The sequence below is a fragment of the Thiococcus pfennigii genome, assembly GCF_016583835.1.
GTDB lineage: Bacteria > Pseudomonadota > Gammaproteobacteria > Chromatiales > Chromatiaceae > Thiococcus > Thiococcus pfennigii.
Genome location: NZ_NRRW01000026.1, coordinates 1 through 53,024 on the forward strand (window position 1 = coordinate 1; position 53,024 = coordinate 53,024).

The 53,024-nt window shown below is 68.6% G+C and carries 37 protein-coding genes and 1 pseudogene; 20 read left to right on the forward strand and 18 right to left on the reverse strand.

Annotated elements, in window-relative coordinates; all coding sequences use genetic code 11:
• Nucleotides 1–119 precede the first annotated feature (119 nt).
• Together CKO41_RS10120 and CKO41_RS10125 are read right to left on the reverse strand one after the other, a co-directional pair.
• Nucleotides 120–767 carry a hypothetical protein gene (locus CKO41_RS10120; RefSeq protein ID WP_200382110.1) on the reverse strand — a complete coding sequence of 216 codons (648 nt, stop codon included), beginning with the start codon at nt 765–767 and terminating at the stop codon, nt 120–122.
• A gap of 153 nt (nt 768–920) precedes the next feature.
• Complete coding sequence (locus CKO41_RS10125) at nt 921–1,838, reverse strand: LysR substrate-binding domain-containing protein (protein WP_200382111.1); 918 nt, start codon at nt 1,836–1,838, stop codon at nt 921–923.
• Nucleotides 1,839–2,386: 548 nt separating this feature from the next.
• On the opposite strand from CKO41_RS10125, the gene CKO41_RS10130 reads away from it, so the two are divergent.
• From CKO41_RS10130 to CKO41_RS10145, 4 genes are all read left to right on the forward strand, one after another.
• Nucleotides 2,387–2,908, forward strand: coding sequence for a hypothetical protein (locus CKO41_RS10130; RefSeq protein WP_200382113.1), 522 nt, complete (start codon nt 2,387–2,389; stop codon nt 2,906–2,908).
• 101 nt (nt 2,909–3,009) lie between these two features.
• Nucleotides 3,010–3,471, forward strand: a complete 462-nt coding sequence (locus CKO41_RS10135; protein ID WP_242464228.1) for a hypothetical protein — start codon at nt 3,010–3,012, stop codon at nt 3,469–3,471.
• Between the two features lie 35 nt (nt 3,472–3,506).
• Nucleotides 3,507–4,331 carry a hypothetical protein gene (locus CKO41_RS10140; RefSeq protein ID WP_242464230.1) on the forward strand — a complete coding sequence of 275 codons (825 nt, stop codon included), beginning with the start codon at nt 3,507–3,509 and terminating at the stop codon, nt 4,329–4,331.
• Between the two features lie 243 nt (nt 4,332–4,574).
• Nucleotides 4,575–7,445, forward strand: a complete 2,871-nt coding sequence (locus CKO41_RS10145; RefSeq protein ID WP_200382115.1) for an NEW3 domain-containing protein — start codon at nt 4,575–4,577, stop codon at nt 7,443–7,445.
• Between the two features lie 638 nt (nt 7,446–8,083).
• Here CKO41_RS10145 and CKO41_RS10150 read toward each other — a convergent pair.
• The 3 genes from CKO41_RS10150 to CKO41_RS10160 all read right to left on the reverse strand — a co-directional run bounded on the left by CKO41_RS10150 (nt 8,084) and on the right by CKO41_RS10160 (nt 11,253).
• The gene (locus CKO41_RS10150; protein WP_200382117.1) at nt 8,084–8,584 is read right to left on the reverse strand and encodes a hypothetical protein; all 501 of its coding nucleotides are present in this window, start codon (nt 8,582–8,584) and stop codon (nt 8,084–8,086) included.
• Between the two features lie 1,537 nt (nt 8,585–10,121).
• Complete coding sequence (locus CKO41_RS10155; protein ID WP_200382119.1) at nt 10,122–10,820, reverse strand: hypothetical protein; 699 nt, start codon at nt 10,818–10,820, stop codon at nt 10,122–10,124.
• A gap of 61 nt (nt 10,821–10,881) precedes the next feature.
• A complete protein-coding gene (locus CKO41_RS10160; RefSeq protein ID WP_200253358.1) occupies nt 10,882–11,253 on the reverse strand; it encodes an Mth938-like domain-containing protein in 372 nt (123 codons plus the stop codon).
• Nucleotides 11,254–11,381: 128 nt separating this feature from the next.
• On the opposite strand from CKO41_RS10160, the gene alaC reads away from it, so the two are divergent.
• The 3 genes from alaC (at nt 11,382) to CKO41_RS10175 (ending at nt 15,151) form a co-directional block, all read left to right on the forward strand.
• Entirely contained in the window at nt 11,382–12,584 is a 1,203-nt protein-coding gene (gene alaC, locus CKO41_RS10165; protein WP_200253356.1) for an alanine transaminase, read from the forward strand.
• A 184-nt stretch (nt 12,585–12,768) separates the two neighbouring features.
• Nucleotides 12,769–14,082 (forward strand): homoserine dehydrogenase, encoded by a 1,314-nt coding sequence (locus tag CKO41_RS10170; RefSeq protein ID WP_200382121.1) that lies wholly within the window; start codon nt 12,769–12,771, stop codon nt 14,080–14,082.
• A gap of 13 nt (nt 14,083–14,095) precedes the next feature.
• Nucleotides 14,096–15,151 (forward strand): phosphoglycerate mutase, encoded by a 1,056-nt coding sequence (locus tag CKO41_RS10175; protein WP_200382122.1) that lies wholly within the window; start codon nt 14,096–14,098, stop codon nt 15,149–15,151.
• Between the two features lie 669 nt (nt 15,152–15,820).
• On the opposite strand, the gene CKO41_RS10180 is transcribed toward CKO41_RS10175, so the two are convergent.
• Together CKO41_RS10180 and CKO41_RS10185 are read right to left on the reverse strand one after the other, a co-directional pair.
• Complete coding sequence (locus CKO41_RS10180) at nt 15,821–16,159, reverse strand: hypothetical protein (RefSeq protein ID WP_200382123.1); 339 nt, start codon at nt 16,157–16,159, stop codon at nt 15,821–15,823.
• An 87-nt stretch (nt 16,160–16,246) separates the two neighbouring features.
• Nucleotides 16,247–17,353, reverse strand: coding sequence for a transposase (locus tag CKO41_RS10185; protein ID WP_200382124.1), 1,107 nt, complete (start codon nt 17,351–17,353; stop codon nt 16,247–16,249).
• Nucleotides 17,354–17,685: 332 nt separating this feature from the next.
• On the opposite strand from CKO41_RS10185, the gene CKO41_RS10190 reads away from it, so the two are divergent.
• Genes CKO41_RS10190 through CKO41_RS18920 form a run of 3 tightly spaced genes read left to right on the forward strand, consistent with a single transcriptional unit; the run spans nt 17,686 to nt 19,015 of the window.
• On the forward strand, nt 17,686–17,958 hold the full coding sequence (locus CKO41_RS10190; RefSeq protein ID WP_200382125.1) for a hypothetical protein: 273 nt from the start codon (nt 17,686–17,688) through the stop codon (nt 17,956–17,958).
• Between the two features lie 38 nt (nt 17,959–17,996).
• Entirely contained in the window at nt 17,997–18,596 is a 600-nt protein-coding gene (locus CKO41_RS10195; RefSeq protein ID WP_276568931.1) for a reverse transcriptase domain-containing protein, read from the forward strand.
• A complete protein-coding gene (locus tag CKO41_RS18920) occupies nt 18,572–19,015 on the forward strand; it encodes a group II intron maturase-specific domain-containing protein (RefSeq protein WP_200382127.1) in 444 nt (147 codons plus the stop codon). The genes CKO41_RS10195 and CKO41_RS18920 overlap by 25 nt, the downstream gene beginning before the upstream one ends.
• Before the next feature lie 293 nt (nt 19,016–19,308).
• Here the strand turns inward: CKO41_RS18920 and CKO41_RS10205 are convergent, their stop codons facing one another.
• Together CKO41_RS10205 and CKO41_RS10210 are read right to left on the reverse strand one after the other, a co-directional pair.
• A complete protein-coding gene (locus tag CKO41_RS10205) occupies nt 19,309–19,542 on the reverse strand; it encodes a heavy metal-associated domain-containing protein (protein WP_200252874.1) in 234 nt (77 codons plus the stop codon).
• A 379-nt stretch (nt 19,543–19,921) separates the two neighbouring features.
• Entirely contained in the window at nt 19,922–20,413 is a 492-nt protein-coding gene (locus CKO41_RS10210) for a DUF5615 family PIN-like protein (RefSeq protein ID WP_200252872.1), read from the reverse strand.
• A 307-nt stretch (nt 20,414–20,720) separates the two neighbouring features.
• Between CKO41_RS10210 and CKO41_RS10215 the strand changes: the two genes are divergently transcribed.
• The 3 genes from CKO41_RS10215 (at nt 20,721) to CKO41_RS10225 (ending at nt 27,895) form a co-directional block, all read left to right on the forward strand.
• Entirely contained in the window at nt 20,721–22,379 is a 1,659-nt protein-coding gene (locus tag CKO41_RS10215) for a cation:proton antiporter (RefSeq protein WP_200382128.1), read from the forward strand.
• Nucleotides 22,380–22,550: 171 nt separating this feature from the next.
• Nucleotides 22,551–24,362, forward strand: coding sequence for a hypothetical protein (locus tag CKO41_RS10220; protein ID WP_200382130.1), 1,812 nt, complete (start codon nt 22,551–22,553; stop codon nt 24,360–24,362).
• Nucleotides 24,359–27,895: a DEAD/DEAH box helicase gene (locus CKO41_RS10225; protein ID WP_200382132.1), complete on the forward strand. Its 3,537-nt coding sequence runs from the start codon at nt 24,359–24,361 to the stop codon at nt 27,893–27,895. The genes CKO41_RS10220 and CKO41_RS10225 overlap by 4 nt, the downstream gene beginning before the upstream one ends.
• An 855-nt stretch (nt 27,896–28,750) precedes the next feature.
• Here CKO41_RS10225 and CKO41_RS10230 read toward each other — a convergent pair.
• A complete protein-coding gene (locus CKO41_RS10230) occupies nt 28,751–29,242 on the reverse strand; it encodes a DUF5615 family PIN-like protein (protein ID WP_200382134.1) in 492 nt (163 codons plus the stop codon).
• An 862-nt stretch (nt 29,243–30,104) separates the two neighbouring features.
• Nucleotides 30,105–31,316, reverse strand: coding sequence for an IS91 family transposase (locus tag CKO41_RS10235; protein ID WP_200252859.1), 1,212 nt, complete (start codon nt 31,314–31,316; stop codon nt 30,105–30,107).
• A gap of 242 nt (nt 31,317–31,558) precedes the next feature.
• Here CKO41_RS10235 and CKO41_RS10240 point away from each other — a divergent pair, with 242 nt between their 5' ends.
• The gene (locus CKO41_RS10240; protein WP_200382136.1) at nt 31,559–33,013 is read left to right on the forward strand and encodes a mechanosensitive ion channel family protein; all 1,455 of its coding nucleotides are present in this window, start codon (nt 31,559–31,561) and stop codon (nt 33,011–33,013) included.
• Between the two features lie 100 nt (nt 33,014–33,113).
• Here CKO41_RS10240 and CKO41_RS10245 read toward each other — a convergent pair whose 3' ends face one another.
• On the reverse strand, nt 33,114–34,433 hold the full coding sequence (locus CKO41_RS10245) for a DUF2254 domain-containing protein (RefSeq protein ID WP_200382138.1): 1,320 nt from the start codon (nt 34,431–34,433) through the stop codon (nt 33,114–33,116).
• Between the two features lie 150 nt (nt 34,434–34,583).
• On the opposite strand from CKO41_RS10245, the gene CKO41_RS10250 reads away from it, so the two are divergent.
• Nucleotides 34,584–35,069 (forward strand): lipocalin family protein, encoded by a 486-nt coding sequence (locus CKO41_RS10250; protein ID WP_200382140.1) that lies wholly within the window; start codon nt 34,584–34,586, stop codon nt 35,067–35,069.
• 23 nt (nt 35,070–35,092) lie between these two features.
• Here the strand turns inward: CKO41_RS10250 and CKO41_RS10255 are convergent, their stop codons facing one another.
• Nucleotides 35,093–35,638, reverse strand: coding sequence for an ATP-binding response regulator (locus CKO41_RS10255; protein WP_242464232.1), 546 nt, complete (start codon nt 35,636–35,638; stop codon nt 35,093–35,095).
• A gap of 186 nt (nt 35,639–35,824) precedes the next feature.
• On the opposite strand from CKO41_RS10255, the pseudogene CKO41_RS19125 reads away from it, so the two are divergent.
• Nucleotides 35,825–35,995 (forward strand): annotated as a pseudogene (locus CKO41_RS19125) (transposase); the annotation flags it as partial.
• 471 nt (nt 35,996–36,466) lie between these two features.
• Here the strand turns inward: CKO41_RS19125 and sthA are convergent.
• Complete coding sequence (gene sthA, locus CKO41_RS10265) at nt 36,467–37,864, reverse strand: Si-specific NAD(P)(+) transhydrogenase (RefSeq protein ID WP_200252844.1); 1,398 nt, start codon at nt 37,862–37,864, stop codon at nt 36,467–36,469.
• Between the two features lie 550 nt (nt 37,865–38,414).
• On the opposite strand from sthA, the gene cls reads away from it, so the two are divergent.
• The 3 genes from cls to CKO41_RS10280 all read left to right on the forward strand — a co-directional run bounded on the left by cls (nt 38,415) and on the right by CKO41_RS10280 (nt 41,888).
• On the forward strand, nt 38,415–39,869 hold the full coding sequence (cls, locus tag CKO41_RS10270; protein WP_242464235.1) for a cardiolipin synthase: 1,455 nt from the start codon (nt 38,415–38,417) through the stop codon (nt 39,867–39,869).
• A 138-nt stretch (nt 39,870–40,007) separates the two neighbouring features.
• Nucleotides 40,008–41,306, forward strand: a complete 1,299-nt coding sequence (locus CKO41_RS10275; protein WP_200252300.1) for an eCIS core domain-containing protein — start codon at nt 40,008–40,010, stop codon at nt 41,304–41,306.
• Between the two features lie 150 nt (nt 41,307–41,456).
• A complete protein-coding gene (locus CKO41_RS10280) occupies nt 41,457–41,888 on the forward strand; it encodes a HEAT repeat domain-containing protein (RefSeq protein ID WP_200382142.1) in 432 nt (143 codons plus the stop codon).
• A gap of 63 nt (nt 41,889–41,951) precedes the next feature.
• Here the strand turns inward: CKO41_RS10280 and CKO41_RS10285 are convergent, their stop codons facing one another.
• Both CKO41_RS10285 and CKO41_RS10290 read right to left on the reverse strand, forming a co-directional pair.
• Entirely contained in the window at nt 41,952–45,185 is a 3,234-nt protein-coding gene (locus tag CKO41_RS10285; protein ID WP_200382143.1) for an efflux RND transporter permease subunit, read from the reverse strand.
• Nucleotides 45,178–46,245, reverse strand: coding sequence for an efflux RND transporter periplasmic adaptor subunit (locus CKO41_RS10290; protein WP_200382144.1), 1,068 nt, complete (start codon nt 46,243–46,245; stop codon nt 45,178–45,180). The genes CKO41_RS10285 and CKO41_RS10290 overlap by 8 nt, the downstream gene beginning before the upstream one ends.
• A gap of 605 nt (nt 46,246–46,850) precedes the next feature.
• Between CKO41_RS10290 and CKO41_RS10295 the strand changes: the two genes are divergently transcribed.
• Nucleotides 46,851–51,125: a bifunctional diguanylate cyclase/phosphodiesterase gene (locus CKO41_RS10295; protein WP_200382145.1), complete on the forward strand. Its 4,275-nt coding sequence runs from the start codon at nt 46,851–46,853 to the stop codon at nt 51,123–51,125.
• Nucleotides 51,126–51,198: 73 nt separating this feature from the next.
• Here the strand turns inward: CKO41_RS10295 and CKO41_RS10300 are convergent, their stop codons facing one another.
• Complete coding sequence (locus CKO41_RS10300; protein WP_200382146.1) at nt 51,199–52,599, reverse strand: DUF2325 domain-containing protein; 1,401 nt, start codon at nt 52,597–52,599, stop codon at nt 51,199–51,201.
• A 31-nt stretch (nt 52,600–52,630) separates the two neighbouring features.
• On the reverse strand, nt 52,631–52,915 hold the full coding sequence (locus tag CKO41_RS10305) for an ATP dependent RNA helicase (protein ID WP_207143966.1): 285 nt from the start codon (nt 52,913–52,915) through the stop codon (nt 52,631–52,633).
• Nucleotides 52,916–53,024 lie beyond the last annotated feature (109 nt).

Genomic DNA, 53,024 nt, shown 5'->3' on the forward strand with positions numbered 1-53,024 from the left:
GTCAGGTCTGCTCGACAGGGCTCCATCGCCCGGGTCCCAACGACAGCGCCCGGGCGAACACGGCGGGTCGGTATCCGCGGCGCTCGACCTCGCCGCCGTGGCGACGAGGTCGGCCGGGATCAGGCGTCGGCGTCCTGGTCCGGGCCTTGGCCCGGAGCCGGGGACGCGCCTTCAGGGGTCGGCCCCGGTTGCGGTTGCGGTTGCGGTTGGGCCGGCTGGGGCGGCGGTGTGGGGCGTCCCCGCTGGTCGAGGCGCTCGAGCTGCTCGGGGGTCAGCAGGGCCGCGATGCGCTCCCGGGTCGCCTGACGCTGGGCCTCGCGCTCGGCCCTGGCCTCCGCCAGGATGGCGGCGACCTCGCTCTTCTGGTCCTCGCTCAGGGTGAGCCGCGCGGCCATGCGCTCGAGCCGGATGGCGGCCGCCTTGTCCGGGTCGCCGCCCGGATAGCCCCCTCGATTGTCCCAGGCGCCGTGGCGGTAGGGCCGGCGCCCATCATCGGTGGCCCCCACCGCAGGCGGGGTGCCGCGTTTGGCGGGGCCGCAGGCCGGTTCGCCGTGCGGTGCACCCCAACCGCCCTCCCAGCTGCCCCTGGGGGCCATTGCCGGGTGGGCGCAGTTCCAGGGCGGGCAGGGTTGGTAACAGGGCGGCGGGCCGTAGCCGCCGGACTCGGCCCCGGTGCCGGGGGCGCAAGAGGGGCGGGCGCTCGCGGGCGCGGAGAGCGCCAGGCCGACGGCCAGGGCGAGCAGGGTCAGGTGCGGATTCATCTTCACGGGGGTTGCTCCTCGAATCGACGGGCTTCAACTGCCCGACGGTCGTCAGCGTAGGGCGGCAAGGTGCAGATCCCGTGTAGCGATGGAGCAAGAAGCGTGAAAGCCGCCGACGGAGGCCAGGATTCCGTGGCGGCCCGGGTCCCGCCTCGCGCGTCAGTTCCAGTGCCCGTCGAGCCGCGTCGCGTCGAACGACGGCGCCAAGAGGCGGACGAACCGGCAGACCTGATCGGATGGGTGCGGGCTGCGGCGGAGCACGACGTTCGTCGTCAACGGGCGGAAGAGGTGGCTGACGTCGAGGCCCACGAGGTTCGGGTGCTCGGACGCATCGAAGGCCGACTCGCCGATGATGCCCGCCCCGGCGCCGCGCTCCACGTATTGCAGGATGAGGTCGCTGCTGCCGAGCGCGAAGGCGATGGGGGCAGGCAGGCCTTCGCGGCGGAAGGCCTCGTCGATGACCCGGCGCGATGCCGCCGTGCGCTCGTAGGTGCAGAGCGGATGGCCGGCGAGCGCCTCCAGCGTGATCGCCCCGAGCCAGCAGAGCGGGTGGTCTCGCGGGGCGACCAATACCAGCCGCCACTCCTCGATGGGGATGCAGATGAGGTCGGCGTGGCGCTCGGTCGGCTCGGTCAGCACGCCGAGATCGGCCTCGCCGTTCGTCACCATGGCCAGGGCCTGGAGCGGGTCCTCTTCGGAGACCCGGACCCCGAGCGCCGGGCGCTCGTCGTGGAACCGGATGATCGCCTCGTGCAGGTGCCGGCCCGCGGCATGGCGGCTGGCGACGACGATGAGGTCGCCCCGTTGGCCCGCCGCATGGACGCCCGCGACCTCGCCGATGCGCTCGACCCGGCGCAGGATGTCGACGACCAGCTCGGCGATCTCGCGGCCCGGCGCGGTCAGGCCGACGAGCCGCTTGCCCTGATGTTCGAAGAGATCGACGCCGAGCTCGTCGGCGAGGTACTGGAGCTGGCGACTGACGCCGGGCTGCGATGTATGGAGGGCCTTGGCGGCGGCCGAGACGTTGAAATCCTGCTGGATGACCTGGTTGAAATAGACCAACTGTCTGAGCTTCACGACGACTCCGACCTGCTGTCTGCCTGCTGTGCGCGAATCTTAGTGACGATTCAGAAATAACCGAAGCATCTTCTTTTGAACTACGAAACACGCGAAAAGGCACAATTTACGCAGCAGAATCTGCCATTTTTTCGCGACTTTCGCGCATTTCGTAGTTTCTTGTCTTCCGCGTGCTTGTATCGGTTGTTTCCGCGCCGTCGTTTATGGGCGGGGCATCCATGTCCCGCATGGGCCCCTTGTATCGTTCGGGGTGCCCTTATGCAGTTTCAGTATAACCGAATATCCCGAAAGTATTTTTCCGCCTGGGTCTGGCGGCCGATACTTTAACCGCAAGGGGCAGGAGGCCCGAGGCGCGAGAGCGGGGCGACAGGGACCACAGGCGGCCCTCGATGGCCGCGACCGGACGCCCGAGGAGACCGAAGAACCAAGAGGCCGCTACGAAAGCGGCCCCGGGAACGCCCAGGCCCGCGGAGACGGCCAGGCGCCCCGTCAAGGGGGTGTCCATCGGACACCACTCGGTACGATACGCACAGCAAAGGATCATAGACATGAACGCACGCGACATTTTGAAGATCAGCGCCCTGATGGCGGCGATGGGGATGGTGGTGAGCTCGGGAGCGATCGCTGGCGATTCTGCCCAGCAGACCCTTAACTACCAGGTGTCGGCAATTAACGAGATTTCGGTCAGCAATGCCAGTGTCGGGACTTTGATCGTGAGCACCGCAACGGCCGGCTTGCAGCCCGATGAGGTAGATGACGGCGGCGCTACGAGCTACTCCATCACAACGAACGGAACCGGGAAGAAGATCACCGCAACCATCAGTGAAGACATGCCGGCAAATATGACCTTGTCGCTGCAGGCGGTGGCGCCAACGGTCGGCAGCTCGGAGGGGAAGGTTGATATTTCCTCTGCCTCTGGTGAGAACGCGGTGGACCTCGTGACGGGGATTACTCAAGTCGCAGACAATGAGGGTAATACGCTGACCTACTATCTCGACGCTGATGTGGCCGCAGGCGTTGTCGCCTCGACGGAAAGAACGGTGACCTTGACGATCGAGGATGGCAGCTGATTTGTCGGTGAGTTCGGCTGAGAGGTCCACTGCCCAGGACGGTGTTCCGCCCTGGGCATTCGAATTTTAGGCGCCTGGAGCCATTGCCGCGGGAGGATCCGATGCTGAAACGATTCGTCCTCTTCGCAATCTGCCTCGCCTCGATGCAGGTCGCTCAGGCAGCGGACATCAGCGTCTTCGGCAACTGGTCCGAGACGCTCGGCGCGGCCGATCTCGTCGGTGGCGCCGGCACCGACATCCGCTCGCCGATCACGAGCGGTGCCTACCAGGCGACGCTCGATCTCTCGAACACCGACGGCGCGGCCTGGACGGTCGGGGTGCGGCGCGCGAGCTCGAGCCTGCCAACTGGTGTCGCCGTCGCCGTGCGGCGCACGACGGGCGGCAGCGGCGATGGCGGCATCAGCGGCGGCCAGGACTTTCTGACGGTCGGCGCCAACGAGCAGGTCCTCTGCTCCGGGCACGGCGATCGCAGCGGGATCGGGCTCCAGTTCCGGCTCACCGGGGTCTCGGTCGAGCAGGGCACCGGCGGGTTCGGCGCGACCCTGGTCTACCGCGTCTACTAACTGCCGCTTTTAGGTAATAAAAAAGGTCCGAGACGATGCACAGATCCATTCGCCATCCATCCCACCTTGTGGCGCTGGCCTGGCTCGTGGCCGTCCTGGCCGTCGGTACCGCCGAGGCCGGGGTCAAGCTCACGAGCGACATGACCCTGGAGCGGGTCGCCCAGCCCGGCGAGCGCTATCGCGGCACCCTGGTCTTGCAGAACACGGACGCGGTGCCGGCCGAGGCCAAGGTCTATCAGACCGATTACAGCTTCGCGGCCGACGGCAGCAATGCCTATGGCGCACCCGGGCAGCTCGCACGCTCGAACGCCAAATGGATCAGCCTGAGCCGCGAGCTGGTGCGCATCCCGGCGGGCGGCACCGAGGAGTTCACCTTCGAGGTCCAGGTGCCGGCCGGCAAGGGGCTGTCCGGGACCTATTGGAGCATGATCATGGTCGAGCCCATCTCGGCGGCCTCGGCCGAGGCCGCCGAGCCCTTGCCGGAGCGCACGACGCGGCTCACGCAGGTGATCCGTTATGGCGTCCAGGTCGTCACGCACATCGGCCAATCGGGCGAGACCGGGCTGGTCTTTACGAACCCCGGCCTGATCGACGAGGACGGCCGGCGGGTCTTCCGCATCGATGCCGCGAACACCGGCAGCCGCTGGCTGCGCCCGAGCCTGTGGCTCGAGCTCTACCGCGACGACGGCACTCCGGTCGGCAAGTTCCAGGGACCGGCCAAGCGCCTGTATCCCGGGACCTCGGCGCAGTTCCAGGTCGACCTCGGCGAGACGCCGCCGGGCAAGTACCTCGGCCTGGTCGTCGCCGACGGCACCGGCGACGAGCTCTATGGCGCCAATGTGGAGCTGGAGATCGAATAGGCAGGATGATTTTCAACGAGCGTCCGCCAGGACCGACGATCGGTCGCGGCGGGTGCATGAGAACAAGATCTTGGGTGACGCACGCCCTTTGATTCGGCCTGTGGTGGTCGCGTGGCGACTGCCCGGCCAGCCCTTGCCGGTCCGCTCGGGCGGGTCGGCCGACTGGTGGCGACCGGACAGAGAGATCCGGGTCAGGGATGGCCCATCGGGACGGCTCGCGCCCAGGATCCGGAGGCATCGAGGATGTCCCGGACCGGTCATCGAGCGCAGATCGCCTGCACCCGCCCGCTCGGACGCGGCGGCTGGGTGGGTCCGTTCGGGCTGGCCCTTGGGCTTTGGCTGCTGATGGCGCTGGCGAGCCCGGTGGCCCTCGCCGCCGGGACGGGGCTCTCGGTCCAGTCCACCGGCCCACGGGTCCTGAGCGTCGACCCGCGCGAGGTCGTCACGCTCGTGGTGCGGGTCACGAACCAGACGGATGCGAGCCACCGGCTCGAAGGGCGCCTGACGCTGCCGCGCGATTGGCGCGCGATCACGCCCGAATTCCCGTTCGAGCTCGCGTCCGGCGCGACCGCGACGCGCCTCGTCAGCCTGTTGGTGCCGGAGAATACGCCGGCCGGCGAGTACCGGGTCGGCTACCAGGTGAGCGGTCGCGAGCAGCCCAACATCCGCGACGGGCTGACCCTGGCCGTGCGGGTGCGGCCGGTCTTCAAGCTTCAGGTCGATGTCCTGCACATCCCGTCGCTCGCGATCGCCGGCGAGCCCTACCAGGCGCAGTTCCAGATCAGCAATTACAGCAATGCGGCGCTGGCGATCGGCTTTGCGGCCAACAGCCGCCACGACTCGGCGATCGAGCCGCCGGCCGGACAGTTGACGCTGGCCCCGGGCGAGTCGCGGCCGCTCGAGCTGACCATCCAGCCGCCGGCGCTTGCCGAGCCCGTCCGGGATGAGATCAGCCTGACGGCGACCGCCGGCGGGTCGGGCCTCAGCGATACGGCCAAGCGCTCGGTCGAGGTCGTCCCAAGGGTCACCGGCCAGGAGCGGCCCTACCACAGCATGAAGACCTTCTTCACGCGCCGGGTCGGCGGGCGCCTCGGCGCCGAGGAGGCCGGCGGCGGTGCCCAGCTCGAGTGGCGGGGCGATGGGCCGATCGACGAGGACGGCGAGCGCTTCCTGAGCTTCCTGGTGCGCGGCCCGAGCCTGGAGGGCGAGACGATCTTCGGGCAGCGCGACGAGTTCTATCTCGACTACCGCGGCCGCTCCTTCGACCTGGCGCTCGGCGATCGCAGCTTCGGGCTGTCGCCGTTGACCGAGTCCGGGCGCAGCGGACGCGGCCTGGGCCTGGGCTGGCGCGGCGAGCGCTGGCAGGCAGCGGTCCATTTCATGCGCGATCGCTTCTCGGACGACCAGGCGCACCAGGCCGGGCTCCTCATCGGCCACCAGTGGCGGCCGGATTGGTGGGTCGGCCTGAGCCTGCTCGACAAGGAGGACGAAGACGGCCGCCACCGGGTCGCCGGGCTGCGTCAGCGGATCGGGCTGCGCCCGGGGCTCGATCTGGACCTCGAGCTGGCCGGCAGCCGCGGCGACCTCGGGACCGGCGTCGCCGTCGGGGCCGACCTGCTGGGACTGACGGTGCCATGGCGCTACCGGTTGAGCCTGCTGTATGCCGACCCGGCCTTCGCCGGGGCTTATCAGGATCAGCAGCGCGCCTACCTGGATGTGGACTACTCGCCCGACGACCGGCCATGGGGGCTCAATGCCTTCTATCACTGGGACAAGTACGGCTTTGGCTACGCCTACGATCCGGATCCGGACGAGGCGCGCGAGCGCGAGCTGGAGCTGGATCCGGAGCGGGATCTGGCCTGGCGGGGCTCGGCCAGCGAACAGCACGAACTCGGGGTCGGCGTCGACTGGCGGACGGAGCGGGGCGGCCGCTATTCGGTTGAATTGCGCCACCGCGAGCGCACTGGCCTGAGCGGGGCCTCGGACTTCGAGGACGTCGAGCGCTCGGTGCGGCTCGGCTATGGCAGGTCCTTCGACGCGCTCGATCTGAGCTTCAACGCGAGCGTCGATCTCGGGCGTTTGGAGGATCGCACGACCGGCGAGCGGGTCGCGACCCAGGGCTATCGCGCGTCGCTGTCGTGGCGGCCGTCGTCGCGCGCGAGCCTGAACGCCTATGCCTACCACGACAACGATGCCCTGACCAGCGAGGCTCAGGAGGACCGGTTGACCTTCGGCCTGGGCGGGACCCTTGCCGTCAGTGAGCAGACCGATCTGAGCCTCAACCTGCAAGGCCAGCATGACGACGACCAGGATCGCTTCGTCGCCGACGGGCTGCTGCGCCATCGCCGCCACAACGGCCATCTCCTCGAGCTGCGTGCCCGCCACGAGACCGGCGAGCGCGCCGAGACGAATCTGATGCTGTCCTATACGGTGCCGATCGATCTGCCGGTGACGCGCCGCGCCAGCGTCACGACCCTGCACGGGCGGCTGTTCGATCAGGAGACGGACGCGGGGCTGGCGAACGTCGTCGTGCGGATGGGCCGGCTGGTCGCGATCACCGACGCGCGGGGCTTCTACATGTTCCCGTCGGTCAAGCGCGACATCTATCGGGTCGAGGTCGCCGGCGGCAGCCTGCCGGTCGGGATGATCCCGCTCGTCGAGATGCCGATGGAGGTCAATCTGCACCTCGACGATGATCCGGTGATGAAGATCCCCTTCATCCAGGGGGCGACGATCGAGGGGGTCGTGCAGCTCTACGAGCCGGACAGCAGCCTGCTGCCGTCGCAGACCTTCGTGCGCGTCGGTCAGACCCCGCCGTCCGCCAACGAGCTGAAGCCGAGCCAAGGGCTGCGCGGCGTCCTGGTCGAGGTCCGGTGCGGCGACGAGGTCTATCGGCGCCTGACCAACGGCAACGGCGAGTTTCGTTTCGCCGGCCTGACACCGGGGACCTGGACCGTCAAGATGCTGACCGATGCATTGCCCGAGAACGCGACGGTCGACGAGACGGAATACAGGGTCGAGGTGGCGCCCAAGGCCGAGGAGACCCTCGAGTTCCGCGTCGAGAAGAAGATCCGCCGGATGCGGATGCTGGCGCCGCTGAGCGTGAAGGGGTAGTGAGGCGATTTCTGTCAACAAACCTACCGTCTGGCTTGTCTTTTCGCCCGCCTTCCGTGTCGCGAGCGCACTCGCATCGCTGGGCTAGTGCAAGACTGCGGAATTGCCGAGACCGTGCGTCGCTGCCTGCAATCCCCGCGTGGCGCGTGGTAGGAGCCCGCTTGCGGGCGATCTGAGTGACGATTCAAGAACAGCCGGTACATCTTCTGGGAACTACGAAACACGCGAAACACGCGAAAGGGCCGACCTTACACACAAGAATCTGCCGTTTTTTCGCGACTTTCGTGTATTTCGTGGTTTCTTGTCGTCTTCGTGCTTGTGTCGTTTGTTTTGAACCCTTCCTTGGCAGCCACGAGCGCGTCGTAGTCGCCCGCAAGCGGGCTCCTACGGTGCTCGCATCCTAGGGCGACATGAAAGCGGCCTCGGTATTTCCGGAGCGAGGCAGTAGACCACCTCCAACGACAATCGTTGTCGTAATCGACGATCGGACTACGATCAGGACAACGACAACGAACAGCCTCGGGATTTCTGAAGTGCTGCACTAGGCTCCTGCGCTCGCTCCTTGAAGACAAACGAAAGTCCGGCGTCATCCGGTCTGGTTCCGCCGGGGGCCCCGATCCACCCGCCGATGGGCTGGGTCAGGAGCCGTCGGCGAGCGTGACGGTGACGGTCTCGGTCCGGGCCGAGAGGATGCCGGCGTCGACGGTGGCGGTCAATCGATAGCGCACGGCCAACCCCGTCTCGGCGACCCTGGCGATGCCGGTGACCATCTCGGTCGGTGTCGGCCCCAGGGCCTGCCATCCAACGCTGGTGCCGGTGGCCGGGGCGTCCATCGTCATCGAGAGCGTGACGCCTGGGGGCATCGCGGTGGCCAGCGCGGCGGTGATCTTGCGGTCCGACCCATTGGTCGTGATGGCGTAGCTGCCACCATCGGCCGTGACGGCGGCCGGCGCAGCGCCGGCGGTGGCGGTATCGATCGTCAAGGCCGGGGGCGCACCGGTCAGGGCGATCTGGTCGATGGCCTTGACCTCGTAGGTCACCCGCTGGCTGGCCGAGTCGCCGGCGGACACGGCGCCGCTGGCCGCCAGCGTGATGGTCAGGGTCAGCAGGGTGGTCTCGACGCGATGCCGTCCATGCATGGTCCAGGGTCCGGTTCGATGGGGCCTTCGGCGACACGGGGTGCCGGCCGGGTCGGCGTCCGCGTTGGGAGGGCAGAAGCGCGCTTGTCGAGTCGCCGCGCGCACGGGGGACTCTAGCGGGTGCCCTCGCCACTGGCAAGCGGCGCAACGCGAGGGCCACGCCGGATCGGTTCCATCGACGGGCGCGGGCCGACGAGGCAGCCCGCCGGCGCTAAGGCCGCTGTCGGGTTACGGCGCGCGCCGGGCTGTTCTCTATCGGCGAGCGCCGTGCCAGCGCGCCTGACCCGACCTACGGCGGTGCCGATGTTCGTCGGGGCCGTAGGTCGGGTTAGCCCCTCGGGGCGTAACCCGACGGCCGGCAACGTGGGCGCTGTTGGGTTACGGCGCGCGCCTGGCTGTTCTCTATCGGCGAGCGCCGTGCCAGCGCGCCTAACCCGACCTACGGCGGTGCCGATGTTCGTCGGGGCCGTAGGTCGGGTCAGCCCCTCGGGGCGTAACCCGATGGCCGGCGACGCGGGCGCTGTCGGGTTACGGCGCGCGCCGGGCTGTTCTCTATCGGCGAGCGCCGTGCAGGCGCGCCTAACCCGACCTACGGCGGTGCCGATGTTCGTCGGGGCCGTAGGTCGGGTTACGCCCCGAGGGGCGTAACCCGACGGCCGGCAACGCGGGCGCTGTCGGGTTACGGCGCGCGCCGGGCTGTTCTCTATCGGCGAGCGCCGTGCGGGCGCGCCTGACCCGACCTACGGCGGTGCCGATGTTCGTCGGGGCCGTAGGTCGGGTTAGCCCCTCGGGGCGTAACCCGACGGCCGGCAACGTGGGCGCTGTTGGGTTACGGCGCGCGCCGGGCTGTTCTCTATCGGCGAGCGCCGTGCGGGCGCGCCTGACCCGACCTACGGCGGTGCCGATGTTCGTCGGGGCCGTAGGTCGGGTCAGCCCCTCGGGGCGTAACCCGACGGCCGGCAACGCGGGCGCTGTCGGGTTACGGCGCGCGCCGGGCTGTTCTCTATTGGCGAGCGCCGTGCAGGCGCGCCTGACCCGACCTACGGCGGTGCCGATGTTCGTCGGGGCCGTAGGTCGGGCCAGCCCCTCGGGGCGTAACCCGATGGCCGGCGACGCGGGCGCTGTCGGGTGACGGCGCGCGCCGGGCTGTTCTCTATCGGCGAGCGCCGTGCAGGCGCGCCTGACCCGACCTACGGCGGTGCCGATGTTCGTCGGGGCCGTAGGTCGGGTCAGCCCCTCGGGGCGTAACCCGACGGCCGGCGACGCGGGCGCTGTCGGGTGACGGCGCGCGCCTGGCTGTTCTCTATCGGTGAGCGCCGTGCGGGCGCGCCTGACCCGACCTACGGCGGTGCCGATGTTCGTCGGGGCCGTAGGTCGGGTTAGCCCCTCGGGGCGTAACCCGACGGCCGGCAACGCGGGCGCTGTCGGGTTACGGCGCGCGCCGGGCTGTTCTCTATTGGCGAGCGCCGTGCGGGCGCGCCTAACCCGACCACGGGCCGTGCCATCGGCCCAGGCAGGCCGCTGGAGCCCGCCGGCGCTAGGGCGCGCCGCCCCCGGCCGCCTTGGCCAGGTCGGCGCGCAACGGCGCGAGGACCCGTTCGAAGTCGGCGGGGTTGACGTACTGGATGACGACGTTGCCACGCGGGTCGCGACCCAGATCCATGCCCTTGTCCGGGTAGAGCCAGTGGGTGACGTCCTGGCTGTCGGTGACCCAGTTCGGCGGCACGCCGAAGCGGGCCTCGAGCAGCGCCGGGGAGAGTTGGGCCATCGGCAGGTAGGTGATGTGGGCGATCGGCGCTTGGCGCAGGGCCTCCTCGTCGGCCGGGGCCAGCGTGACCTTCCTGGTCCCGTTGCCGAGGCGGCTCACGCGCAGGCCGCGCTCGTACATCGGCGCGAGCTCGTCCTGGGCGACCTCCAGCGTGATGACGAATGCGGCGCGCAGTCGGTCGAGGTTGACCTGTTCGAAGAAGCCCTCGACGGTCAACGGCGGCTCGGCCTTCTCGGCGGCGAAGAGGGTGAGCTCGCCCGGCTCGCCGAAGACCGCCTGGACCTCGGCGAGCGGGGTGACGCCGATGGTGAAGCCGAACACCTGGAGGCGGCCCTCGGCATCGAGTTGCGTGCTCCACGGCAGGCGCGCGTCGCCGCTGTCGTCGATCTCGTCGGGGAGTATCAGCCAGAAGCCGGTGCCGCCGATGACGGCGGCGAAGAGCACCGAGAGGATGATTCTACGGTCCATGGGCGCTGGCTCCGGTGACGATGGGGTGACGATGGCGGTTGGCGGGTGGGGCGAGCTCGGGTCAGATCATCATCAGGCCGGCGACCACGTTGCGACCCTCGCCGACGAGGATGTTATAGGTGCGACAGGCGGCCCCGGTGTCCATGACCTCGATGCCGATGCGCCGCGCCTGCGCCGCCGCGAGCAGGGCCGCGGCGGGGAAGACCTGCCGCTCGCCGGTGCCGAGGACGATGACCTGCGGGTCGAACGCGAGGAGCGCCTCGATGTCGCTCGGCGCGAGCCGTGCGGCCGTGGCCGGGCCCCAGCCCGGGACGAGGCGGCGCGGGCTCAGGATCAGGCCCTCCCGATAGACCCGCCCGGCGACCCGAATGGCGCCCGGCTCGTAGCCCTGGATCAGGAGGCCGTCGGCCTCGTCTGCTTCGGCGAATCTCATCGCGGCACGATAACCGAACCCCGCCGGCAGCGACAAGGTCGCCGGCGACGACGGGATTTTTAAATTCTCGGCGCGGCGTTACACTGCATCCTTTCCACTCCCAATTCACATCCCCCGAAGAGGTCGTCGTGGTCGCCCCAGATCAGAAGTTCCGCCGCATCGAGCGGTTGCCGCCCTACGTCTTCAGCATCGTCAACGAGTTGAAGGCCGCGGCGCGAGCTCGCGGCGAGGATATCATCGACTTCGGCATGGGCAACCCCGATCAGCCGACGCCGGCGCACGTCGTCGAGAAACTCGTCGAGGTCGCCATCCGGCGCGACACGCACCGCTATTCGGTCTCGCGCGGCGTCCCGCGGCTGCGCCGTGCGATCTGCCGCTGGTACCGGGACCGCTACGGCGTCGAGCTCGATCTCGACGCCGAGGCGATCGTCACGATCGGCTCCAAGGAGGGCCTGGCGCACCTGGCGCTCGCGACGATGGACGCCGGCGACACCGTCCTGGTGCCCAACCCGGCCTATCCGATCCATCCCTACGGCTTCATCATCGCCGGGGCCGACGTGCGCCACGTCAAGCTGGTGCCCGGGGTCGACTTCTTCGATGAGTTGCGCCGGGCCATCCAGGAGTCCTGGCCGAAGCCCAAGATGCTGGTGCTGAACTTCCCCGGCAACCCGACGACCCAGTGCGTCGAGCTCGACTTCTTCGAGCAGGTGGTCGAGATCGCCCGCGAACACGGCATCTGGGTCGTGCACGATCTGGCCTATGCCGACATCGTCTTCGACGGCTACAAGGCGCCGTCGATCCTCCAGGTGCCTGGCGCCAAGGAGATCGCCGTCGAGTTCTTCTCGCTGTCGAAGAGCTACAACATGCCGGGCTGGCGGATCGGCTTCATGTGCGGCAACCGCACCCTGGTCGCGGCCCTGGCGCGGATCAAGTCCTATCTGGACTATGGCACCTTCACGCCGATCCAGGTCGCCGCGATCGCCGCGCTGGAGGGACCACAGGACTGCGTGGCGGCGATCCGGGAACAGTATCAGAGCCGCCGCGACTGCCTCTGCGACGGGCTCACCCGCTGCGGCTGGCCGGTCGAGCGGCCCAAGGGGACCATGTTCGTCTGGGCGCCGATCCCGGAGCCCTATCGCGAGATGGGCTCGCTGGAGTTCTCGAAGAAGCTGCTGCGCGATGCGAAGGTCGCCGTCTCCCCCGGCATCGGTTTCGGCGAGTACGGCGATACCCATGTCCGTTTCGCGCTGATCGAGAATGAACATCGTACACGTCAGGCGGTCCAGGGCATCCGTGATATGATCCGCCGCGACGCGCGCGCAGGCGCCTAGCACAAGGCCCGCGAAGGAACGAGCCGGGTTGGGTTGGGCGCGCCATCTCGGGCCCCGAGGTCTTGGCCAGGCGTTGGATGCGTGCCGTAGCCCAACGTCGCCGTGGTCTCCTATCGTCCGCGTGTGGCCTAGAGCGGTTCGCTGTCCGGCTTGTCCGGTTGCTTACATTCTCAGGAGTCGATAGATGAAACCGGTGAAGATCGGGCTGCTCGGCCTCGGTACCGTCGGCGGCGGTACCCTGACCGTGCTGACGCGCAATGCCGCGGAGATCGCGCGGCGCGCCGGGCGCGGCATCCGCATCGCCCACGCCGCGGCGCGCGAGTACGACCCGGCGCTCAGCGGGCTCGATCAGGTCGAGCGCATCGGGGATGATGCCTTCGCCGTCGTCGAGGACCCGGAGGTCGCGATCGTCGTCGAGTTGATCGGTGGGTACTCGCCGGCCCGCGAGTTGGTCCTGCGCGCGATCGCCAACGGCAAGCACGTGGTCACCGCCAACAAGGCCCTGATCGCGTTGCATGGCAACGAGATCTTCGCCGCCGCGCAGGAGCGCGGGGTCGTCGTCGCCTTCGAGGCCGCCGTGGCGGGCGGGGTGCCGATCGTCAAGGCGGTCCGCGAGGGCCTCGCGGCCAACCACATCGAGTGGATCGCCGGCATCATCAACGGGACCGGCAACTTCATCCTGACCGAGATGCGCGAGAAGGGCCGCGACTTCGCCGAGGTCCTCGCCGAGGCCCAGGCGCTCGGTTACGCCGAGGCGGACCCGACCTTCGACGTCGAGGGGATCGATGCGGCGCACAAGCTGACGATCCTGGCCGCGCTCGCGTTCGGCATCCCCCTCCAGTTCGACAAGACCTTCACCGAGGGGATCTCGCGGATCGACGCGCAGGACGTCGCCTACGCCGACGAGCTCGGCTACCGGATCAAGCACCTGGGGATCGCCCGGCGGGTGGCCGACGGCATCGAGATGCGCGTACACCCGACCCTGATCCCGCACCGCCGCCTGATCGCCAACGTCAACGGCGTGATGAACGCCGTCCTCGTCAAGGGCGACGCCGTCGGGCCGACCCTCTACTATGGCGCCGGCGCCGGCGCCTTGCCGACGGCCTCGGCCGTCGTCGCCGACATCGTCGACGTCGTGCGCACGCTCACCAGCGACCCGCACAACCGCGTCCCGCACCTGGCCTTCCAGCCGAAGGCGCTCGCGGACATCCCGGTCCTACCGATGAGCGAGGTCGAGACGGCATACTACCTGCGCGTCTCGGCCCTCGACAAGCCAGGCGTCATGGCCCGCGTCGCCGGCATCCTGGGCGATCGCGGCATCAGCATCGAGGCGATCAAGCAGAAGGAGCCGGGCGAGGGCGATACCCATGTCCCGCTGATCATGCTGACCCACCGGGTGCGCGAGGGCCGCATGGACGAGGCCATCGCCGAGATCGAGGCCCTCGAGGCGATCAAGGGCGACGTCGTGCGCATCCGTATGGAGACGCTCGCGGGCTGAGCCGCCCGCGCCCATGGCCGGGGACCTGCGGCTGCTGATCCCGGGCCTGCTCGGGCCCGTGGCGCCCGACCGGCAGGCGGGGCTCGAGGCGGCCCTGGCGGCCGGGCCGGCCCCGATGCGGTTGTCCCGGCTGCTGGCGCGCGCCGAGCCCCTCGCCGGGCTCGCGCCCGACCCGGACCGCGCGCTCCTCGCGGCCTTCGGCGTCGCCGCGCGCCCCGATGAGGACCTGCCGAGCGCCCCCTTCTGCCACCTCGCCGATGCGCCCGATGCCCCCGGCGGCGGCTACTGGTTGCACGCCGACCCAGTCCATCTGCGTCCGGACCGCGCCCAGGTGCGGCTCTTCGATGCCCGCTCGCTGGACCTGAGCGAGGCCGAGGCGGGCGAGCTGGTCGCCCTCTTCAATGCCCACTTCGCGGCCACCGGCACGCGCCTCCTCGCGCCGACCCCGACCCGCTGGTACCTGCATCTGGGGGCGGCCCCGGGCCTGCGCACGACCCCGCTGGCGATGGTCGTCGGCCGCCCGGTGGCCCCCTGCCTGCCGCGCGGCGAGGGCGCCGAGCATTGGGCCGCGCTGCTCAACGAGGCGCAGATGCTGTTCCACGGCGCCGACGTCAATCGCCGCCGCCAGGCCGCCGGGCGGCCGAGCATCAACGGGATCTGGCCCTGGGGCGGGGGCCGGCTGCCGGCGTCTCCTCCCGAGGCGCTGCTGTTCGCGCGGGTCCAGGCCAGCGCGCCGCTCGCCGTCGGCCTGGCGCGCTGGGCTGGCGTGCCGGTCGCCGACGATGGCTTGCCCGCGCTCGCCGGTGACGAGCCCCTCGGCGATTCGCTCGTCTACTGGGACACACCGCTGGCGGCCCTGCGCGACGGGGACCCGGCCGCCTGGGTCGCGGCCATCGCCCGGCTCGATGCCTGGCTCGCCGACCTGCCGGCGGCGCTCCGCCGCGGCCGGCCAGCGGCACTCGTCCTCGATCCCTGTATCGGCCATGGCTGGCGCATCGATCGGCGTGTCCTCTTGCGCCTCTGGCGCCGGCCGCGGCCGCTCCTCGCGCGCCTCGTGCGCGCGACCTGAGGAGCGGTTCAGCAACAACCGACACGAGCGCGCCGACGACAAGAACTACGAAATACGCGAAAGTTGCGAAAAAAAAGGCGGATGATTCTATGCGTATTCAGTCTTTTCGCGTGTTTGGCGTGTTTGGCGTGTTTCGGTGCGTCAGGCTAGGCCTGACCAATCTCGCAATCTGAAAGGGGATTGCCATGTAAGTCGTTGGTTGTACATGTAGCTGCGGCCTGTCGCGTGGAGGCAACGAAGCGCGGGGAGCGAGGCCGGTTCGGACAGGCACCCGGGCGAGGTGGCGCACGCCACCGACAGCGAAGCTGTGAGCCGTAAGCCGTCACAGGTTGAACCGGAGACCGGCCTCGAAACGCAAGTGGCAAGTGGCCAAGCTGCCGAATAAGTGGAAGCCAACACGGACCGGGAAGCAACCAACGCAAGCACCGGTTCGGCTTGCCGGGGTGAGAGCGGGCAGCGCGCAGCGAAAGATTGAGTCCCCTCCAAAAACCCGTTTCGGCGACCGAGCGCGGGAAGGGGGCGTCGATCGCCCACACGCAAGCCGGCAACCCGTGATCGACGGAGTTTTTCAGTGAACCAGGGCAGGAAGAACCGCGACGGGCCGATGGCCTGCGGGGGAGGAAGGCGGCGCTGGCGGCCGCAGCGTGCTTTCGGGGCCTCGCCCCTCGCTCAAGCGGTCATTTCGGCCTGTTTCGCCTGATAACGGGCGATGCGCTTCATGTTGATCCACGCGGCGCGACATGTCGCCCAGACCTGAACGGCGAACTGGCCACGGTATTTCAGCTTCTTCCCCTTGGTGTGGTAGCAGAGCTGGAAGATGCTCGCCTCGACGTTGCAGCGCCGGTTGAACAGCGCCCGCGGGAGGTCTTGCGTTCGTCGCCGACAGTGCGCCGCATCGATGTCTTGGTCGGTGATGTAGCGCCATTTGCCATCGGCGCGGAAGCGGTAACGGCCGGGCCGGTATTCCTCGGCGAGCTGCCGCTCGCCGCTGTGACGATCGATGACCACTACACCGTCGGCGGTGCGCTCGTAGTCGAATCGCCCTGGCTTGCCCGGGAATCCGGTGTAGTGGATGTCCTTGTCCTGCGCCTCGGCCTAGGTCTCGTTCGCCGGGCTGTAGTAGGCGCCATCGGCCGAGATCTCCTGTGCGGGCCGGCCCACGACGGCCTCGCTGTTGTGCACGGCGTCCTGCAGGTAGGCGTTGTCGGGGGCCGTGGCCGGCTCGACCTGCACGTCGAGGATCAGGTTGAGTGCTTCCTCGCAGGTCTCGGTCAGGTTGGCGCTGTAGCCGCGCACCGTCTGGTCCTTCTTCTTGCGGTAGGCGGCGTCTTCGTCATGCGGGGATTGCAGGGAGTCGGCGCGGATCTCCTTGGCGGCCTTGAGCACCGCGCGCGGCGCCTCGCCGACCGTCTCGATCTGGTACTGCTCCAGCAACAATCGCTCGATCAGTTCGTAGCGCGGGCTGCTTTGGGCGCTGTAGGTCTGGTGCAAGCGTAGCAGCAGCTGGCCCAACTCCTCCAGCCAGGCGGCCTTGCGCGTCTCCTGAAGCCCGTAGATATGCTGGCTCGGGCGCTTGGCGCACAACCGATCCAACCGCGCCCGGTCGGCCTCGCTCAACAGGGCCTTCTGCGCCTCATCGAGGCTCTTGTAGAACACCTGCAAGCAGCCGATGATCAGTTGCAGCCGTGTGCAGGTGGCGAGATTGCTGTCGAGCAGCGTGCTGTCCATGCGCAGCCGCTCTCCGACCACCCCGAGGCGTTTGGCCTGATCGCGCGTCAGCGCCTGGAACACCTCGTTGAGCAGGTTGATGCCCGTCTCGACTTGGTGGCGATACAACCGCTGCTTGAACAGGTAGTAGGTCGACTCCGCCGGCAAGGCGTCGGTGAGATTCTCCAAGCCCAGGGCGCGGCGCACCAGCAGGTCGAAGTGCATCGCCTCGAACAGCCGCTCGTCGCTCCAGCCAAAACCCTCCTTGATGATCAGCATCCCCACCAGCACCCGAATCGAGGCGTTCGGGCGCCCGGTGCCGTCATCGAACAGCTCGGCGAAGCGCCCTTCGGGGATGCGCTTGGTCACCTGATCGACGAAGACGTTGTGCCAGGCGTTCGGATCGTTGAGCTTCTCCAGCTGTCGCGGGCTGAGAAACTGCTCGACGTGGCTGAACAGGTCGATCTGGCGGCCGGTAGGAGTGGCTCTGAACATGAGGGGCTCAGCTGGAAGTGGGCGCGCTTCGCGCTATTCTACCAACGTCGCCAGGGGGGGTGCAGGCCCCGGGGACTTTTCGGAGGGGACTCAAGATTGGTCGAGGAACCTGAGAGATCCGACGTACTGGGGCTCGTAACCCGGAGGCCGCGCGGGAATCCATAACCGTGTGAGCGGGTGAGTCGGAAGTCGGTGGGGTGCGTAGTAGCGAGGAAGCGGGGTAACGCCCGTGGAGCGAAGGCGCCCCGCTGTTGTCGTGTGGCGTTCTCAGTAGGAGATCATCGGCAAGGCGTGAGCAAAACCGAACCAGCGCGGAGCGAAAGCACATTGCCTTGCCGGCGGCCTTTGCGGTCGACGACAAGGGCTTGCCCGAAGCGGTCTTCAGGCTGAGGAAGCGACTGTATATCAAAGCGAAGCAAGAGCCGAAGTTCCGGTTTTACGCCCTGTACGACCGGATCTATCGGCCCGACGTGCTGGCGGCGGCCTGGGACCTGGTGGCCGCGAACGACGGCGCACCGGGGGTGGATGGTGTGAGCATCCAGGACGTGCAGAACGCCCCCGAAGGGGCCGACGGGTTTCCCCAGGACATCCATGAGAGCTTCTGAAAGCCAAGCGTTACCGCCCGCAAGCGGTACGGCGCAAGATGATCCCCAAAGCGAACGGAGGGGAATGGCCCTTGGGCATCCCAGGCGTGCGGGATCGGGTGGTCCAGACCGCGGCAAAGCTCGTTCTGGAGCCGATCTTCGAGGCGGATTTCCTCGATGACTCGCACGGATTTCGCCCGCGGCGTTCCGCGCTGGATGCGCTGGACGTCATCGAGAGGGCCGTGGACAGGGGATCAACGGCCGTCTACGATGCCGATCTAAAAGGCTATTTCGACAGCATCCCGCACGACGAATTGATGGCGTGTGTCGAGTATCGGATCGCCGATGGTGCGGTGCTCAAGCTGATTCGCCAATGGCTGCGGGCACCGATCATGGAAGAACCCAAGGACCGGCATCAGCCGCCGAGGAAGGTCTACCCACGCAACGGCACCCCGCAAGGGGGCGTCATCAGTGCGCTGTTGGCCAGCCTCTACTGCACTGGACGGACAAGCGGTTCCACGGCCGGGATGGACCGGCACGCTTTGCCGGGGCCGAACTCGTGCGCTATGCCGATGACTTCGTCATCTTGGCCCGCTATCAGGGCGGGCGAATCGCCGAGTGGGTCGAAGCCACCGTGGAAGACTGGATGGGCCTGGTGATCAACCGCGAGAAGACCAGGGTCGTGCGGCTCAACGAGGCGGGTGCCAGCCTGGATTTTCTCGGCTACACCTTCCGCTACGAGCGTGACAAATACGGACGACCACAGCGGTTTCTCAACCGGGTTCCGAGTGCCAAGGCGTGTGCCCGAGAGCGCGCCAAGCTGCGCGAGATGATCAGTGCCCGGCGCGGCTTTATGCCGGCTGCGGTGCTGATCGCTGAAGTCAACGACCAGGTCCGCGGATGGGCCAACTATTTCCGACATGGTCGCAGCCGTCCCGCGTTGCGCGCCCTGAATTGGTACCTGCAACAGCGCATGGTGCGGCACCTCAAACGTCGCAGTCAGCGCCCCTACCGACCACCGGCCGGGGTTTCATGGTATGCCCATCTCTGCAAGCAACTTGGCTTGGTGCAACTGTGAGCGCGACGCTCCCCTGCGACTGCCATGATGTGAAGGCAACAGGAGAGCGTAGTGCGGGAAATCCGCATGCTGCGTTCGAAGAGGGGGCCAGGGGAAACCCCGGCCTCTACTAGTTCAAAAGAAGATGCGCCGGTCGTTTTTGAATCGTCACTTATGGGTGATCTCCTGGCCCGAGCGCCGAAGGTCGTGCGCCGGGGTCATCGAACCCCCCGCGCGCGAAGCCGGCTGAAAGCCGGCGCTCCCAGTTCGTACCGACTCGCCGTCGAGGCCGATTCTGTGGGGATACCTCAGGCTCAGAGCCCGATCAGCTCGGCGCGGATCCCGTTGGCCTTGACCACGTCGAGCAATTGGCTGGAGTCGACCTTTTCCGGGTTGTACTGAACGACGGCGAGATGCCGTCTGTCGCTCGGCGCGTGCACGCTCACCACCCCATCCAGCGCCCGCAGTTGGTCCTCGATCTTCGCCCTTTGCGCATCATCGAGATCGTCGCTGATGTGCAGGGTGACGTCTACAAGTTGGATCTCCACGGCTCCACCTCCGGTGTTCATGAAGGCACGCGATTGAACCTAAAATACGGCAGTTGAACGCCCCCTCATGGATGGAAGTCGTTGAAACGGTGAAGGGGCCTTACGTGGGTCCTGCTCACCCGCTCGGCGAAGGGAAGGCCGCTACGGCACCCGATGCAGGTCGCGCGCGGCGCACCTCCGGCGCCGTCCAACTGCCGCCCTTGGGTTGAAACTAGCACCGTTCGATCGGGAGGCCCTTGATCTGACGCATCCTCGTAGAGAATACCGCGAAAGGTGCGTAACGCGTCCCCCAGCGCCCTCGCCCTGCCGACTGGTGACCTGCCACGGGTGTTTCGTCACCGGCGAGAGGCAGCGCGATCTCCTGTCGCTGGGCGGCGCGCTAGGTGAGGTGTTGGTCGGGCGGCCCCCCGCGGTGTCTTCGGTTCCAGGATGCCAGCCGTCGACGCATGTGCGCGACGTGGCTGCCATCCCAGAAGACCTGGTCGCAGTGCGGGCAGTAGCGCGACATGGTCGCGGACTGCCTGGCCCGTTCCGGCATGGTGCGCCGCTGCGCGTCGGTTGCCGGCACCAGCGGCGCGTTGCAGTTCATGCAGCGGGTGAAGGGCGCCAGCATCCAATCGATGTCGCACTGCCGGTTCAGCGCGGCCACGCAGTCATCGAGGTCGGCGCAGTCGAGCAGCACGAGGTCGGCGAGGGCGGCGTTCTGCTCGGCCATCTGGCGGTCTCGGGTCAGTAGGGTCCTTCCCTCGGCGTGCGCACGCCGGACCAGGGTCCGGTCGTCGGTGCCATCCGGGAGCATCAGCACGTCATGGCCGGCGACGCGCAGCCACCGGCCGAGACGCTTGAGCATCTCGTCACAGAGGAATTTCACTCGCCTCGCCTGGGTATCGCGGATGCCAATGGTTCGGTAGCGGTTCGAAGGACGGCCGGTGTCTTCGTCGGCCGAGCGCGAAAGTCGGCTGCAAAACGGCGAGACGGGGCCCTGCTGTCCCAGCGACAACCTCCAAGCCCAGTGCCGGGTCGGGGTCGCTGCGATGCCGCGATGCACAGCCGTCGCCTGGCCCCACCGGCCGGGCCCTTTGTCCCTCGCGATCATTTGTGGAACCCTTGTGGCCATCGTGCCGGTCGGGGCTCGCCAGCTCGACCCGCTGTGCGTGGGGGATAAGCCGAGGCTCAGTATGATCCACGAACCTTTCGCCGAGCTGGCGGGCCTGTTGGTCATCGCTGCGCTGGTCGGGGCGGCCGCGGTACGCCTGCGTCAGCCGGTCCTGATCGCCTACATCGTGGTCGGGATCCTCGTCGGGCCGGCCGCGCTCGGTCTGGTCTCGGCGCACGATCACATCGACGTGCTGGCGCAGATAGGGATCACCGTTCTGCTCTTCGTCGTGGGCTTGAAGCTCGACATCGGCCAGGTGCGCGAGATCGGGCCCGTGGCGTTGGCCACTGGGCTCGGCCAGCTCGCGTTCACGATCCTGTTCGGCTTCCTGCTCCTGCTGGGGCTCGGAAAGGGGCCGATCGAGGCGCTCTACGTCGCGATCGCGCTGACCTTCTCGAGCACGATCATCATCGTCAAGCTGCTCTCGGACAAGCGCGAGCTCGATTCGCTGCACGGGCGGATCGCCGTGGGCTTCCTGATCGTGCAGGACATCGCCGTCGTGCTGGCGATGATGGTCATGAGCGGGCTGGCGGCCGACAGTGGGGCGGCGGGCTGGGAGGTCATGATCGGGCTGCTCGGGCGGGTGGCCGCGGCGGTTGCGCTGCTCGCCGTGCTGATGCGCTACGTGCTTCCGGGCCTGGTGCGCAGCATGGCGCGCTCGCAGGAGTTGCTGCTGGTCTTCGCGATCGCGTGGGGCACCGGGCTGGCCGCGTTGGGCGAGTGGACAGGCTTCTCCAAAGAGGCCGGCGCCTTCCTGGCCGGCTTCGCGCTCGCGTCCACCCCGTATCGGGAGGCGATCGGCGCGCGGCTGACCGGAATCCGGGATTTTCTGCTGCTGTTCTTCTTCATCGACCTCGGCGCCAAGCTGGAGCTGTCGACGCTCGGCGCCGAGGTCTGGTCGGCGGTCGTGCTGTCGCTCTTCGTGCTCATCGGCAACCCGCTGATCGTGATGGCCATCATGGGGTACATGGGCTATCGCAAGCGCACCGGCTTCCTGGCCGGCCTGACCGTCGCGCAGATCAGCGAGTTCTCGATCATCTTCGTGGCCATGGGGATCGGGCTCGGGCATGTCGGCGTCGAGGCGCTCGGACTGACGACCCTCGTCGGGCTGATCACGATCACGCTGTCGACCTACATGATCCTGTACTCCGAGCCGCTGTTCGTCCGGCTCGCGCCGCTCCTCGGGCTGTTCGAGCGCCGTGACCCCCAGCGTGAGCTGGCTGCGGTGCGGCAGGTCGTCGACGACGAGCAGCCGCAGGCGCTCGTGCTCGGGTTGGGTCGCTACGGTCACCGCCTGGCCAAGCGCCTGCACGAGGGCGGCCTGACCGTGTTGGGCGTGGATTTCGATCCGGAACTGGTGCGCCGCTGCGGCGCGAGCGAGGGCTTCGCAGTACGCTTCGGGGACGGCCATGATGCGGCCTTCCTCGGTGACCTGCCGCTCGCGGGGCTGCGCTGGGTGATCAGCACGTTGCCCGACATCGAGTCGAACCGTGCATTGCTGCATGCGCTCGCCGCCCGTGGCTTCGCCGGCGATGTCGCGATCGTCGCGCGCGACGAGGAGCAAGGGGTCCGGCTCTGGCGCGCCGGCGCGCCCATCGTGCTCTATCCGTTTCGCGATGCCGCCGATTTCGCGGCCGAGAATATCGTTGCGATGATGGCGCGGAAGGCCCCGGCCGAGTGACGTGGGCGAGGCCCTACCGCCGGGTCACCTGGGCCAGCGATCGACGAGGTTTCACCGCCGTCGGGTCTTGCCTGACAATGGCGATGCCGCGACGAATCCGGCACGATCGGGCGAGCGCGCCGCGAGCCACCCTCCTACGAGCAGCACTGCTCCATCAGCACCGAAGCACCGATGACACTACAAGAGACCCTCGAGCGGCTCACCGTGGCCGAGCTGAAACAACGCTGTGCGCAGCTACCGGACGTGCGTTGCGGTACCCGCAAGGCCGACCTCGTCGCCACCATCGGCGACTATCTGCTGTCCGATGCGCTGGCGACGCACGTCGGCCGGCTCTCCGAGCTGGAACGCAACGCCGTCGCCGAGGCCCTTCACAACGGCCACGGCCGTTTCAACCCGGTCGCCTTCGAGGCCAAGTACGGGTCGCTGCCGAGCTTCTTCACCCGCGATCCCTATGACTGGTATAGCCGCCGCTCGAAATCGAAACGCCCCAGTGGGCTCGAGCTGTTGTTCTACAGCAACGAGATCCCGACCGATCTCGCCGCCCAGCTGGCGCGGCTCGTGCCGCAACCGGCCGCACTGCAGATTGCCGGCCTCGACGACGATCAGCTGCCCGAGTTCGTCATCCCCGGCGGGGGCGGCGAGCCGGAGCCGCTGCGACGCGTCGACACCGAGGCCATGGTGCGCCAGGACCTGTCCGCGGTGTTGGGGCTGGTCGCGCAGGGTGGTCTCGCGGTCGGCGCCAAGACCGGCCTGCCCAGCGCCGCCGCCCTCGGCCGCATCGACGCCCTGCTGCTCGGCGGGGACTGGTACGCGGCCACGGACGACCGAGACATCCCGCGCTGGGCCGGCGGACCGATCCGTCCGATCCGTGCCTTCGCCTGGCCCCTGCTGTTGCAGGCCGGCGGCTTGGCGAAGATCGACGGCAGCAGACTCGGCCTGACCGCCAAGGGCAAGAAGGCGCTGTCGCAGCCCGTTCACGAGGTCGTCTCGCACCTGTATCAGCGGTGGCAGCGCAAGGGCGCCCCGGACGAGCTGCGACGGGTGGACGCGATCAAGGGACAGACCAGCAAGGGCGTCAGGCTGACGCCGCCGCTCGACCGACGCCTGGTGATCGAGGACGCCCTGTGCGCCTGCTGTCCGGTCGGGAAATGGCTGTCCGTCGACGACCTCTTCCGGCAGATGAAGGTCGAGGGGTACCGGTTCGAGGTCACCGGCAATCCCTGGAAGCTCTACTTCTCCGAGTTGCGCTACGGCAGTTTGGGCTACCAGGGCGGCACCGGCTTCGAGATCCTGGAGGCACGCTACACGCTGGCCTATCTGTTCGAGTACCTGGCCACGCTGGGCCTGATCGACGTGGCCTATTCGCTGCCCTATGGTGCCCGGCCGGACCACGGGGGGCTCTGGGGCACGGACGAGCTCGAATTCCTGAGCCGCTACGATGGTCTGCGGTATCTCCGTCTCAACGACCTGGGCGCCTTCTGCCTGGATCTGTCCGAGACCTACACGCCGCGTCTTGCGCAGCGCCCACCGCTGTTGCGGATCGAATCCGACCTGACGCTGGCGCTGCTGCGCCCCGCGGAACCCGGCGAGCGGCTGCAGCTGGAGCAGATCGCGACGCCCCTGAGCGGCGATCGCTGGGGCCTCGACGCCGAGGCGATCCTCACCCGCGGTGCCGATGCCGACGAGCGCGGGCGCATCCGGCAGTTCATCGAGTCGTCGCTCGGGGGCGATGTCCCGCTGGAGGTCAGCGACCTGCTCGACAGCGTCGACGAACGCGCGACGGCGCTGACCGACACCGGCCCGGCACGCCTGATCCAGTGCCGCGACGCCGCCTTGGCCGCGATGTTGAGCAGCGACCCGGCGACGGCCGCGCAATGCAGCCGAGCGGGCGAGCGCCAGCTCTGCGTGCCCGAGAAGAGGCTCGCGGCCTTCCGCAAGGGACTCGCCGCACTCGGGTTCGTCCTGCCAGAGCCAAGGTCATGACGGATCGATCGGTCGTCGAGCGCGCGCTGCGAGACGATCCCGATGCCGCGCTCGAACTGCTGGGCGTGCCGCCCGAAGACCTGGACGCGCTGCTCGCCGAGCGCAACGCCACCGAGACCCTGACGCTGTCTGGCTGGCTGTCCTTCCTGCGCGGCGACGATGCCGGCGCCGTCGCCCGCTTCGACGAGGCCCTTCAGGCCGAGCGCCAACGCACCCGAAGGCGCAATCCGTGCCTGCCAGGCCTCCCCGGCGCCCTGTACCTGTTGGCACTGCTGCGCCGCGGCAAGCCCGATGGCTTCACCAAGGTGCAACGGCAGGTCCGCGCGTGGCTGCGCGCGAGCACCAGTGCCCGCGACCAGCGCGTCTACCGCATCATCGGCGATCTGGCCGCCATCATGGCCGGCCAGTGTCAACCGCAGGACTGCTATGCGCTGCAGTCCGTCCTCGGTCCCAAGGACCCGATACCGCTCCTGTTTCAGACCCTCGCCCGGCACTGGCTCGGCGAGCGACCCGAGGCGGGTGCCCTGTCGACCCTGGCCCGACACGCCCACCGAGCCGCCGAGAACGGCGAGCGCTGGTATCCCCAAGAGGCCGTCGCCGTGCTCGAGGCCCTTGGCTTCGGCGGCAAGCGGCCGGTGCTCGGCGAGCGACCGCCCGACCTGATCCGGCTCGCCGACCTGCTGCACCCGCAGCCGACCTGGCAGCGGGCGCTGGAGGCCCTCGAGCGGCTTGCCCCCGACAATGGACAAGGGGCGCAGTCCGCGAGCGACCTGCGTCTGGTCTGGCTGCTCGTCCTGCACGGCAGCTACGCCACCCTGGAGCCCCGCGAGCAGAGGCGCACCAAGGGCGGTGGCTGGACGCGGGGCCGCCCGGTGGCGGTGCAGCGCCTGGCCGAAGAGGCCCGGGACATGGCCCATCTAACGCCGCAGGATCGGGCGATCTGCGCCACCATCGTCCGCGAAAAACCAGCCATCTATTTCGGCGGCTCGCCACCTTGGACCTACCATCTGGACCCGGACCGCGCCCTGCTGGCCGCGATCGGACACCCCTTGCTCTTCGCTGACCTGAACGACAGCGTGCCGCTGGAGCTGGTCCGGTCGGGGCCGGCGCTGAAGGTCGTGCGGCGCAGCAAGGACATCCTGGTCAGCATCGAGCCCTTCCCGCAGGCGGGGCGCGCCCTGCTCCCGGTCAGGGAGACGCCGCAGCGTATGCGCCTGGTCCAGTTCGATGCCGCCCACCACGAGATTGCCGCGATACTGGGCGGCGACGGACTCAGCGTGCCGAAGACCGGCAAGCAGCGATTGCTGGAGGGCTTGGCCAAGGTGGCGCCGATGCTGCCGGTACACTCCGAGATCGGCGGCGGCAGCGGCACGGCCGAGAAGGTCGTGGCCGATGCCCGCCCGCACCTGCACCTGACCCCGATCGGTCAGGGCCTGAATGCCGGCCTGGGTCTCGAACTCTTCATCCATCCGTTCGGCGAAGCCGGCCCGCCGCTGCGTCCGGGCGAGGGCAGCGCGACGCTGCTGACCGAACTCGACGGGCGCCCCGTGCGCTGTACCCGCAACCTGAACGCGGAACGCCGGGCGGTGCAAGACCTGCTGGCCAACTGCCCGGCGCTGGCCGGCGCCGCCCCCCTGGACGGGGCCAGTCACCACAGCTGGCAGTTGGACGACCCGGAGATGGCCCTGAACGCGCTGGCGCAGTTGCAGGCCCTCGGCGAGGCCGTGGTGCTCGACTGGCCCGAGGGCAAGCGCATCCGGCTCAGCGCCGAGGCACAGGTCGGCCAACTGCGGGCCAGCGTCAGCCAGCGGCAGGACTGGCTCGAGCTCGGCGGCGCACTGCATCTCGATGACGGCCGCATCCTGGAACTCCGCGAGCTGCTGGCCCGGGCCAGCGACACGCAGGGCCGCTTCGTGCGCCTGGGCGAGCAGGACATCCTGAGCCTGAGCAGCGCCCTGCGCCGCCGCCTCGACGGGCTGCGCGGGCTCACCGACCGCGGGCGCTTCCATCCGCTGGCGGCCCCGGCGATCGCCGAGCTCATCGACGGCATGCCGCTCGACGCATCCCCGGCCTGGGGGCAGCTGCTCGCCCGCCTCGCCGAGGTCCGCGAGCTCGACCCGCAGGTCCCCTCGACCCTGCAAGCGCAGTTGCGCGACTACCAGGTCGAAGGCTACCGCTGGCTGGCCCGCCTCGCGCACTGGGGCGCCGGGGCCTGCCTCGCCGACGACATGGGACTGGGCAAGACCCTCCAGGCGCTGGCGCTGATCCTCTCGCGGGCACCCGCAGGGCCGACCCTGGTGCTGGCGCCCACCTCGGTCTGCGGCAACTGGTTGGAGGAGGCCGCGCGCTTCGCGCCGACCTTGCGACTGCTGCGCTTCGGCCCGGGTGACCGCGGCGCGATGCTGGAGCAGGCCGGTCCCTTCGATCTCATCGTCGCCAGCTACGGCCTGCTGCAGACCGAGGGCGAGCGCCTGGCCGGCGTGTCCTGGCAGACCATCGTCGCCGACGAGGCCCAGGCCTTCAAGAACGCGCTGACCAAGCGCTCCAAGGCCATCATGCAGCTCGACGCGGCGTTTCGGGTGATCACCACCGGCACCCCGATCGAGAACCACCTGTACGAGCTGTGGAACCTGTTCCGCTTCATCAATCCGGGTCTGCTCGGCTCGCTCGAGGCCTTCAACGCCCGCTTCGCGAACCCGATCGAACAACACCAAGACCAGGCCGCCCGCCAGCGCCTGCGCCAGTTGCTGCGCCCGTTCATCCTCCGTCGCCTGAAGAGCGAGGTCCTGAGCGAGCTGCCACCGCGCACCGAGATCACGCTGACCTTGGAGCTCAGCGACAGCGAGATGGCCCTGTACGAGGCCGTGCGCCGCGAGGCCGTCGCCCGCCTCGAGGAGGCCCAGGCCACGGCCAACCCGGGCCAGCAGCGCATGCAACTGCTCGCCGAGATCATGCGTCTGCGCCGCGCCTGCTGCCATCCGCGCCTCGCGCTGCCAGAGAGCACCCTGCCCGGCAGCAAGCTCGACGCCTTCGCCGAGATCGTCGAGGAGTTGATCGAAAACCGCCACAAGGCCCTGGTCTTCAGTCAGTTCGTCGATCACCTCGCGCTGATCCGCGAGTACCTCGATGCGCGCGGCATCCGCTACCAATACCTCGACGGCTCGACCCCCGAGCCCCGGCGCCGTGCGGCCGTGTCCGCCTTCCAGGCCGGCGACGGCGAGCTGTTCCTGATCAGCCTGCGCGCCGGCGGCGCCGGTCTCAACCTCACCGCCGCCGACTACGTCATCCACATGGACCCCTGGTGGAACCCGGCCGTGGAAGACCAGGCCTCCGACCGCGCCCACCGCATCGGCCAACGCCGCCCGGTCACCATCTACCGCCTCGTCGCCAAGGACACGATCGAGGAGCGCATCCTGAGGATGCACGCCCACAAGCGCGACCTCGCCGACGCCCTGCTCGAGGGCACCGACGACACGAGCCGTTTGAGTTACGCCGAGATGCTCGCGCTCGTGCAGGCGAGCGGCGGGGACTGACCCGGCGGCGCATCGCCGGGTCGGGTCTCGACGGGTGCGCCCGCGGATCATGCCAGCCGTTCACCAGGGGCGACGAAATACCCGAGGCTCGCCGGGTGCCTGCCACGGTCCGAAATTTTCTGAAAAGAACGGGCGTGTCGGGCGGTCTCGATCGATGTATCGTCGGCAAGGCGGCGGCCAGACCTTCAGCGATCCAGGACGAACCCTGAGGTATCCGCGGATAAAAGGCCCAAACCGCAGTGGCGTAGGTCGACTTGCCGACGGAAGCCGGCTCTCGCAATCCGAGCTATCTCGCCGTCGCGTGGCCTACTGGGAGCACCGGCTTTCCAGCCGGCTCGTCGCCGTCACGGCTCGATGCCGCGTCGGCGGCGTCTGGGCCGGTAGGAGGGCACGTGCGCAGCGGCCATCCAGCGGCGCCGATCGGTGATCTCCTGGCGCCAGCGCCGAAGGTCGCGCGCCGGGGTCATCGAGCCCCCTGCGCGCGAAGCCGGCTGAAAGCCGGCGCTCCCAGTTCGTACCGACTCGCCGTCGAGGCCGATTTTGTGGGGTACCCCAGGGACGAACCCTTCCCGGCGATGCCAGTCTGTCGCGCGAAGGGATGTCCGCCATCCGACGTGCACACCGACCGATTCGGAGTCATCGATGGGCCACAAGACCTTGATCTTGGAGGGCGCTCTTAGGTTGTAACTAGCACCGTTCGGTCTTGAGGCCCTTGATCTGACGCACCCTGGCAGAGAATGCCGCGAAAGGCGCGTAACGCGTCCCGCAGCGCCCGCGGCCTGCCGTCTGGTGACGAGCCCCGAGTGTTTCGTCACTGGCGAGAGGAGGCGTGATCTCCTGTCGCTGGGCGGCGCGCTAGGTGAGGTGTTGGTCGGGTGGCCCCCCGCGGTGTCTTCGGTTCCAGAACGCCAGCCGCCGACGCATGCGCGCGACGTGGCTGCCATCCCAGAACACCTGGTCGCAGCGCGGGCAGTAGAGCGCCATGGTTGCGGAATGCCTGGCGCGTTCCGGCATGGTGCGACGCTGCGCGTCGGTTGCCGCCACCAGCGGCGCATTGCAGCTCATGCAACGGGTGAAGGGCGCATGCATCCAATCGATGTCGCACTGCGGGTGCAGCGCGGCCACGCAGTCATCGAGATCGCCGCAGTCGAGCAGTATGAGGTCGGCGAGGGCGGCGTTCTGCTCGGCCATCTGGCGGTCTCGGGTCAGCAGGATCCGCCCCTCGGCGCGCGCACGGCGGACCAGGGTCCGGTCGTCGGTCCCATCCGGGAGGATCAGCACGTCATAGCCGGCGACGCGCAGCCACTGGCCGAGACGCTTGAGCATCTCGTCACAAAGGAACTTCACGGGCACCGCCTGCGGCGTTCGTGGTGCAGGGTGTACAGGTCGTCTTGGCCTCGCGCCCTTGGAACCCCATCCGACTCGACTCCGGCATCTGCCAGCAAGATGTTCGGCTCGGCGACGGCCGCGATCAGACGGAGGCTGCGCACCGAGACCGTGCAAACCTGCCCCGTAGGCGCTGAGCGCAGCATAACCCGCTATTGCGGCGCTGCCTGTCGGGTTATGGCGCGCGCCAACCGCTGCTTTGTCGAAGACTGCCGTGCCGGCATGCCTCACACGACGGCTTGCAACTGGTGACGAAGCGCTGCTTCGCGACCAGAATCCTCACGCCAACCCCGAGGCGCCCCGTAGGAGCCGGCTTGCCGGCGATCGGCGCCGCTGGCCGGCACCCCCGTCCGGTCGCCGGCCTCAGAACAGCCGGTCGAGCCCGTTGGCGGGGGCGATGCTGTCGAAGCCGAGTGACCGCTATTGTTAAGGGTTATCCGATGCCTACCGCCGACACGGCGGTAGGGGACGGCGTTGGGGTCGATCAGCTGGCCGGTGCTGGCAGGTCAGCAGGGCCGGCGGTAGGCGTCGGATAAGCCTCGAGGGAGGAAACCGCGGGCAGTTTGGCACAGAGCCAACGGCGGCGTGGCGCTATGGGGATTTGAATCGAGCTCGTCGCTGGTTCGGGTGAAGGAAGCGAGGCGGATCGCATCGCTGGCACAGCCCGCCCTGGCAATGGCGCCGATGGGGCACGCAAGCGGGTGAGCGCAGAGCGGCAGCGCTGGTGAGGCGGGCCTGATTTTCGCCTCGATAGGCACGCTCTGTCCGTCACCGAGCGCGAGGCGATGATCCAAGGGTGCTGGAGCAGAGCGGCTGTTGGCGATCATGCCGCCGTGTCCACTGCCGAGGGCGGTGCCCGCGGGGCATAGCCTCTGGCGACAATCTCGATGATCAGCATGGACGCCCCACAGCAGGGGCAAGGGCGGGCATTGGCGGCTGGAGACTGCGGAGCGGCATCCTCCGTGACGAGGACGGGCACGGCCATGAGCGGGGATGGCGGAGTGGCAAGCAGCTCCCGGGCGCGGGCCAAGTTCTCGACCCGGCTGGCGTTGGCCAGCAAGCCGTAGTGGCGGATGCGGTGGAAGTCTGTTGGGAGGACATGCAACAGGAAGCGACGCATGAACTCCTCGACCGGAAGGGTCATCGGCTTGTAGCGGCAGCGACCCTTGGCGCGGTAGTCCTTGAACTGGAAGGTGACCCCGCGCTCGTCGAGGGCGATCAGGCGGCTGTTGGCGATGGCCACCCGGTGGGTATAGCGCGAGAGATAGGCGAGCACCGCCTCGGGTCCGGCGAAGGGGCGCTTGGCGTAGACCACCCAGTCGCTCTGGCGCAGCGGCTGGAGCCATCCGTGGAAGGTCTGCGCATCGCTGAGCCCGGCGTGCTCGCCGAAGAACTCGAGCTGACCGGCCTGATGGGCGGCAGTGAGCTTCTCGCAGAACAGCCGCCGGAACAGCCGCGAGAGCACCCGCACGGGCAGGAAGAAGCCGCGCCGGCAGGCCACCCAGCGCTCCCCATCGAGCGAGATCCCACCGCCGGGCACGATCCCATGCACATGGGGGTGATGGGTTAAGGCCGAGCCCCAGGTGTGCAGCACCAGGGTGAGCCCGATGCGTGCGCCCAGGTGCTTGGGATCGGCGGCGATGGTGAGCAGAGTCTCGGCGGCGGCCTGGAACAAGAGGCCGTAGATCACCGATTTGTTGTGATAGGCGATCTGCCCGAGCGGCGCCGGCAGGGTGAAAACCACGTGGTAGTACTCCACCGGCAGCAGATCGGCCTCGCGGGCGGCGAGCCACTGCTTGGCCACGGCGCCCTGGCACTTGGGGCAGTGGCGGTTGCGGCAGGAGTTGTAGGCGATCTCGGTGTGGCCGCAGTCCGAGCACTGCATGAGGTGGCCGCCGAGCGCTGCGGTGCGGCAGTGCTCGATGGCCGACATCACCTTGAGCTGGCCGAAGCTCAGGTGCCCGGCCTGCTCGCGGCGCCAAGCGGGGCCGTGGTCGCGAAAGATGTCCGCGACCTCCAGGGCCTGGCGTGGCATAGCCGGCTCAGGTGCGCGGCGGATCCTCAGGGGTCAGCCGATCCAGGGGACTGGTCACCGCGCTGAGCGTACGGGTGGCCACCTGGGCATAGAGCGCCGTGGTCTCAAGCTTCTTGTGCCCAAGCAGCACCTGAATGACGCGGATGTCCTCCTTGTGCGATCCTCTTGATTGGAGGACTAACCCAAATAGTAGAGGAAGGCTTCTGGCACCATCTATAGGGCGCCTGGCAGCGAGGCTCAGCATGCACAAACGCGACGTTCCGCACGGATGGATTCCGCGCGAGCAATGGATTCCGATGATCGGATACCGGTCCTTGGTCGTCGGTTTGATTTCAGGCTGGCTCCTGATCGTCGCTTCACCGCGCGCGGACGAGTTGACCGACTTGCTGACTGGAAAGAAGGAAGAGGCGGCGACATCGAGCGAGCAGGTGATCTCCGCGGGCACCTCCGAGAAGGACGACGCGAGAATCCGTAAGCGGCTGCAGGCCATTTACGCGGAGATCCAGGGACTGAAAAGCTTATCGGTCAGGGTTTCCGGCGGAATCGTGTTCCTGAGTGGCGAAGTCGAATCGGCCGCGACGGAGACGATGGCGCTGGCGTTCGCCCGTAAAGTCGAGGGCGTCGTGAAGGTCGAGAGCACCATCAGCGTCAACCGCGAGCTGCAGCCACGGCTGCGGGCGATGTGGGCCAAGCTCGTCAAGCTCGCGCAGCAGGTCTTGGTCGGCTTGCCGCTGTTTCTGCTCGCACTCGGCGTGCTTGCGCTGTTTTGGATCACCGGTCGATGGCTGGCGGCCCGTCAGGGGGTGTTCCGGCGCATCGCCCCAAATCACTTCATCGCCCACTTGCTCGGGCAGCTCACGCATTTGTCGTTCGTGATCGCGGGGCTGGTGATGGCGCTGAGTCTGCTCGATGCAACCGCGTTGCTGAGCACCATCCTCGGCGCGGCCGGGATCATCGGCTTGGCGGTCGGCTTCGCGGTGCGCGACACCGTCGAGAACTATATCGCCAGTATCCTGCTGAGCTTGCGCAATCCCTTCCAGGTCAGCGATTTCGTCGATGTCGGCGGCCATCAAGGCAATGTGGTCAAGCTGACCTCGCGCGCAACGATCCTGCTGTCGCCGGATGGCAACCACATTCGCATTCCGAACGCGACTGTGTTCAAGGCCGTGATCGTCAACTACACCCGCAATCCGGAGCGTCGCTTCGAATTCGACGTGGGTGTCGACACGGATCAGGATCTGCCCATGGCGCAGTCGCTGGCACTGCGCACGCTGCTCGCGGTGACGGGCGTGCTGCACGATCCCAAACCGCTCGTCGTCGTGCAATCCCTGGGTGATTCCAATGTGATCTTGCGCTGTTATGCGTGGATCGATCAGATGCAGGTCGACTTCCTCAAGGTCCGCAGCGAGGCGATCCGCGCGGTGAAGTCCGCGTTCGACGGTGCGGGAGTCGTGATGCCGGAGCCGATCTACAAGGTACGCCTGTTCGACGCCGGCTCGGTCGCCGCGGCGAGCGCGGAGCGTGAGGACAGGGTGCGCGCGAAGGGCCCGCCTGAGGTGCGGCGGGCCGCCGCCGTCGGCTCCATCGCCACCGGGGACGTGTCCGTGGACCGCACGATCGAGGAAAAGGTCGAGGCCAGCGGAGCCGACGACGACACGGACAATCTGTTGAGCCCGGATGCCGCCCGCGAGGTCTGACCCCATCGTCGCGGACCCCATCGTCGCGATGAAGCACAGCTCCAGCTCGTCGCGGGAGCACTCGGCACTCATGAGCGCGCGGCGCAAGGGCCAAGGGATTTCAGACCAATCGACGCACCGCGTCTTGGTCCGGCTCCTCGGCCGCGGCCGACTGCACCAATGCGGCCACCGCGCGCACGGCCACCACGTCTTCCGCCAGGTCGAGCGCCTTCTCGGCGCGCGCCAGCGCCAGTCGTCCATGATGTCCGGCGGCCTCTCGCATGGCGGCATCGCCGATCATTGCCAGCGATAGCAGCGCCTTCTGCAAGCGCACCGCGACCTCCACGGCACTGGCGCCGTCACGCGCGATCGCCGTGAAGGCATCATCGAACAGATCTTTCAGCGCAAGCTCCGGCACCTCCACGCGGTCGTACTTCGAGGCCTCGTCCTCTTTCTTAGCGCCCGAGTCATTCCAGAGCACGAAGAGTCGAACGAGTGCTCCGATCACTTCGATCGCCGTCCCAGGGTCGTTGACCGCCGGGGACAACGCGCGGCCGGCGATCTCCGACAGCACCACCAGGCCGAAACGCGGATCGTCTTGGAACGTGCGGTCGTCTCCGATCAGGAACGATTCGATCACCTGCTCGCGGTCAATCGCGGGCTGCCCTCCCGGGCTGTCACTGACGAACGCCAACGCCCGCCCTGGGGTGGCAAAGGTCCCCGGCAAGGCCGTCACGACGATATGCCCCTGTGCCTTTTCGGCGCAGGCATGAAGCGTGGCGATATCGACGTGTTGTACGTAACCCACCCTGGTCGCGAGCACGGGCTGCCCATAGACGTCTTGATACCGTTTCGCCACGCCGTGGAGGCTAGGGGCCTCCCGCCGGCGCTTCAGGGCGTCGGCCGTGGCCTTTTCGACGACGTCGATCGTCGTTCCCAGCCGTCCAAGACGTGCAATGCGATCCACCCAGCGCAAGAAGACCAGGATGACGATACTGAAGACAGCCGCCATGAGGACGAAGATGGCAAAGAGACCCGCTGGCTCGAAATAGTCGTTCTTGACGGCGGTCAGGGCCACGACGCTGAAAATGAACGCGCCGACGAAGGTCGAGAGGGCGTTCTGCGAGACATCGTCGGCAATGACCAGCCTGAATGCGCGCGGTGTCGCCGTCTTGCTGGCCGAAGCATAGGCCGACACCATCGAGCCGACCGCGAAGGTGGCGATCACGAGCATGCTCGAGGCCATGATGGACAGGAGGCTGTCGAGGGACTCGGCAGAGATCGCCGGCACAAAGCGCGCAAGATCCGGTTCATCCACGAGCTTGGCGACAAACACGTTCACAATCGACAACAGACAGATCGCCAGCGGCTTCACCCATAGCCGCTCGCGTAGCCGATTGATGAATAATCTGAGCCGATCGACTGAGATGATGGCCGACATGGGGATGTCCTTTGTGCTTTCTGACTCTGGGCAAACGTGTGGTGCGCTTCGCTTTTCCCAACCTACAGGTGTTTTGAATCGCAGGTGTTGAATCGCCGCGTCTCACCGCAGCTGCTTGCTTCCGCGCGATGCGCGCCCATCTACGGCCTCATGATCAAGGACATCGTTTCGACCTTGCGCAACGCCCTCGCGGGCGGCTCCACGGCCTCCCGGCAGCCGCCCGAGACCGTGGCGCAAGTCGACCTCGATCGCCTCTTGGGGACCTGGCTCGAGGTCGCGAGACTGCCAAACCTCGAGGCGGACGGATTCGGGCGACGCAGCGTGAACGTCAGCGCCACCTATGCGAAGCGGCCCGACGGCCGCCTCAGCGTTCAAACGGTCTCCTACAATGCCAGCGCGTCCATGCGGCGCACCGAGGTGAAGGGGCTGGTCCGACCCGCGAGCGCGGACGGCTCGAAGCTGGTGCTGACGTTCTTCAAGCTGATTCGCGGCGATCTCTGGATCCTTGGGCTCGACCCCGAGTACCGCTGGGTGCTGACGGGCACGCCGAGCCGACGGCGCCTGTGGCTGATCGCCCGCACGCCGCGCCTCGACCCCGTCGAATACGATCGGGCGATAATGATCGCCGCGGCATGACAGGCTAGTCCGTGGCCGAAGGCTCAGGTCCGATGTAACTGGCAAAGCCAATGCTGGAGTGCGGCCTCGAGCTGCTCTGGCTCCACTGGCTTGGCGAGGAAATCGCTCATGCCCGCCTCCAGACACCGCGCCCGGTCTTCCGCGAAGGCGTTCGCCGTCATGGCGATGATGGGCACCTCGGCGGCCCGCGGCAGTCGGCGGATGCGTCGCGTGGCCTCCAGCCCATCCATGACGGGCATCTGCATATCCATCAAGATCAGGTCGTAGACATTCCGCCGTGCGAGATCGAGCGCCTCGGCGCCGTTCTCGGCGGTGTCGATCACCAGTTGCATGTCGGCGATGAGCTCCAGCGTGATTTCGCGATTGATCAACTCATCCTCGACGAGCAAGAGGCGACGGCCGGCACAGTCCTTTATCCAGTCGGGCTGGGGCGTTTGGCTGGATGCCGTTTCCGCCTCGCTCTTCTTGGGAGCGCCTCGCCGCAGGCAGACGGTGAGCCAGAAGGTGCTGCCGAGGCCGAGGGTGCTCTCGACCCCCGCGTCGTCGCCGCCGCGCATCTGGTCGATCATGTCTTTCCGCCGCTGCCCGTGCGCCAGTGGGTCCTCTCGGTGCCGAAGCGCCTGCGCTGGTACCTGGAGCGCGAGCCCCACGCCGTGAGTGCCGTCCTGCATATCCTTCTAAGGGTCATCGAGGCCCATCTTCGCGCAACCATTCCTACCGCCTCGCCCCGGGCGCGACTTGGGGCGGTCAGCTTCGTGCACCGTTTCGGCTCCGCGCTGAACCGTCACGTCCATTTGCACTGCTGCATCATCGACGGCCTATTCGATCCCGGCGAAGACGGCCAGGTCCGCTTTCTCCAGGCGCCAGCACTGACGACGGATGAGATGGCCGCGATCACCGAGCAAGTGCGCCGACGGGTGCTGCGCTGGTTCGCCCGCAGCGGCCTGCTCGAGCCCGCGGAGGCCCGCGACATGCTCGGCTGGGAGCATGGCGGCTTCTCTCGCTGGATGCGGCGATGCGCATTGCTGGCCCGGATCGCGCCGGGCTGGGGCGACTGCTCCGCTATTGTCCACCCTCGTCAAATGTCCGCTCGACCGCCCATTGCAGCCGATGGCAGACGAAGGAGGGATGTCTCTTGGCCGCAAGCTGCCGCTTCAGCAGTGAACGATCGCCAGCATCCGTTGTGGCGCGGCTGGACAGCGCCGGCTGCTCGGATCATGGCGCGCTTGCGCGGCCTGCTCAGACATGCCGCGTTCCTCGACATCAGGCCGTTCGCCCTTCCCGCTCTTCCATTTCACGGCCGTCGCGTCGGTGAGGGCCGCCCCTGTGCGTTTCCTCTCGCCATAGTCTGCCACGCTGGAGACTCTGATCAAGCAGGTGATCGTGGGAGAGGGCCTTCAGAACAGCCGATTGAGCCCGTTGAGGGCGGCGACGCGGTAGGCCTCGGCCATCGTCGGGTAGTTGAAGGTGGTCTCGGTGAAGTAGCGCAGGCTGTTGGCCGGGCCCTTCTGCGACATGATCGCCTGGCCGATGTGGACGATCTCGGCGGCGCCGGCGCCGAAGCAGTGGATGCCGAGGATCGCGAGGGTCTCGCGGTGGAAGAGGATCTTCAGCATGCCGACCGTTCGCCCGGTGATCTGGGCGCGGGCGATCGACTTGAAGTCGGCCTCGGCAACCTCGTAGGGGACCTGGCGGGCGGTCAGTTCGCGTTCGGTGCGCCCGATCGAGCTGATCTCGGGGACCGTGTAGATGCCGGTCGGGAATTCCTCGATCAACGACCAGTCGCTCTCGCCGTCGGCGATCAGGGCACCGACGAAGCGGCCCTGATCGTAGCTCGCGCTCGCGAGCGCTGGCGGGCCGACCAGGTCGCCGACCGCGTAGATGTGCGGCAGGGCCGTGCGGTGGCGTGCGTCGACCTCCAACTGGCCGCGGCCATTCGGTACGAGGCCGATCTCCTCCAGGCCCATGTCGTGGCTGTTGCCGGTGCGACCGTTGGCCCAGAGCAGGACCTCGGTCTTGAGCTTCTTGCCGGAGCGGCAGTGCAGCACGACGCCATCGTCGGTCGGCTCGACGGCCGTGTAGGCCTCGTCGTTGCGGATCACGACCCCGCCGCTGCGCAGGTGGTAGGAGAGGGCGTCGGTGATCTCGTCGTCGAGGAACGACAGCAGCCGGTCGCGGGTGTTGACCAGGTTCACCTTCACATCGAGGTTGCTCATGATGGACGCGTATTCGCAGCCGATGACGCCGGCACCGTAGATGGTGATCGAGCGTGGCGTGTGCTGGAGGCGCAGGATGGTGTCGCTGTCGAGGATCCGAGGGTGGTCGAAGTCGATGTCCGGCGGGTGGTAGGGGCGCGAGCCGGTGGCGATGACGAAGTGGTGTGCCGCGAGTTCCTCGGACCCACCGTTCGGGCGCTCGACGAGGATGCGGTGCGGGTCGACGAACCGGGCGCGGCCGAAGACGACCCGCACCCGGTTGCGCTGGTAGTAGCGGTAGCGGGTGCGGACCTGGTCGTTGATGACCCCGTCGGCGGCCCGCAAGAGGTCCGGGAACTCGACCTCCAGCTGGCTGCGGGTGCGCTGGAAGAGGGGGTTGCGCCGATAGTCGGCGAGCATCTCGATCGAGTGGCGCAGGGCCTTGCTCGGGATGGTCCCCCAGTGGGTGCAGCCGCCGCCGACGCTCGTGTGGGCCTCGACGACGGCGACCCGCAGGCCGGACTTGGCGAGCTTCATCGCCGCCCCCTCGCCACCCGGGCCGGTGCCGATGACGATGCAGTCGAGGGTCGCGGTGGACATGGGCGGCTCCTGGTCGGGACGGGATCGGCCCCGGCTTCCGGCGAGGCGGCCGGTGGGGCGGTTTCGATGAGTCTATAGCGTTCGGGGGTCGGTGGTCAGGGCGGACATCAGGGCTGATCCGTGTTCCGACCCCTTTTCGAGCCCCTTTCGAGATGGTTTGGACCGTCGCCGGTCGATCCGCGTCTGGGTGCGCTGGCGAATCCCCGCCTCCCGGGGAGATCGAGTCGGCGTCGCCCGAACTCGCTCCGCTTCCCTGGGCGGCCGACTGCGCGCCGATAGGGGCCGGCTTGCCGGCGATCGGCCGCCCGGGGCGCCCGCAAGCGGGCCCCTACCGGCGCAGGCGACGGCGGCGGCGTCCCCGCGTCCGCTGGTACGACTCGTCTGAATTCTCCGGTCCATCAGAGCGGATCCGCGTTGCTCGGGACGGAGCTGTCCTTTCGTGTCCAAGGGCGGGCCGCGTATGCTACGGAGTCGATGCCCTTCGATGGCGGCGGCCCTGATCGCATGGCCATCGTTGCGACGCTCCACCCAGCCCGAAGGGAGGCCGGTCTTGATCGAGCCGATCCTGCTGACGGTCACGCCGGTTGCGGCGCACCTCGTCGTCCAGGCGCTGTTGCTCGTGCGCATCCTGCTGCGCCCGCACCGCGAGCCGGCCTCGCGGATCGCCTGGGTCGTGGTCGTCTTCGCGCTTCCATTGATCGGCATCGTCGCCTATCTGCTGCTCGGCGAGGTCAACATCGGCCGGCGTCGGCTCGAACGACTGCGCGCGGTGCTGGCCCGGTTGCCGGCCGTCGCCGACGCGCCGGGCGCGGATGCGCCCGGCCTGGGGGGCGGAATGCCCGGGCGCTACGCGCAGCTCTTTCGCGTCGGCGAGTCGATCAGCGGCCACGCCCCGATCGGCGGCAATCGGGCCAGCCTGCCGGCGGACTCCGATGCCGTCATCGCGGCCATGGTCGCCGACATCGATGCGGCGCGCGATCATGTGCACCTGATCTTCTACATCTGGCTACCCGATCGCAACGGCGTCAAGGTGGCCGAGGCCTTGATCCGGGCGGCGGCGCGCGGCGTCGCCTGTCGGGCGTTGGCCGATGACCTAGGCGCGCGCCCGATGATCCGCTCCGGGCACTGGCGGGCGATGCGTGCCGCCGGGGTGCGCCTCGCCCGAGCGCTGCCGATCGGCAATCCGCTCCTGCGCGCGTTGCGTGGGCGCATCGATCTGCGCAACCACCGCAAGGTCGTCGTCATCGATGACCGGATCACCTACTGCGGGAGCCAGAACTGTGCCGATCCGCAATTCCTCGTCAAGGCGCGATTCGGCCCCTGGGTCGATCTGATGATCCGCTTCGAGGGGCCGGTCGCCCGCCAAAACCAACACCTCTTCGTCGGCGATTGGATGGCCCACGTCGACGAGGACCTCGCCGACCTGCTGCGCCGCCCGCTGCCGCCGGCGTCACCTGGGTTCGCGGCGCAGGTCATCGGTACCGGGCCGACGGTGCGCTATTCGGCGATGCCGGAGCTGTTCGAGTCCCTGATCTACGGCGCTCGCCGCGAGCTCGTGATCACGACGCCTTACTACGTCGCCGGGGAATCGACGCAGGCGGCGCTCTGCGCCGCGGCCCGACGGGGCGTGGCGACGACCGTCGTCTTTCCCGCGCGCAACGACAGCTGGATCGTCGCCGCCGCGAGCCGCAGCTACTATGCCGACCTGCTGGCCGCGGGCGTGCAGATCCGCGAGTACGTCGGCGGGCTCCTGCACACCAAGTCCTTGACCCTCGACGGCGAGGTCACGCTGATCGGTTCGGCCAACATGGACAGGCGCAGCTTCGAGCTCAACTACGAGAACAATATCCTCTTCTACGACCGAGACCTGACCGCCGAGGTCCGCCGCCGCCAGCAGGACTACATCGACAGGGCCGGCCTGGTCGACCCCGACGTGGTCGCGGCCTGGACCTGGCGACGCCGGCTCTGGAACAACGCCGTCGCGATGCTCGGGCCTGTGCTGTAGATTTTGGCGATCGACGTGCCTCGACCGGGTCCGCAGGGCCGTGCGTTCGACCAGGATCGTCTACTCTTACTCTAGAGACAGTCGCTTGGGCCACTTGGCATCGGCGGCGGCGAATCGATCCGTATGGAGGATGATGGCATGCGCATCCTTGCCCAGAGGCCGGGGGAGACATGTTCCACCCATTCCGAGAGGTCTTCGACGCTCGGTCGCATTGGCCCCGGGCTGTCTCGCGGACCGGGCACCAGAGGGGTGCGAGCGACGCCGGACGTCGCCGCCGTCCGCGGTCCCGGGTCGCGCGGTACCGGCACGTCCAGCTTCGGGCACGATATCGGCCGCATCCGCATCGGTCCTTCGCTTGTCGGGACCATGCAGCGCAAGCTCGCGGTCAATACGCCAGGGGACGAATACGAGCAGGAGGCCGACCGAGTGGCCGAGCAGGTGATGCGCATGCCGGCGCCGAGCCGGCAATGGCCGTGCCGCGGATGCGAAGAGGGGGGCGGGCTTGCGTTGCGGGCGCGCGCTGCGCAAGGGGTGCGACGGCAACGGGCCGGGGGCGATGCGCCGGTCGAGGCCCCGCCGATCGTCGGTGATCTGGTTTCGGGGAGCGGTCGCCCGCTCGATCCGTCCGTGCGTTCGTTCATGGAGGCCCGGTTCGGCCATGACTTCTCGCGTGTGCAGATCCACACCGGGGATCGTGCCGCCGAGTCGGCCCGTGCCGTCCATGCCAAGGCCTACACGGTGGGACGGCACGTCGTCTTCGGCGCAGGCGCCTATCGCCCGGCCAGCGATGCCGGCAGGCGTCTCATCGCGCATGAACTCACGCATGTGGTCCAACAGGACGGCGGGGATGCCTCGATCCGCGCGGCGGCGCAGAACGAGTTCGGCGATAGCACGCTCCCGATCGCACCAGGACTGCCAGTGCATGCGACGCACGACCTGCGCGTTCAACGACAGGAGGATTGCTACTGCTGCGTCTCCTCCGTCGCCATCACCAACGTCTCCCGGATCGACAACGCGACGCACATGGGGCACAGCTTCGACTTCGTGGTCGAGATGACGCGGACGACCGAACACGGGCCGCGTCTGGAGCCGGAATGCACGCTCGAGTGGTGGGAGCGGACCAATGTGCCGGCCATCCCCGGCCATGCGCCGGACACTTGGACCGACATGTTCCAGCTGGTGCCGACATCGCCGACGTTCGATCCTTGGCGCAATCGATCGACTGACTGCGACACCAGTGCGACGGTGACGATCAACGATCCGCCAGCCCTCGGCAAGAGGCCCGGGCGCACCGTCACGCGCACGCTCGAGTTCGACCTCAAGGTGAAGAGCGGGCCGGGGGGGACCTGCGCCCATTCGCAGAAGAGCGCGACGGCGACTCAGGTGTTGACGATGGTCAATGGCGCCCCGGATTGGGACAACAGCTCGTTCACCTAGGAGCCGGCGAGCGATCCGCGCGGTGTCTGCATCCAAGTGGCCGCCAGAGAGGTGAGCGTCATGAATCCTGCTGCGGGCAGACCCCGAGAGATGCGGTGCGGCGCTGCCCGGGAATGGCTCGCCCGCCGGCCGCTCCGTGACGACCCTGCCATGGTCGGTGCCCGCTCGACGCTGACATGGGATGAATGGCTGAGGCGGGGGCGCGCTGCCGACGTCGAGGTCTGTCTGATCGAGTTTCTCGCGGAGGAACCGGATCCGGTCACCCGTGCTGCCATCGCCATGGCCCTCGGTCATCTGGGTGGCGCCCGCAGCGTCGGTCCCCTGCTCGGCCTGCTGACCGACCGGGAAGACCTCGTGGCAATGGAGGCCGCCGCGGCACTCGGCCTCGTCGGTGATCGTAGCGCCGTGACGGCGTTGGTCGCTGCGCTGACGCGCGATGACCCGAATGTCCGCGCCAACGTCTGCCAAGCCCTCGCCGTGCTGGGGGGCGAGCAGGCGGATCGTGCGCTGGCCGATGCCCTCGCAGATCGCGACCCCTTCGTTCGGTCGGTCGCCCGGCAGGCGCTGGCGCGTCATCCCTGACGTCCGCATTCGGGCGCCGGGCCGACGGTTCGGCGACGGCGCTCGGGGTGCAGGCCGATCCCCTCAACCCAGCGCGCCGCGGCGGATCCAGTCGACTCGCTTGCGCATCGCCCCGTAGTAGACCACCGGGATCACGATCAGGGTCAGCACGGTCGAGACGAACAGGCCGAACAGGAGCGCGACGGCGAGCCCGGAGAAGATCGGGTCGTCGAGGATGAAGACGGCCCCGGCCATGGCCGCGAGCGCGGTCAGGACGATCGGCTTGGCGCGGATCACGGCGGCCTCGACGACGGCCTCCTCGAACGGCCGTCCGGCCTGCACCTGGAGGTTGATGAAGTCGACGAGCAGGATCGAGTTGCGCACGATGATGCCGGCCAGCGCGATCATGCCGATCATCGAGGTGGCCGTGAACTGGGCGCCGAGCAGGGCATGTCCGGGCATGATGCCGATCAGGGTCAGCGGGATCGGCGCCATGATGACGAGCGGCACCAGGTAGCTGCGGAACTGGGCGACGACGAGCAGATAGATCAGGATCAGCCCGACGCCGTAGGCGAGCCCCATGTCGCGGAAGGTCTCGTAGGTGACCTGCCACTCGCCGTCCCACTTGACGCTGAAGCCATAGGGGTCGGTCGGCTGTCGGGTCAGCCACTGCGTGAGCCCGAGCTCGTCGCCGAGCCGCTCGGAGATCGCGATCATGCCGTAGAGGGGGCTGTCGGTCTCGCCGGCCATGTCACCGGTGACGTAGACGACCGGCAGCAGGTCCTTGTGGTGGATGCTGTGCTCGCGGGTCGTCTCGACGACGCGCACGATCTCCGAGAGGGGCACCAGATGGCCGCTCTCGGCGCGCACCCGCAGGGCCAGGACCTGCTCGAGGTCGGCCTTGTCGGCCTCGCTGTACTCGACGCGGATCGGCACCGCGTACTTGACGTTGGCCCCGTGCAGGAACGACATGTCCTCGCCGTCGAGGACCGTGCCCAGGGCCTGGGCGATGGCGCCCTGGGAGACGCCGAGGAGCGCCGCCTTGCTGCGGTCGACGACGACCAGCCGCTTGCGCGAGGGGTACTCGACCGAGTCGTCGACGTCGACGATGTCGGGCGTCGACTCGAAGACCTCGCGCACCTGGCCGGCGACGGCGATCTGCCCGCCATGGTCGGGGCCGTAGACCTCGGCGACGAGGGGTGCGAGCACCGGCGGCCCGGGCGGCATCTCGACCATCTTGGCGTTGCCGCCATAGGCACGGGCGATTGCCTGGAGCGGTTCGCGTAGCGCCAGCGCGATCGCGTGGCTCTTGCGGTCGCGGTGATGGGCGTCGACCAGGTTGATCTGGAGATCGCCCTGGTTGGCCTCCTCGCGCAGGTAGTACTGGCGGACCAGACCGTTGAAGTTGATCGGTGCGGCCGTGCCGGCGTAGATCTGGTAGTCGGCGACCTCGGGCACGCCCGTCAGGTAGTCGCCCATCTCGGTCAGGACCCGCAGCGTCTGCTCCAGGCTCGTCCCCTCGGGCATGTCGAGCACCACCTGGAGCTCGGACTTGTTGTCGAAGGGCAGCATCTTGAGGATCACGACCTTGCTGGTCACGAGCAGCAGCGAGCCCGCGATCAGGGCCAGGATCGCGCCGAGCAGCAGCCAGCGGTTGCGCTGCCCACCGCGCCGGGCGAGGAAGGGCGAGATGACGCGGTCGAAGAACCGCGTCAGGCGCGGCGAGGTCGACTCCTCGGCGCCGTGGTCGCCGGTCGGATCGGCGTAGCGCCGGGCGAGCAGCGCGTGGGTCATCCAAGGCGTGAAGACGAAGGCGACGGCCAGCGAGATCAGCATCCCGGTCGAGGCGTTGATCGGGATCGGGCTCATGTAGGGGCCCATCAGGCCGCTGACGAAGGCCATCGGCAGCAAGGCGGCGATGACGGTGAAGGTCGCGAGGATGGTCGGCCCGCCGACCTCGTCGACGGCCGCCGGGATGGCCTCGAGGAGCCGCTGCCCGCCGAGGGCGAGGTGGCGGTGGATGTTCTCGACGACGACGATCGCATCGTCGACCAGGATCCCGATCGAGAAGATCAGCGCGAAGAGCGAGACGCGGTTCAGCGTGAAGCCCCAGGCCCAGGAGGCGAACAGGGTCAGGGCGAGCGTGACGACGACGGCCGCCCCGACGATCGCCGCCTCGCGCCAGCCGAGCGCGAGGAGTACGAGCAGGATCACCGAGGTGGTCGCGAAGGCCAGCTTGCTGATCAGCTTCTTGGCCTTGGCGTCGGCGGTGGCGCCATAGTTGCGCGTGATGGTGACCTCGACCCGGTCCGGGATGAAGGTGCCCTCGAGCTGGGCGAAGCGCTCGATGACCCGCTCGGCGATCCTCACCGCATTGGTCCCCTCCTGCTTGGCGATGGCGATCGTCACGGCCGGGACCGGGGCGCCGAGCGGCGGGCTCGGGGTCGCGGCCGCCGGCCCGGCGCCGGTCTGCACGATGCTCTCGGGCTGGTCGGGGCCGCGCATCACCCGGGCGACGTCGCGCAGGAACACCGGCCGTCCGTCGGCGAGGCCGACGACCAGGTCGTCGATCTGCTCGGGCGTGGTCAGGAAGGCGCCGGCCTGGACCAGGATCTCCTGGTTGGCGGCCGTCACCGTCAGGTTGTCCTGGATCCGGTTGTTGGCCTGCAGGGTCCGGCGCAGGTCGGCCAGATCGATGCCGTAGCCGGCCAGGGCCTGGGGGTCGAGCAGCACGCGTACGACTTGGCTCGGCGCGCCGAGCGTGTAGATGTCGCGGGTGCCGGGCACGCGCTTGAGTTCCTGCTCGAGGGCGTGGGCGACCTGGCCGAGTTCGAAGGCGCCGATCGCGGGGTCCTCGGGCCAGAGGGTCGCGGTGACGATCGGCACGTCATCGACGCCCATGGGCTTGATGATCGGCTCGGCGACGCCGAGGTTCGCCGGCAGCCAGTCCCGGTTCGAGAAGACCTGGTTGTAGAGGCGCACGATGGCATCGGTGCGGTCCTCGCCGACCTCGAACTGGACCGTGACCACGGCCATGCCGGGGCGCGAGACCGAGTAGACGTGCTGGATGCCGCGGATCTCGGAGAAGACCTGCTCCGCCGGGCCGGCGACCAGGTGCTCGACCTCGCTCGCCGAGGCGCCCGGGAAGGCGATGAAGACGTCGGCGAAGGTGACGTTGATCTGCGGCTCCTCCTCGCGCGGCGTCACCAGCACCGCGAAGATCCCGAGCAGTAGCCCCACGAGCGCCAGCAGCGGGGTGATCGCGCTGTCTTGGAAGCGCGCCGCGATCCGCCCCGAGAGACCGAGTCGCTCAGTCATCCCCGTGCCCCTCCGTCGCGGGGGCCGTCTGGGCCTTGATCTGGCGGCTGGCCGCGAGCGGATCGAGGACGACGCGCTCGCCGGCCTCGAGGCCGGCGAGCACGAGGATCTGGTCATCGACCGTCCGTCCGGCGCGGATCTGGCGCAGCGCGAGTCGCCCGTCATCGCCCTGGACATAGACGGCGGTCAGCTCGGAGCGGTAGACGACGGCGGCCTTGGGGACGACCAGCTCGCGGCGCTCGCCGGTGACGAAGCCCGTCTTGACATACATGCCGGGGAACAGGGATCGGGTGCCGACCGGCAGGCGCAGGCGCACCGTGAAGGTGTTCGAGCCCATGTCGGCGAACGGGAAGACGGTCACGTCGCTGACGGCGAGTCGCTCGCCGTCGGTCAGATCGACATGGATCTCGGTACCCGAGCGCACCGCCGGGATCAGGCTCTGCGGGACCTCGACGACGACGCGCAACTCATCGAGCGAGAGGCCGGTCATCACCGGCGTGCCAGGGCTCGCCGTCTCGCCGAGCTCGACGTGGCGGTGGGTCACGATCCCGGAGTAGGGGGCGCGGATCTCGGTGTAGCTCAGCTGCTCCTGGGCCTGCTCGAGCTGCGCGGTGGCCGACTCCAGCGCCGCTTGGGCCGCCTTGAGGTCGGCCGCGGCCCTGTCCATCTGGGATTCGGAGACGTTGCGCTTGGCGAACAGCCCCTCGATCCGGTCGTATTCCTCGCGGGTCTGCTCGAGCTTGGCGGTGGCGGACTTCAGGTCCGCCGCGGCCTGCGTGACGCGCGCTCGGTGCTCGGTGTCGCGCAGCTCGACGAGGACCGCGCCCCTCTCGACATAGTCGTCGACGTCGTAGTGGATCGCCTCGACCTGACCCTGGGTCTGGGCCGAGACGGTCGTGCGATGGATCGCCTCGACGACGCCGTCGAGGCGGTATTCGCGTGGGATCGCGTGGTACTCGGCGATCGTCGTCGGCAAGGTCGCCGATCGTGGGGGCTCGGCGGCGGCGACGCCGGCCAGCATCAACGAGAGGAGGAACCAGGGGAGGCGGCGGGATACCATGGTGAAGGGTCCAGTAGAATATTAGCTACTTATAAAATAGTTAAATTCGTTGATTTTTCAAGTCGACCTTTCGCCCATTGTCGTCGCGTTCGCCACGCGGCGCCTGCGGATTTCGCAATCTCGGCCATCATCCCCAAAAACGGCAGTTGGACGGTGCACGGGGTGCGCCGCGCGCGACCTGCATCGGGCGTCGGAGCGGTCTTCACCGAGCGGGTGAGCAGGACTCACCGAAAGCCTCTTCGCGATTTCAACGGCTTGAATCCATGGTGAAGCGGTCAACTGCCCCTCTTGGGGTCATCCGAGTATCGGGTCCGAAATGCTCGGCGTAGTCGTGCAGTCAGTCCTCCGCGTGCCAGTGGACTTCGCTCGATGTGGGCCGCGCCCCCAGCCCCCGGGCGACGCCCGGCGGCGCCATGCTCGGCAGGATGCGCTCGGCAGGATGCCGGCGGCGGCAATGGTGATCGGTGTTGTTATTGCCTCTCCGCGGGCCAATATAGAGGCGGGGCAGTGGGTGCTCGGGCGGAGGCCCCGACCACCGGACTGCCCGACCATGGTCGCCTGTTGAACCGCCCGAACGCTACCGCCTTGCCATGGATACGCGCCAGATGTCCACCCCGCTGACCCGGGGCCGTGCGCCGCCGTTTAGACCTGGCTGGATCGCCACCTTGTACGCCTTCTGGGCCGGGGCCTGGATCCTCCTGTCTGGCTACGCCTCAGGGGCCATCGTTGGGGACCCGAGGCTGCTCTGGCTCGTCGAGCTGGTCAAGGGCGGCCTCTTCGTCGCCGTCACCAGCATCGTCCTCTATTTGCTGCTGCGCGCCCGGGAGCCCGCGGCCGATTCGGCGTTGCAGACTCCCCGCGAGGTGGCCTTGCGCGCCCGTTGGCTGGCTGCCGCCTTCGCTGCGCTGGCGCTGCTGGCGCCGCTGCTCGCCTTCAGCATCGTCCAGATCCGGGGGCCGGAGGAGGAGCGGCAGGCCCTCGCGGATCTCGAGGCCATCGCCGAGCTGAAGGCCGAGCACCTCGAATTCTGGCTGGCCGAGCGGCGTGGCGATGCGGCCGTCCTCGCCGGGGATCCGGCCTTCGCCGCGGCCGTGGCCGGGCTGCTCGCGGCGCCGGGGGCGACCGATCGCAGGGGGCGCGTCGAGGGCCGCCTGGCGGCGCTCCGGGAGGCCCACGGGTATGGCCTCGTGACCCTGTTCTCGGCCGCCGGGCAACCGCTCTTGGTCGTCAGTGAGGCGGACGAGCGGGGGGCCGGTCTGCACGACCCCGGGCCAGCGGCATCCGATCCGCCCCTGGGGCCGCACAGCACGCTCTTTCGCGATGCCGCGGGCCGGCTGCACCTGGATACCATCGTCCCGCTGCTGGCTGCCGAGCCCCGTGACCGGCCGCTCGCCTTCATCGTCCTACATATGGATCCGGAGCGCTTCCTGCTGCCCTTCATCCGCTATTGGCCGACCGAGAGTGCGAGCGGCGAGACCCTGCTGGTGCGTCGCGACGGCGACGGCCTGGTGTTCCTCAATCCGCTGCGTCATGTCTCGGGGGCGGCGCTCACGCGGCACCTGCCGGTCGATGCGCCGGACCTGCCGGCCGCGATCGCGCTACGCTCGGGGCGCGCCGGCACGGTCGCCGGCCGCGACTACCGAGGCGTCCCCGTGTTGGCTGCCTACCGCCCGGTCGCCGGTACCGATTGGTTCCTGATCGCCAAGCGGGATCGCGACGAGGTCATGGCGCCGGTGCTGGCGTTGGCCCTGTGGGTCGGCGTCGTCACCCTGTTCGCGACCGTCGCCTTCGCCGTGATCCTTTGGTTGTTGTGGCGGCAGCAGCAGCACCGCCAGCAGGTCGCATGGCTGGCGGAACGGGCCGAGCAGGACCGTCTGTTGCGGCACTTCTACGATCTGCCTTTCATCGGGATGGTCATCGCCGATGCCGCGACCAGGCGTTGGCGGCACGTCAACGACCGCTTCTGCGAGATCGTCGGACGCTCCCGCGCCGAGCTCGAGTCGCTGACCTGGGCCGATCTCACGCACCCCGAGGACCTCGAGGCCGACCGCCTCGCCCAGGAGGCGCTATTGCGCGGGGAGGTCGAGGGCTATCGGCGCGAGAAGCGCTATCGGCGCCCGGACGGGACCCTCGTGCATGCGTCGGTCGATGTGCGCTGCGTGCGCCGGGCCGACGGTACGCCCGAAATCCTGATCGCGACCATCGACGATGTCACCGAACGGCGCCGTAGCGAGCTGGCGCTGCGGCGCCAGCGCGACCTCTACGACATGCTCTCGCAGACCAACCAGGCGATCGTGCGCAACCGCGACCGTGCGGCGCTCTTCGCCGAGATCTGTCGGATCGCCGTACGCCACGGACGCTTCCGGTTCGCCTGGATCGGCCTGTGCGGGGAGGGCGACGGGATGATTCGTCCGGTCGCCCACTGGGGCGACGATGTCGGCTATCTCGCCGCGGTCTGGGCTGGTGCCGCGGTCTGGGCCGGTCCGGCGGCGCGCGCGTCGCTCGGGCGCAGCCTGATCGCCGAGGCGATCCGCCGCGGCGGGCATGCGGTCAGCAACGATTTTCTGGCCGATACGGCTGGCGATCTGCGCCATGGCGCGGCCCTCCGGGCCGGCATCCGGGCGGCCGGGGCCTTCCCCGTGCGCCACCTGGGACGCGTCTTCGCGACCCTGGCGCTCTACGCCGAGGAGCCTGGCTTCTTCACCGACGATGTCCTTGCGACGCTCGATGAGATGGTGCGCGATCTCTCCTTCGCGCTCGATCATCTCGCTCAGAACCAGGCCCTGCGCGACAGCGAGGCGCGCTACCACGGCCTCTTCGAGAACGGTCACACGGCGATGCTGCTCGTCGACCCGCGCGACGGGCGGATCCTCGATGCGAACCCGGCCGCCTGCCTATTCTATGGCCGCACGCGCGAGCGGCTGCAGGCCGCCGGGATCGGCCAGCTCGAGACCCGAGATCGGCAGGGCCGAACGCTGCCGATGGCCGAAGCCGCCGACGCGGCGCCGTGCCACCTCGAGGGGCGTCAGCGGCACGGCGACGGGACGCTGCGCGACGTGGAGATCTATAGCGTGCCGGTCATGATCGGCGGGCAGCGGCTGCGCTTCTGCATCGTCCACGACATCACGCAGCGCAAGCGCGACGAGGAGTCCTTGCGCCTGGCCGCGACCGTCTTCGAGTCCACCCGCGACGGGGTCGTCATCACCGACCTCGTGCCGCGGATCATCGCCGTCAACCGCGCCTACACCGAGATCACCGGTTACACGGAGGCCGAGGTGTGCGGCAAGGACCCGGGCATCGTCGCCTCCGGGCGCCAGGACGAGGCCTTCTACGCCGCCATGTGGGGCAGCCTCCACGACCTCGGCCACTGGCAGGGCGAGATCTGGAACCGTCGCAAGGGCGGCGAGATCTATCCGCAACGCTTGACGATCAGCGTCGTGCGCGACGAGCAGGGCGCGCCGAGCCACTATGTCGGTGTCTTCACCGACATCAGCGACATCAAGGCGTCGGAGGCGCGGCTCGAAGCCCTGGCCCTCTTCGACGCCCTGACCGGCCTCCCCAACCGCCGCGCGGTCGAGGCGCGGCTGGAGCAGGCCCTCGCCCGCGCCAGGCGCCAGGCCGGGAGCGTGGGCGTGCTCTTCATCGATCTGGACGGCTTCAAGAACGTCAACGACAGCCTCGGTCATCAGGCCGGTGACGAGCTGTTGAAGGCGATCAGCCTCCGACTCAAGAGTCGCCTCCGCGAGGAGGACACCCTCGCGCGCCTCGGCGGCGACGAGTTCCTGCTGGTCGTCGAGACCTTGTCCCAACCCGAGGATGCCGTCTCGGTCGCCGAGGGTCTCCTCGAGGTCCTCGAGTGCCCCTTCGTGCTGGCCTCCGGGCACGAGGTCTACGTCGGGGCGAGCATCGGCGTGAGTCTCTTTCCGGACGACGCGAGCGACGTCAGGGCCCTGATCCAGCACGCCGACGCGGCCATGTATCAGGCCAAGGGGCAGGGTCGCAACACCTATCGCTTCTATACCAGGGCGCTCACTGCGCGGGCGAATCGGCGTCTCGATCTGGAGACCCGGTTGAGTCGGGCGCTGGAGCGCGACGAGTTCCTGCTGCACTACCAGCCGATCGTCTCGGCCCGCGACGGCCGGGTCCTGGGTCTCGAGGCCCTGGTGCGTTGGCAGCCGGCGGGCACCGCGCTGGTGCTGCCGGCCGAGTTCCTGCCGATCTGCGAGGAGACCGGGCTGATCGTGCCGCTCGGCGACTGGATCCTGCGCACCGCCTGCCGCCAGGTGCGGGACTGGCTCGATGCCGGTTGCCAGCCCTTCTCGATGGCCGTCAACCTGTCCCTGCGCCAACTGCATGTCCGCGATGTGCCCAGGCAGGTCGGGGCCGTCTTGCGCGATACCGGAGTCCCGGCCGATTGGATCCAATTGGAGCTGACCGAGAGTTGCATCATGGCGCAGGGCGAGGAGGCGGTCGCGGCCTTGAGCGACCTCAAGTCGCTGGGCCTGCGCCTCGCGATCGACGACTTCGGCACAGGCTACTCGTCGCTGTCGTACCTCAAACGCTTCCATGTGGATCGCCTCAAGGTCGATCGCCGCTTCGTGCAGAACCTCGTACAGGAATGCGACGATCGCGAGATCGCCGCGACCATCATCGCGATGGCCCACAACCTGCGTCTCGAGGTCGTCGCCGAGGGGGTCGAGACGGAGGCCCAGCGCGACTGGCTGGCGCGCATGGGCTGCGATGCCCTCCAAGGCTACCTGTTCGGTGAGCCGCGGGCCGCGGAGGCAGCCTGGCGCTGGGTCTGCGACGCTGCGCGGCGCGATGCGGATCCGTCTGCACCGGACGCGGGCCGTGCCCCGACTCCCGGAGGTTCACCTTGACCCTTGGGCTCGACCTGGGCGAGGTTGGACCTTCCGTTCGCCCGGTTCGGTGGCACGCGTCGAACCGGGTCGCTCAGGCGGCGAGCTGCTCGAGGGCCCGGGCGAAGCTCGCGATCCCGGAACTGCGCATCAGTATGCAGGGCTTCGCATAGCGTTTGCAGAACCGCTTGGCGCGTTGGTAGGCGTTGTGGCTGACGAAATCGGCCGGGCAGACGATCGCGTCGGCCGCGGCCATCATCGCCTCCAGGCGGTGATGGCTGTCTTCGAGGCCGCCGTCGTGGCGCACCAGTTCGCCGTTGCAGCGCGCGACCAGGTCGCGGTAGTGGTCGGCGAGCGTCCCGCGCCCGCCGATGCAGAGGATGCGTCGCCCGCGCAGGTCGACGCAGTCCCGGCAATCCCGACCGGCCGGGCACCGATCGGGGCACTCGTCGTCCGCGTCGCCCGGCAGGAGCCGTTCGAGCGCCGCGACTGCGGCCTGCTGCTCCGCGAGCGCCGCCGTCAGCCGGGCGACCTCCTCGTCGGCCGCGCGCTGCCCGCGGCGCAGGCGCCTGGCCTCCTGGGCGCTTTCCTCGTGGCGACGCCGCGCGGCGACGAGTTCGGCCTCCAGCGCGGCGATGCGCCGCTCGCCCCCGAGGGGCTGGGCCTCGCTCGGTGCGACCGGTACGGCTGCCTTCAGCCGGCGCGTCTCTCCCTCCTGGCGTGCCAGGGTCTCGCGCAGCGCCGCCAGTTGCCGGTCGCGTTCGGCGAGGCGCTGCTCGTAGCGGCGGGCCTCGTTCTGTCGCTCGCGCTCGCAGCGCTCGGCACGCGCGCGGGCCTCGGCCAGGGCCTTCGCCTCGGCATGCAGCCCCGCGCCGATCTGGTGGGAGAGCATGTGCACCTCCTCGTAGGCGAGGGCGCGCGTCGGCGCGTCGGCCTTCGGGTGGGTCATCAGTGCCCAGAAGGGCCCCGGCACGTCGCCGGCGGCGACCGCCTCGTGCCACAGTCGGGTGACCTCGGGCGCCGTCTTGGCCCGGGCGAAGCGGCGGACGCTGGCCGCGAACTTGCGCTCGAGTAGCCGCTGGGTCGCCAGCGACAGCGGATTCTTCGTCTCGGCGGCGCCGACGCAGGTGACATGGATCCGATAGTCGCCGAGCGGGTCGAGCCGTTGTCCCTCGACCTTCTCGAGCAGGCGGCGCAACTCCTCGACGTGGAGGCAGGTGCCGATGATCGGGCAGTGGTACTTGTGGGGGATGTCCCACAGCTTGAGCGCGCCCTTCTTCGGCGTGACCTCGGCGCGGGTCGCGTGCGCCAGCGTCGGTAATGGGGCGTCGGGCGGTACCGATGCTAGGGGCGGACGTCGGAGCGATCCAAGCCCGTCGGGGCGCGCGAGGATTGGTGGGGTGCCATTCGCAGGCGCGGCGAGGGCGCTGTCGGTAGGGCCAGACGGGGCGCTCGGCGGTCGGTCGCTCCGTGCGGATCGATGGAGGTCACACATGGGGCTCGTCCTCTGTCCTGATCGAAGCGGGTCAATGGAGGTCGGCGAGGCGGCCACCGCCCTGGTCGGCGAGCCAGCGCCATTGGCGCGCGAGCCGCAGATAGACGCAGCGCTCGTCGTTGGTGCCGAAGAAGTCGGGGTGGCAGCACAGGGCCTCGATGTGGCGGGCGACGCGGCCGGCCGCTGCGGCCGAGCGCGAGGCCAGGTAGCGGCGCATCAGGGGGCCGAGGCGTTGCTCGATCGCCCGCGGATCGAGGTACTCGAGCGGCGCGGCGGGGTCTTGAATCTGTCCTGGGATTTGTCCTGGTTCGGTCATGCCAGCAGCCTCCGGATCTGGTGATGAGGCAGTCCTCCGGCTGGCGGCGCTCGGCGGGCGAGCGCCGCCAGCCGGAGGACTGCCTCATCACCAGATCCGGAGGCTGCTG

Bases quoted from the DNA above. Each gene is read 5' to 3' on its own strand.
- CKO41_RS10130 (WP_200382113.1), top strand. From the start codon at position 2,387: ATGAACGCACGCGACATTTTGAAGATCAGCGCCCTGATGGCGGCGATG.
- CKO41_RS10135 (WP_242464228.1), top strand. From the start codon at position 3,010: ATGCTGAAACGATTCGTCCTCTTCGCAATCTGCCTCGCCTCGATGCAG.
- CKO41_RS10140 (WP_242464230.1), top strand. From the start codon at position 3,507: ATGCACAGATCCATTCGCCATCCATCCCACCTTGTGGCGCTGGCCTGG.
- CKO41_RS10145 (WP_200382115.1), top strand. From the start codon at position 4,575: ATGTCCCGGACCGGTCATCGAGCGCAGATCGCCTGCACCCGCCCGCTC.
- CKO41_RS10150 (WP_200382117.1), bottom strand. From the start codon at position 8,584: ATGCATGGACGGCATCGCGTCGAGACCACCCTGCTGACCCTGACCATC.
- CKO41_RS10155 (WP_200382119.1), bottom strand. From the start codon at position 10,820: ATGGACCGTAGAATCATCCTCTCGGTGCTCTTCGCCGCCGTCATCGGC.
- CKO41_RS10160 (WP_200253358.1), bottom strand. From the start codon at position 11,253: ATGAGATTCGCCGAAGCAGACGAGGCCGACGGCCTCCTGATCCAGGGC.
- CKO41_RS10170 (WP_200382121.1), top strand. From the start codon at position 12,769: ATGAAACCGGTGAAGATCGGGCTGCTCGGCCTCGGTACCGTCGGCGGC.
- CKO41_RS10175 (WP_200382122.1), top strand. From the start codon at position 14,096: ATGGCCGGGGACCTGCGGCTGCTGATCCCGGGCCTGCTCGGGCCCGTG.
- CKO41_RS10185 (WP_200382124.1), bottom strand. From the start codon at position 17,353: ATGTTCAGAGCCACTCCTACCGGCCGCCAGATCGACCTGTTCAGCCAC.
- CKO41_RS10195 (WP_276568931.1), top strand. From the start codon at position 17,997: ATGATCCCCAAAGCGAACGGAGGGGAATGGCCCTTGGGCATCCCAGGC.
- CKO41_RS10215 (WP_200382128.1), top strand. From the start codon at position 20,721: ATGATCCACGAACCTTTCGCCGAGCTGGCGGGCCTGTTGGTCATCGCT.
- CKO41_RS10220 (WP_200382130.1), top strand. From the start codon at position 22,551: ATGACACTACAAGAGACCCTCGAGCGGCTCACCGTGGCCGAGCTGAAA.
- CKO41_RS10225 (WP_200382132.1), top strand. From the start codon at position 24,359: ATGACGGATCGATCGGTCGTCGAGCGCGCGCTGCGAGACGATCCCGAT.
- CKO41_RS10235 (WP_200252859.1), bottom strand. From the start codon at position 31,316: ATGCCACGCCAGGCCCTGGAGGTCGCGGACATCTTTCGCGACCACGGC.
- CKO41_RS10240 (WP_200382136.1), top strand. From the start codon at position 31,559: ATGCACAAACGCGACGTTCCGCACGGATGGATTCCGCGCGAGCAATGG.
- CKO41_RS10245 (WP_200382138.1), bottom strand. From the start codon at position 34,433: ATGTCGGCCATCATCTCAGTCGATCGGCTCAGATTATTCATCAATCGG.
- CKO41_RS10250 (WP_200382140.1), top strand. From the start codon at position 34,584: ATGATCAAGGACATCGTTTCGACCTTGCGCAACGCCCTCGCGGGCGGC.
- CKO41_RS10255 (WP_242464232.1), bottom strand. From the start codon at position 35,638: ATGATCGACCAGATGCGCGGCGGCGACGACGCGGGGGTCGAGAGCACC.
- sthA (WP_200252844.1), bottom strand. From the start codon at position 37,864: ATGTCCACCGCGACCCTCGACTGCATCGTCATCGGCACCGGCCCGGGT.
- CKO41_RS10275 (WP_200252300.1), top strand. From the start codon at position 40,008: ATGCGCATCCTTGCCCAGAGGCCGGGGGAGACATGTTCCACCCATTCC.
- CKO41_RS10280 (WP_200382142.1), top strand. From the start codon at position 41,457: ATGGTCGGTGCCCGCTCGACGCTGACATGGGATGAATGGCTGAGGCGG.
- CKO41_RS10285 (WP_200382143.1), bottom strand. From the start codon at position 45,185: ATGACTGAGCGACTCGGTCTCTCGGGGCGGATCGCGGCGCGCTTCCAA.
- CKO41_RS10290 (WP_200382144.1), bottom strand. From the start codon at position 46,245: ATGGTATCCCGCCGCCTCCCCTGGTTCCTCCTCTCGTTGATGCTGGCC.
- CKO41_RS10295 (WP_200382145.1), top strand. From the start codon at position 46,851: ATGTCCACCCCGCTGACCCGGGGCCGTGCGCCGCCGTTTAGACCTGGC.
- CKO41_RS10300 (WP_200382146.1), bottom strand. From the start codon at position 52,599: ATGTGTGACCTCCATCGATCCGCACGGAGCGACCGACCGCCGAGCGCC.
- CKO41_RS10305 (WP_207143966.1), bottom strand. From the start codon at position 52,915: ATGACCGAACCAGGACAAATCCCAGGACAGATTCAAGACCCCGCCGCG.